This window comes from Ensifer sp. Root31, from assembly GCF_001424825.1.
GTDB classification, from domain to species: Bacteria; Pseudomonadota; Alphaproteobacteria; order Rhizobiales; family Rhizobiaceae; genus Ensifer; species Ensifer canadensis.
In genome coordinates this window covers 346746-403337 of record NZ_LMCO01000034.1, presented here as the reverse complement: position 1 = coordinate 403337, position 56592 = coordinate 346746, and the positions used below count along the sequence as shown (strand labels likewise).

Here is a 56592-nt window from a genome sequence, read left to right as displayed (position 1 = left end):
CCGATCCCGGAACGCATGAAAGGCTGATATCAGCGCCGGCTGGTACAAGGCTCATTTGCGGGAAGGGCGCTTCTCGGCCCTGTCGATCGCCCGTTCGATCGCTTCAAGGCCGGCGCATAGCGCCTTCAAGCCGCCGGCGCCGATCAGTTCGTTGAGGTGCGCCTGGTAGACGCTCGCAAGTCCTGTGAGTTCGCCATAGGCCAGCCGGCCGGCCCTGGTCAGTTCCAGATGTTCCAACCGGCGGTCGTCTTCGTCCTCGCTGCGCTTCAGCCAGCGCCGCTCCTCAAGCGCCGAGACGGCGCGGCTGACCTTGGTCTTGTGCATGGCCGAATGGGTGCCGACTTCCGTCGCCGTCATCGCACGGGCCGAGCTTCCAAGCGCCGCCAGCGTGCGCCACTCGGGGCGCGTCAACTGATAGCGCGCCTTGTATTCGGCTGCGAAGCGCACGGCGACGAACTCGGCGGCGCGGTTCAGTCGGTAGGGCAGGAATGCGTTGAGCTCGAAGCCATCGGCCGCCATCTGTGGCATCCTTGATAGTTACAAAATCGATAGTTACGATTGCAACTAATAGGGCGGCAGCGCGCCACCGTCCATTCGGATTTGGGGCGGCGCCCATATGTATAGAACGTGCCGTGGACTTCCGGGATCAGCCGTGATCCTCGATGGGCAGGCACCAGAGGAGGAGGTTGAGGTCATGTTGGACAAGGCACAGAAGCAGGCGGGCGCCGGGTCGACTGCTGATCAGTCGCTTGATTACATGCCGGGGTTCGGCAACGATTTCGAGACCGAAAGCCTGCCGGGCGCCTTGCCGCAGGGCCAGAACAGTCCGCAGAAATGCGCCTACGGTCTTTATGCCGAACAGCTCTCCGGTTCGCCCTTCACCGCGCCGCGCGGCACCAATGAGCGCTCCTGGCTCTACCGTATTCGCCCGAGCGTGCGTCACACCGGGCGGTTCCAGAAAATCGACTATCCGTACTGGAAGACCGGGCCGCATGTGGCCGATCATTCGCTGGCTCTTGGCCAGTTGCGCTGGGGGCCGCTGCCGGCGCCGTCGGAAAAATTGAACTTCCTCGAAGGCATCCGCACCATGACGACGGCCGGCGACGCGCTGACGCAGGGCGGCATGGCAGCCCACGCCTATGCCTTCAACGCCGATATGGTCGACGACTATTTCTTCAACGCCGACGGCGAGCTTTTGATCGTGCCGGAATGCGGCGCCATCCAGGTGTTCACCGAACTCGGCAAGATGGATGTCGAGCCTTCGGAGATCTGCCTGGTGCCGCGCGGCACCATGTTCAAGGTGACCAGGCTTGGCGACGAAAAGGTCTGGCGCGGTTACATCTGCGAAAACTACGGCGCCAAGTTCACACTGCCGGATCGCGGTCCGATCGGCGCCAACTGCCTTGCCAATCCGCGCGACTTCAAGACGCCGGTAGCTGCATATGAAGAAAAGGAAACGCCCTGCCGCGTGCATGTGAAGTGGTGCGGCGCCTTCCACGTCACCGAGATCGGCCATTCGCCACTCGACGTCATCGCCTGGCATGGCAATTACGCGCCCTATAAATACGATCTCAGGACCTTTTCGCCTGTTGGAGCGATCCTGTTCGATCATCCTGATCCGTCGATCTTCACCGTGCTCACCGCGCCGTCGGGCGAGGAGGGAACGGCGAATGTCGATTTCGTCATCTTCCCGCCGCGCTGGCTGGTGGCCGAACACACCTTCCGGCCGCCCTGGTATCACCGCAACATCATGAGCGAGTTCATGGGCCTGATCTATGGTCGCTATGATGCCAAGGAGGAGGGCTTCGTGCCCGGCGGCATGAGCCTGCACAACATGATGCTGGCCCACGGGCCGGACGCATCAGGTTACGACAAGGCGACAAACAGCGAGTTGAAACCGGTGAAGCTCGATCATACGATGGCCTTCATGTTCGAAACCCGCTTTCCGCAGCAATTGACCCGCTTCGCCGCCGAACTGGAGACGTTGCAGGACAACTACATCGATTGCTGGACCGATCTGAAAAAGCGCTTCAACGGCACGCCGGAAGGCGACTGGTCTTGAGAGCACGCCTGGTTCTGCTCGGCAGCAAGGGTGGCCCGGCAATCCGTCCGGGCGGCCCTTCGCCGACCTCGTCCTTGCTTGAAATCGGCGGCCGCACTGTGGTTGTCGACTGCGGCCTCGGCGTCACCCGCGGCCTCACCGATGCCGGCGTCAGCCTCAAAGCGCTGGATTTGATCTTCATCACCCATCTGCATTCCGATCACGTGCTCGAGCTCGGGCCCTTGATCCACACCGCTTGGACCGCCGGTCTCGCAACGACCGTGCGCGTCTTCGGCCCGCCGGGAACCCGCGACTACTGGCACGGCTTTCTGCAGGCGATGAAATTCGACATCGTTATCCGCGTCATCGACGAGGGCCGGCCCGATCTGCGCCAACTCGTCGACATCGTCGAATTTGCCGAGGGCCCGGTCCTGGCCGAAGGCGACCTGGCGGTGTCGGCGCTGCGCGTCGATCATCCGCCGGTGACCGATTGCTTCGCGCTGCGGTTCGACCATGCGGAGGCGAGCGTGGTATTTTCGGCCGACACGGCCTATTTCCCGCCGCTCGCCGATTTCGCTGATCGTGCCGACATTCTGGTGCATGAGGCAATGCTGACAGAGGGCGTCGATCGGCTGGTGGCGCGCACCGGCAACGGCGCGCGGCTGAAGGAGCACCTGCTGGCAAGCCACAGTTTTGCCGGAGAGGCCGGTGCGATTGCCACGGCGGCCGGCGTCGGGCGGTTGGTGCTGCATCATCTCATCCCGGCCGACGATCCTGAAATCACGCACGCTCATTGGACGGCTGCCACGCGCAAAAGCTGGACCGGTGCCTTGACGATCGCGTCTGACGGCCTTGTTGTGGAACTTGCGGACGAATCGTCTGCGTAGAGGGAGGATTGCATGAAACTGGCGACACTCAAGGATGGCTCGCGTGACGGAAAACTCGCGGTCGTCTCCCGCGATCTCACCCGCTGCTCGGAGGTCGGGCACATTGCCCGCACGCTGCAGGCCGCACTCGACGACTGGGCACATACAGGGCCGCGGCTCGAGCGCGTTGCCGAAGGCATCGAAACCGGTGCGCAGCCAACGGTCCGCTTCCACGAGCACGATGCGCTTTCGCCGTTGCCGCGCGCCTATCAGTGGGCGGACGGTTCAGCCTACGTCAATCACGTCGAGCTGGTGCGAAAAGCCCGCAACGCCGAGATGCCGGCGAGCTTCTGGACCGATCCGCTGATCTACCAGGGCGGCTCGGACAGCTTCATTGCGCCGCGCGATCCGATCCTGATGGCGGATGAAAGCTGGGGCGTCGACATGGAAGGCGAGATCGCCGTCGTCGTCGACGACGTGGCGATGGGTGCCTCGATCGAAGAGGCGCGCGCCGCCATTCGGCTGGTGATGCTGGTCAACGACGTGTCGCTGCGCGGTCTTATCCCGGCCGAACTCGCCAAGGGTTTCGGTTTCTATCAGTCGAAGCCGTCGTCTGCCTTCTCGCCGGTCGCCGTCACGCCGGATGAATTGGGCGACGCCTGGGATGGCGGCAAGCTGCATCTGCCGCTTCATGTCGACCTCAACGGCAAGCCTTTCGGCCGCGCGGACGCCGGCGTCGACATGACCTTCGATTTCGGCCAACTGATTGCGCACGCGGCCAAGACGCGGCCGCTTGCATCGGGCACGATCATCGGTTCGGGCACCGTCTCCAACAAGCTCGACCGTGGTCCCGGAAAACCGGTCTCCGAAGGTGGCGCCGGCTACTCCTGCATTGCCGAGCTGCGCATGATCGAGACCATCGTTGGCGGCGCGCCCAAGACGCACTTCCTGCGCTTCGGCGACATCGTGCGCATCGAGATGAAGGACAAGGCGGGCCATTCGATCTTCGGTGCGATCGAGCAGTCGGTCGGGCCTTACGAAAAGGCCTGATTGTGGGCAGCGCACGCGACGAGGATAGCAGCATGGCCGAGACCGATCTCTATGACTATTGGCGGTCCTCGGCGAGCTACCGTGTCCGCATCGCGCTGAACAGTCTCGGCGAGACCTATCGATCGGTGCCGGTGGACCTGCTTGCCAGGGGCCATCGGCAAGCGGAACATCTCGACCGCAATCCGCAGGGGCTCTTGCCCGTGCTCGACATCGATGGCGAGCGGTTCACGCAATCGCTCGCCATCATCGAGTATCTGGCGGAAACGCGGGAAGCGGCCGGCTTCCTGCCTGATGATGCGGTGGGGCGGCAGCGCGTGCGCGCGCTGTCCTACGCGATCGCGATGGACATCCATCCCGTCTGCAATCTCGGCGTCGTATCCTTCGTCATGGCCAATGCTGCAGACGGCGAGGCCGCGCGCCGCGACTGGATGCGCAAGTTCATCGGCGAGGGCTTGGCGGCGTTCGAGCGCCTGCTCGACCACCCGTCAACCGGGAGCTTCTGCCACGGCGACAGCCCCGGCATGGCCGATTTCTGCCTGGTGCCGCAGGTCTACAATGCCCGTCGCTGGGACGTCGATCTTTCCGCCTGCCCGAAACTTGTCGCCATCGACCAGCGCTGCGCCGAGATCGACGCGTTTGCCCGCGCCCATCCCGATCGCACCCCGCGCTAGCCAATCCAGGCGCCATTCACAAAGCCGCACCGGTGCCGGCTGGCCGGTTCCGTCCAGCCGATGTCGCGAATGGATCGACAGCCGGGCGAAGGCCGCGCTAGTTTTCGCGGTGACTGGCCGTATAAGGGGGGCCGGAAAAACCTCTGGAGCGAGAGACAGATACCGATGAAAAGCTATGTGCTGACCGTCACCTGCAAGTCCACCCGCGGCATCGTTGCCGCCATTACCGGTTATCTCGCGGAAAAAGGCTGTTATATCACCGACAGTTCGCAGTTCGACGACCTGCAGACGGGCCTGTTCTTCATGCGCCTGACCTTCATCAGCCAGGACGGCGTCAAGCTCGACGAGCTGAAGGAAGGCTTTGCGCCTGTTGTCAAGCGGTTCGACATGACCTGCGAGATCCGCGACAGCGAAGAGCGCATGAAAGTGCTGCTGATGGTGTCGCGTTTCGGCCATTGCCTCAACGACCTGCTCTACCGCTGGAAGATCGGCGCCTTGCCGATCGATATCGTCGGCGTCATCTCCAACCACTTCGATTACCAGAAGGTGGTCGTCAACCACGACATCCCCTTCCACCACATCAAGGTGACCAAGGAGAACAAGCCGCAGGCCGAAGCACGCATGCTGGAGATCGTCGAGCAGACGGACGCCGATCTGGTCGTGCTCGCCCGCTACATGCAGGTTCTGTCCGACCAACTCTGCAAGAAGATGTCCGGCCGGATCATCAATATCCACCATTCCTTCCTGCCGTCGTTCAAGGGCGCGAACCCCTACAAGCAGGCCTATGAGCGCGGCGTGAAGCTGATCGGTGCGACGGCGCACTATGTCACCGCGGATCTCGACGAGGGTCCGATCATCGAGCAGGACATCGCCCGCATCACCCATGCCCAGAGCGCCGAGGACTATGTCTCGATCGGCCGCGACGTCGAAAGTCAGGTGCTGGCGCGCGCCGTACACGCCCATATCCATCATCGCTGCTTCATCAACGGCAACCGCGTCGTCGTCTTCCCGGCGAGCCCCGGCAGCTATGCTTCCGAGCGCATGGGCTGATTGCCGGCCGGCAGCCCGACCTGCCATCGCCGGGCGTTGTCCCGGCGGTGGAACACGTGAAAATCCGATCCGGTCGCTGGCGCCAACAAGTCGCGTTGCACTGCACAATCGCTGCGCTATAGTCGCTTCCAACCGCGAGAGAGGCGGTGCAGGAGGAAGACATGGACAAGCTTGACCCGGTCGTCATCGTTTCGGCGGCACGCACACCGATGGGCGCCTTTCAGGGCGGCCTCAAGGATTTGACGGCGCCGGAGATCGGCGCCATCGCGCTGAAGGCGGCGCTTGCGCGCGCCGGCCTCGATGCCGTCGACGAAGTGCTGATGGGCAATGTACTGCCCGCGGGCGTCGGCCAGAACCCGGCGCGCCAGGCGGCACTCGGCGCCGGCCTCGGCATGGAAACGCCGTCGACCACGATTTCGAAAGTTTGCGGTTCGGGCATGAAGGCGCTGATGCTCGGCCATGACACGCTGCTTTCCGGCGGCGCCACGGCGCTTGCGGTCGGCGGCATGGAGTCGATGACCAATGCGCCCTATCTACTGCCCAAGGCACGCGGCGGTTTTCGCCTCGGCCACGGCGAAGTCAAGGATCACATGTTCCTCGACGGTCTCGAGGATGCCTATTCCGGTCGGCTGATGGGCACCTATGCCGAAGATACGGCCGAGCACTACCAGTTCTCCCGCGAGGATCAGGATGCCTTTGCCCTGCGTTCGCTGGAACGCGCCGTGAAGGCATTGGAGGATGGTTCGTTTGCCGAGGAGACGGTTGCGATCAACGGCGCCGGCAAGCGACAGACCGTAACGCTTGACCACGATGAGCAGCCCGGAAAGGCGGACCCGGCAAAAATCCCGAAGCTGAAGCCGGCGTTCCGTGAAAACGGCAGCGTGACGGCCGCCAACTCCTCCTCGATCTCAGACGGTGCGGCAGCGCTCATCCTGATGCGCGCAAGCGAGGCGGAGAAGCGTGGGCTGACGCCGCTTGCGATCGTTGCCGGCCATGCCGGTCATGCGCAGGAGCCAGCCTGGTTCACCACCGCGCCGATCGGAGCCATTGAGAAGCTGCTGTCAAAGCTCGATTGGGAAAAGAACAGCGTCGGGCTCTATGAAATCAACGAAGCCTTCGCCGTGGTTGCCATGGCTGCGGTCCGCGACCTCGGCCTTTCCGACGACATCGTCAACATCCACGGCGGCGCCTGCGCGCTCGGCCACCCGATCGGCGCTTCCGGCGCCCGGATCATCGTGACGCTTCTGCACGCGATGCGCGCCAAGGGCGTCAGGCGCGGCATCGCCTCCCTCTGCATCGGCGGCGGCGAGGCGACGGCGGTGGGGCTGGAGTTGTTGCAGTAAGGGGGGCATTGTCGCCGCCCTCATTCCTGTGCTTGTCACAGGAATCCAGCAGCGCCGCGTCTGCGGCGCTGAAGGGCTTCTTTCCTCCGAAGAGCTGAATGCGCGATGACGATTCATTCACGGCGCCGACGCGCCGTAGCTGGATTCCTGTGACAAGCACAGGGATGAGGTGAGAGGAGATCGTCTCTCGCCGTTCAGATATGCAGCGCGTGGCCCAAAGCCTTGAGGGCCGCCTCCTGGAACGCTTCCGATTGCGTTGGGTGAGCATGGATCGTGCCGGCGATGTCTTCTAGGCGCGCGCCCATCTCAATCGCAAGTCCGAAGCTTGCCGAAAGCTCGGACACGCCGTGGCCAACGGCCTGGATGCCGAGGACCAGATGGTTGTCGGCGCGCGCGACGACGCGCACGAAACCGTCCTCCGACAGCGTCGTCATGGCGCGGCCGTTCGCCTGGAAGGGAAACTGGCCGATCTTGATCTCGATGCCGCTGGCACGGGCTTCTTCCGGCGATAGTCCTGATGTCACGATCTCCGGGTCGGTGAAGCAGACGGCGGGAATGCAGCGCTTGTCCCAGGCGCGTTTGTTGCCGGCGACGATCTCCGCGACCATTTCCCCTTGCGCCATGGCGCGGTGGGCCAGCATCGGCTCGCCGGTGACGTCGCCGATCGCATAGATGCCGCGCATCGACGTGCGGCACTGGTCGTCGATGCGGATGAATTTTCCGGCGCGGTCGAGATCGATTTCTTCAAGCCCAAAACCTTCGGTCACGGGTTTGCGGCCGACCGTCACCAGAACCTTTTCCGCCGGTACCTCGATCGGCCGACCATTGTGCTCGGCAAGCAGGCTCTTGCCGTCGGCGGAGAGCCCCTTGGCAACTGTCTGGGTGAACACTTCGATGCCGAGTTCGCCGAGCCGCTTGGCAATCGGCTTCGACAGATCGGCGTCATATTGCGGCAGGATGCGCGTCTGCGCCTCGAGCACGGTGACGTGAGCGCCGAGCTTGGCAAAGGCGGTGCCGAGTTCCAGTCCGATGTAACCGCCACCGATGACGGCAACGCTGGCCGGCACGCTTTTCAACGACAGCGCCTCGGTCGACGAAATGATCGAGCCGCCGAACGGCATGTCGGGAAGCTCGATCGGCGCCGAGCCGGTGGCAATCACGATCGCGTCGGCGCGAATGCGCTGCAGGCCGATCTCGGTCTCGACATCGACCGTCTTGCCGTCGACGAAACGGGCGACGCCGATGACGGCCTTAACGCCTGCCTTCTTCAGAAGGCCGGTGACACCGCCGTTCAGCCGGCCGACGATGCCGTCCTTCCAGGCAACGGTGCGGGCGAGATCGATCGTCGGGTTGGCGAGCGACAGGCCGAGCGGACTGCGGCCGGAGGCAGCCGAGCGCAACTTATGGAATTCGTCGGCGGCGTGGATGAGCGCCTTGGACGGGATGCAGCCGACATTGAGGCAGGTACCGCCGGCCTTCGCCTTCTCGACGATGACGGTGTCGACGCCGAGCTGGCCAGCGCGGATGGCGCAGATGTAGCCGCCGGGGCCGGCACCGATGACGAGCAGCTTGCAGGAAATTTCCTTCATGATCGCCTCATGCCTCCACGAAAATCAGCGCTGGCGTTTCGAGCAGAGCCTTCAGCCGCTGCACGAAGGTGGCCGCATCCCAGCCATCGATGACGCGATGGTCGAAGCTCGACGACAGGTTCATGATCTTGCGCGGTACGAATTGCGCACCGTCCCAGACCGGGCGAACCGCCAGCTTGTTGACGCCAACGATCGCGACCTCGGGGTGGTTGATAACAGGGGTCGTGACGATGCCGCCGAGTGCGCCGAGCGAGGAGATGGTGATGGTCGAGCCGGTGAGCTCGTCGCGGGTCGCGGTGCCAGTACGGGCCGCTTCCGCCAGCCGGTTGAGCTCGACGGCGCAATCCCAGATGCCGCGCGCTTCGGCGTGGCGCACGACCGGCACGGTCAGGCCCGCCGGCGTCTGCGTGGCGATGCCGATATGTACCGCGTGGTGACGGTTGATGATGCCGGCGCCATCGTCGAAGGTGGAGTTCACACCCGGCAGATCGGCGATCGCCCGCACAAGCGCGCGCATCAGATAGGGCAGGATCGTCAGCTTCGGCTGATCCGGCTTGCGATCGCGGTTCATCATGGTGCGCAGGTCTTCGAGTGCTGTCATGTCGACCTCCTCCACATAGGTGATGTGGGGGATGCGCGAGGTCGACAGCGTCATCTTCTCGGCGATGCGGCGGCGTAGACCGGTCACCTTGATCTCGTCGATGGCGGTCTTGCGCACGAGCCCGGCAGGGACTGCCACCGGCTGCGCGCCACGGGCAAGAAACTGGTCGAGATCATCATGGGTGATGCGCCCGGCAGGCCCGGTGCCGGTCACCTGGCGCAGGTCGACTCCGCTTTCGCGGGCGCGCAGGCGCACGGCGGGGGAGGCCAGTGCCTTCTCCAGGCGCTCGGATGAAACATGCACGCCGTTCTTGGCCGGGGCCGCCGTCTTCGCCTCGACCTTTGCCGGTTGGCTCGGTGTTGCGGCCGGGGCTTCGGTCTTCGGCACCGGTTTTTCCTCCGCCTTGGCCGCTGGCTTTTCTTCGGCCGCAAGAGCCTCCGTGCCTTCGCCGGCGATTTCGATGCGAACGAGAGGGGCCTTGACCGCCACCGTGTCGCCGATCTCGGCACCGAGCCAGAGCACCGTGCCGTTGACCGGTGAGGGGATCTCGACCGTCGCCTTGTCGGTCATGACGGCGGCGAGGATCATGTCCTCGCGCACGGGATCACCGGGTTTCACATGCCATTCGACCAGTTCGGCCTCGGCCACGCCTTCGCCGACATCCGGCATCTTGATTACGAATTCGCCCATGCTCAGGCCTCCATCACTTCGACGAGCGCGCGTCCGACGCGCGCCGGGCCGGGGAAATAGTCCCACTCCTGGGCATGCGGGTAGGGTGTGTCCCAGCCGGCGACGCGCACGACGGGGGCTTCCAGATGGTAGAAGCAATACTCCTGGACGAGGGAGGCGATTTCGCCGCCGAAGCCCGATGTCAGCGTCGCCTCATGCACGACGACGCAGCGGCCGGTCTTTTCGACCGACTGGACGATGGCGTCGAGATCGAGCGGCAGCAGGCTGCGCAGGTCGATCACCTCGGCGTCGATGCCGGTTTCTTCCACTGCTGCCAGCGCCACATGCACCATGGTGCCATAGGCGACGACGGTGACGGCCGAGCCCTTGCGACGCACTTCCGCCTTGCCGATCGGGATCGTGTAATGCCCCTCCGGCACCTCGCCGAGATCGTGTTTCGACCAGGGGATGACGGGCCGGTCGTGATGGCCGTCGAAGGGACCGTTATAGAGCCGCTTCGGCTCCAGGAACATCACCGGATCGGGGTCTTCGATCGAGGCGATCAGCAGGCCCTTGGCGTCATAGGGATTGGACGGCACCACGACCTTGAGGCCGCAGACATGGGTGAACAGCGCTTCCGGGCTCTGGCTGTGCGTCTGGCCGCCGAAGATGCCGCCGCCGGTCGGCATGCGCAGCACGATCGGGCAGGTGAAGTCGCCGTTGGAGCGATAGCGGATGCGGGCTGCTTCCTGGGTGATCTGGTCGTAGGCGGGGTACATGTAGTCGGCAAACTGGATCTCGACGCAGGGTTTCAGCCCGTAGGCCGCCATGCCGATTGCCGTGCCGACGATGCCGCTTTCGCTGATCGGCGCGTCGAAGCAGCGGGTCTTGCCATATTTCGCCTGAAGCCCTTGCGTGCAGCGGAAGACGCCGCCGAAGTAACCGACGTCCTCGCCGAAGACGACGACATTGTCATCGCGCCCCATGGAGACGTCCATGGCGCTGCGCACGGCCTCGATCATTGTCATTCTGGCCATATCAGTATCCTGCCTTCTGGCGCTGGCGGCGAATATGTGGCGGCATCTCGGCGTAGACGCCTTCGAAGATGTCGCGCACCGATGGCTTGCCGCCGGCATGCAAGGTGCCGTGGCCTTCTGCCTGCTTTTGCGCCTGGATCACCGCGTCGACGATCTCGGCTTCCGCCTGGGTGTGGCGCTCTTCCGACCAGGCGCCACGCAGGATCAGGTGCTTTTTCAGCCGGAGGACCGGGTCGCCGAGTGGCCAGGCTTCCGATTCCGTCTTCGGCCGGTAGGCGCTCGGATCGTCGGAGGTGGAATGTGCTCCGACCCGGTAGGTGACATATTCGATCACCGTCGGGCCGAGGTTGCGCCGGGCGCGCTCCGCCGCCCATTTGGCGACCGCATAGACGGCGAGATAGTCGTTGCCGTCGACGCGCAGTGCCGGGATGCCGAAGCCGAGGCCGCGGGCGGCAAAGGTGCCGGAGCCGCCGCGGGCGATGCCCTGGAAGGTCGAGATCGCCCACTGATTGTTGACGATGTTGAGGATAACAGGCGCCTTGTAGGTGGAGGCGAAGACGAGCGCTGAGTGGAAGTCGGATTCCGCCGTCGAGCCGTCGCCGATCCAAGCGGCCGCGATCTTGGTGTCGTTCTTGATCGCCGAGGCCATGGCCCAGCCGACAGCCTGGACATATTGCGTGGCGAGGTTGCCGGAGATGGTGAAGAAGCCATGTTCCTTGGAGGAATACATGATCGGCAACTGGCGGCCGCGCAACGGATCGCTCTCGTTCGAGAAGATCTGGTTCATCATCTCGACCATCGGGTATTCGTCGGCGATCAATAGGCCCGCCTGGCGATAGGTCGGGAAGTTCATGTCGCCCTTGTTCAGCGCCTTGCGGAAGGCGCAGCTGACCGCCTCTTCGCCCAGATGCTGCATGTAGAACGAGGTCTTGCCCTGCCGCTGCGCCATGACCATGCGCGCATCGAAGGCGCGCAGCGTCATCATGTGCTTGAGGCCGGCCAAGAGTTCGTCGTCCGACAACAGCCCGGCCCAGGGGCCGACCGCCTCACCGTCGCGGTTGAGTACGCGGATGATCGAATAGGCGAGGTCGCGGATCTCTTCCGGGGCGACATCGATTTCCGGCCTCGGAACGGAGCCCGCCTTCGGAATCTTGACGTTGGAAAAGTCCGGCTCGCCACCCGGCCGGACGGCCGGTTCGGGGACATGCAGGCTAAGTCGATCGGGATCGCTCATGCGGTTTCCGGCCTCCCTCCGGAGTGCGCGACGCGCACCAGTCAGCATCGGGGAAAACGGGATGTCGCCGCATGGCAAAAGTGGGCGGGACCACCTGCGGGCTCCTCCGCCCCAGATCGTCACGCCTTCCTCCTCAGCCCGTTCTCCCGACGGGAATGCACACAGACTGCCATGAGTTCAGGGGCTTATGAAGGCCTTTCGGCCGCCCGGGCTGCTTGCAGCAGAAGAAAGACAGATTCCTGCCATCGCCATGCCAGCGGCAGATGCGGCTGCGATTCCAGGTCCGGCTCACGCGTAATTTTCTTGCGCGACCACTTGCCGTTCGGATGATCAAACCGGCGGAGCGATGGTGATCGGGGTGCCGTCGGAGAAACGTGAGAGGCGAAAAGGTGTGGGGTCGACGATCGGTTTTTGACCGGTAACGAGGTCGGCGACCAGATGTCCGGCCCCTGGGCCGATGCCGAAGCCATGGCCGGAAAATCCTGCGGCGACGACCAGGCCGGGCAGGCTTTCGACCGTAGAAATCACCGGCACGGCGTCGGGCGTGACGTCGATCAGGCCGGCCCAGACCTGCTGTACGCGAGCGTCGCGGAGGGACGGCAATGCCTTTTTTGCTTCATCGAATGCGCGCAGCGCGGAATGCTGATCGGGTTGCGGATCCAGCACCCGGTGCCGCTCGAAGGCGCCTGGGCGGTTGAGTGGAACGGAACCGATCTCGAAGAGTTCGCGCCAGCTCTGGGCACTGAGGCCGACCTGGACGGAATCGCCCTCGGCCTTCCGCGCCGGTTGGAAATCGCGGAAAAAGGCGACACTATCAGGCACAACGGGGTGCAGATTGGCGCCACCGTCGGCAATCGTGTAGCCGCCGTCGAGGCGTTTGCGATAGGCGTAGCTGCCCGTCGCGCCCGCGCCCTCGGGGCCGCCCGATACCGCACTGGTCCGGAGCACTGTGTTGCGCACTTTCAGTTGCGGCAGCCGGATGCCGAGCCCCTTGAGGAAGAGGCGTGACCAGGCGCCCCCGGCCACGACCACGGTCGCGGTTTCGATCCGGCCCTTCTCGGTGACGACGGCACTGATCCGGCCGGCCGTCCTCTCGACACCGCGGACGGCACAGCCGGACAGAACGCGGGCGCCGGCGCGCCTGGCTCCGGCAACGATTGCCGGTACCGCCTTTTGCGGTTCGGCCCTGCCGTCGCTCGGCGTGTGCAGCGCGCCCCAGTCGCGGATGCCTGCGCCCGGCATCAGGTCTTGTGTTTCTTCGGCCCCGATCTGCCGGCTGTCGACGCCATAGGGTCTTGCCATGGCAAGCCACGCATCGCGGTTGGCGATATCGGCATCGTTTTCGGAGATGTAGAGGATGCCGCTGCGGCGAAAGCCGGTTTCGCCTGCAACGCGGGCATCGAGCGTATCCCAGATCTTCAGCGCTTCGATCGCCAGCGGTATCTCCCGTTCGTCACGGCCCATGACGCGCACCCAACCCCAGTTGCGGCTCGACTGTTCCGCTCCGGGCACACCCTTTTCGCAGAGCACAACATCGATGCCGCGTTCGGCGAGAAACAGTGCGGTGCTGGCACCGATGATGCCGCCACCGACGATGACGACATCGGCTTTCGCCGGTTGGATCTGATCGGTTTCGACGGCATCGAGAGGGGGACCGGGCATGAGGGCAAGCTTTCAGGCGGGGTTTTGCGGACGCGCCATCGGTACATGCCGGCATCGCCAGATCAAGGCCCGGATTCTAGCCTTTCTGCACCCTTGATGTTTTGCCCGGTTCGGCCGATGTGAAATCGGCCGGGCCTGGCTTCAGACCGACTTTCGATTTGGCGCGCAAACTTCTATGTTTCGCGCATGAGTGACCGACCCGACGACCTTCGCCCTATTCTGCGCATCGACTTTCCGCCAGGGGACCGACTTGGGCGCGGCAAGATCATGCTTTTGGAACTCATCCGCGAGACCGGATCGATCTCGGCTGCCGGCCGCGCTATGGACATGTCCTACCGCCGGGCGTGGCTTTTGGTCGATGCGCTGAACCGGATGTTCCGGGAACCGTCGGTCGAAAGCCAGCGTGGCGGCAAACAGGGTGGTGGTGCGATGCTGACACCGTTCGGCGAAACGCTGATCCGCCGTTATCGCGAAATGGAGGCGAAGGCGAAGGCCGCCATCGCCGATGATCTCGCCTGGCTGGAGGCCGTCCGCGATCGGGAGCAGGCGAGTGCGCCTGTCAGTGATCGATCGCCACGGACTTGATGATCGCGTGGACCGGCTTGCCCTGATAAAGCTGGAGCGCATCGCGTGAAAAGGTGGTGATGCGGGCGGCGATCGTCGCGCTTCCGCAGTCCACCCGCACATCGACACTGCCGTTTTCGCCCACTGTCAGGTCGACGATCGTTCCCTCCAGCACGTTTAGAGCGCTGATGCCTTCAGGACGAACCGTCGCCAGCATGACGTCGCGTGCGGCAATATGCAGGCGCAGCGCGTGCCCCGGCGCCACGTCGATCCTTTGCACCCGGATCAGCCGGTCGCCGACCCGGACGGTTGTCAGATCGTGGGTGGCGTCGTGCATCTCGACCACGCCTTCGAGCAACACGCCCGCTTCGCGCCGGCCGGTTGCCAGTGCCGCCGCCGGCGCGCTCAACACTTCGGCGGCGGCGCCCGATGCCTTTACGCGGCCGTTCTCCAGCACGACGACCCGTTGCGCCAGGCGCGCGACCTCACTCACGGAGTGGCTGACATAGACGATCGGCACGCCCGCATCGTCGCGCAATCGCTCGAGATAAGGCAGGATCTCGGCCTTACGCGCATCGTCGAGCGCGGCAAGCGGCTCGTCCATGAGCAGCAGGCGGGGGGCGGCAAGCAAAGCGCGGCCGATGGCGACGCGCTGCCGCTCGCCGCCCGAGAGCGCCGAGGGGTTGCGCTCGAGCAGATGGCCGATGCCGAGCATGTCGACGACACGCGCCATGTCGGCCGCCTTTCCTGACCTGCCGGCAAACCAGCGGCCATAGGCAAGGTTGCTGCCGACGCTTAAGTGCGGGAACAGCCGAGCTTCCTGGAAGACATAGCCGAAGCGGCGGCGATGCACCGGCGTGAAGATCCGTCGTTCGCTGTCGGCGATGATGTCGCCGTCCAGCACCACGCGGCCGCTTTCCGGCTTCATCAGTCCGGCGATGATGTTGATCAGCGAGGTCTTGCCCGAGCCCGAGCGGCCGAACAGCGCGGTGACGCCGCCGTCGGAGGTGAAGGTGGCGTCGACGGAGAAATCCCCGAGCCGATGGCGGGCTTCAACGAGAAGGCTCATGCGGCAACCGTTCGCTTGGCGGCGGCGTTTGCCAGCAGCTCCGAGAGCATCAGCGCCGCCATGGAGATGATCACCGAGATGATCGTCAGGCGCATGGCGCCGGCATCGCCGCCCGGCACCTGGGTGAAGGTGTAGATCGCAGACGACAGCGTCTGCGTTTCGCCGGGGATGTTGGAGACGAAGGTGATGGTCGCGCCGAATTCGCCCATCGCCTTGGCGAAAGCGAGGATCATGCCGGCGATGATGCCTGGCAGGATCAAGGGCAGCGTGATGGTGAAGAACACCCAGACCGGCCCGGCGCCGAGCGTGGTTGCGGCATCCTCGAGCTTGCGGTCGACCGCCTCGATCGACAGCCGGATACTGCGAACCATCAAGGGGAAGGCCATGACGGCGCAGGCGAGTGCCGCGCCGGTCCAGCGGAAGGAAAAGACGAGGCCGAAATTCTCGGCGAGAAAGGCGCCGATCGGTCCGCGACGGCCGAACAGCAGCAGCAGCAGGAAGCCGGTGACGACGGGGGGCAGGATCAGGGGCATGTGAACGAGGCCGTTTAGCGCCGTCTTGCCCCAGAAGCGTCCGCGGGCAAGCAGCATGGCGACCCCAAGCGCAAACGGCAGGCTGCAGACCATCGCAACCGTCGCCACGCGCAGGCTCAGCAGGATCGCCGTCCATTCCGCCTCGCTCAACTCCAACCAATCCAAAGTCATCCCACTCCCGGTCGAAATGCCCAGCGCCGCGCGATGTCCGCGCGGCGCTGGAGAAAGATAGATGCTTCGCCCGTTTCTGGACAGGCGCCGCACGCGCTATTTCAGGATAGTAAAGCCCTGCTTTTCGAAGAGCGGCGCTGCCTTGTCGGACTTGATGAAGTCGACATAGGCGGTCGCGTCGGCGTTCTTGCTGTCCGTGGTGACTGCGATCGGATAGATGATCGGCGGATGGCTGTCCTCGGGGAAGGTTCCGACGATCTTGACGCCCGGATCGGCTGCAGCGTCGGTCTGGTAGACAATGCCATAGGGCGCTTCCCCGCGCGAAACGAGCAGCAGTGCGGCGCGCACGCTCTCGGCGCCCGCAACCTTCTGTTCGACGCTCGACCAGACGCCGAGCTTTTCAAGCGCTGCCTTGCCGTATTTGCCGGCCGGCACGGAATCGACTGCACCCATCGCCAGGCGACCGTCACCGAGTAGCGTTGCCAGATCGAAGCCCTGCTTGATGTCGACCGGCTGCGCGTCTGTCTTGCCCGAGATGAGAACGATGCTGTTGCCGAGCAGGTTGGCACGGGTGTCGTCCTTGATCAGCTTCTTCTCGGCCAGATAGTCCATCCAGGCGAGGTCGGCGGAGATGAAGACGTCAGCCGGTGCGCCCTGTTCCACCTGCTTGGCGAGCGCGGAGCTGGCCGCATAGGAGACGGTCGTTTCCTTGCCGCTTTCTTTCTGCCATTCGGCATTGATCGCATCGAGCGCGTTCTTCAGGCTCGCGGCAGCAAAAACGGTTACCTTGTCCTCGGCCATGGCGGCGCTTGGCGCGAAGGTCGCGCCGGCCCAGGCGACGCCAAGGGCGAGCACCAGCCCCTTCAGCCATTGTCTGCGTTGCATCATCAGTCTTGCCTCCATCAAGTTCGTGATATTTTTCAGGATATAACGATATCTCATCCTGATTAGCGTTGTATCCATTGAAATACAATGCTGCTCGAAAGCGCTAGTAAAAGCCGTGAAACAAGCGGCTCGTCGCGCGGTTAGCGCTTGCGGCTGCGGGTGATCGCTCTAAATTCCGGGGCGGCAAGCGGATGAAACGGACCGGAGGCGTGATGGAAACGGCAGTGAAGCTCGAAGAAAGCTGGAAGGCGGCGTTGGAGCGCGAATTTTCCAGCGCGTATATGGGCGAACTCAAGCAGTTCCTGGTCGGCGCGCGCAGCGAAGGACGGCAGATCTTTCCGCGGGGACCTGAATATTTTCGGGCGCTCGATCTGACGCCGCTCGACAAGGTGCGCGTCGTCATCCTGGGGCAAGACCCGTACCACGGTGACGGCCAGGCGCACGGGCTCTGCTTCAGCGTGCGTCCGGGCGTCAGAACGCCACCTTCGCTCGTCAACATCTACAAGGAACTGAACGCCGACCTCGGTATTCCACCGGCTCGTCACGGCTTTCTCGAAAGTTGGGCGAAACAAGGCGTGTTGCTGCTCAACAGCGTGCTGACGGTCGAGCGCGGGCAGGCGGCTTCACATCAAGGGCGGGGCTGGGAGCGCTTCACCGACGCGATCATCCGCGCCGTCAACGAGGCCGATCACCCGGTGGTGTTTCTGCTGTGGGGTTCCTACGCGCAGAAGAAAGCCGCCTTCGTCGACCGCTCGCGCCATCTCGTTTTGCGGGCGCCGCATCCCTCGCCGCTCTCGGCGCATTCCGGCTTTCTCGGTTGCCGGCACTTTTCCCAGGCCAATGCCTTCCTCGCCTCGAAAGGCTTTGAGCCGATCGACTGGACGCTGCCGGAAAATCCGGAGGCACCTTAAGCGCGCGCGCCAAGCAATGACGCCGACGGCTGGGAGCGTGTCGCGGGCGGGTCTTGTGTCTCAATCGGCAATCCGCCAAAGACACTGCAACACTTTGATCTGCTGCAGATAACAAAGGCGAGGACCGCGTGCGAAAACTTCTGATCATCGGCATCGGCTCCGGCAACCCCGAGCATATGACTGTACAGGCGATCAATGCGCTCAACCGCGCCGACGTGCTGTTCATCCCGACCAAGGGTGAGAAAAAGACCGAGCTTGCGGAGGTGCGCCGCGAGATCTGCGCGCGCTACGTCACGCGCGCCGACAGCCGCACGGTCGAATTCGCTGTGCCGGTCCGCCGCACCGAGGGCGTCAGCTATGATGGCAGCGTCGACGACTGGCATGCCCGCATCGCCGAAATCTACGAGCGCCTGATCGATGGCGAACTGACCGAAGACGGAACCGGCGCCTTTCTCGTCTGGGGCGACCCAATGCTCTATGACAGCACCATCCGCATCGTCGAACGGGTGAAGGCGCGTGGCAAAGTCGCGTTCGACTATGACGTTCTTCCCGGCATCACCAGCCTGCAGGCGCTTTGCGCCAGCCACCGCATTCCGCTGAACCTTGTCGGCAAACCGGTCGAGATCACCACCGGGCGCCGCCTGTCCGAAAGTTTTCCGAAGCGCAGCCAGACGTCGGTCGTCATGCTCGATGGCGAGCAGGCATTCCAGCGGATCGACGATCCGGACGCCGAGATCTACTGGGGCGCCTATCTCGGAACGCCAGACGAAATCGTCATCTCCGGCCGCTTGGCCGACGTCAAGGACGAGATCCTGGCGACCCGCGCAAGGGAACGCCAGCGCATGGGGTGGATCATGGATATCTACCTCTTGCGCAAGGGTGCCGATTTCGAGGAATAGCCGCTGTTGTGCCTGCTTTCTCCAGGCTTTTCCCGTCGTCTTTGATCTCTCTCAACGTCGGTGGCTGTGCTATAGCGTCTGGTGAAAAAAAAGCCCAACGAGAGGGCGACCGCTGGGAGCGACCGAGACAAGACTATGAGCAGTTGCGCCGTGCCGACATCGCAAACAATGGATGCCGCCGCCTCTATGCGCCGGGGTGCGTGCCCGTCGCTTGCAGCACCGATGCCGACCGGCGATGGCCTGCTGGTGCGGCTGCGGCCGCTCGACGGCAGCCTGACGCTTTCCCAGTTCTCTGATGTCGCTGAGGCCGCCCGGCAGTTCGGCAATGGCATCCTGGAAATTACCGCGCGCGGCAATCTGCAGGTCCGCAGGCTGACGGCATCGACCGTTCCCGGCCTTGCCCAAGCGATCGGCGAAGCGGCGATCGTGGTCCCCGATGGAGTTGCCATCGAGACGCCACCGCTTGCCGGCATCGATCCCGAAGAGATCATCGACCCACGGATCCTCGCTGCCGTGCTGCGCAAAGAGATCGCCGCACGAGGCGCTGCACTGCGGCTGGCGCCGAAGCTCGCCATCATCGTCGATGGCGGCGGCCGGTTCCACCTCGGCGATACGGTTGCCGATCTCCGTCTGCAGGCTGTCGGGCGCGGCGGGGACGTCTGGTGGAACCTATCGCTTGCGGGAACCGCTGCAACGGCGAAGCCCATTTGCGCGCTTCGAACCGAGGCGGTCGTGCCGATCGTTATCCGGATTCTTGCAGCGCTGACCGACATCGGGCCGGCTGCGCGTGGCCGGGATCTCGAGATCGATGCGGTGCAGATGCTCTGTCCGGTGGGCGCCGACTTTGTCGAGATCGTTCCGGCTCCGATGTCGGTGTCTCCGGTCGTCGGTATCCACGATCTCGGCTCGACTGGTGCTGTCCTTGGCCTTGGGCTCGCCTTCGCCCAAATCGACGCTATCAGCCTCATCGCCCTTCTGCGGCAAGCCGCGGAGCTTGGGGCGCGAGAAATCCGGCTTGCGCCCGGCCACAGTTTCTTCATGCTGGGTCTGGAGCCGGAAGCGGCCGAAATCGTCCAGCGGCTGGCGCTGGCGCAGGGCTTTCGTATTGCAGCGGATGACCCGCGAAACCACATTGCCACCTGCGCCGGCAGCACCGGCTGCGCTTCCGCATGGATGGACACCAAGGCGATGGCGCGGCTATGGGTGGAAACGGCGCCGGATCTGCTCGACGGCTCGCTGACGGTGCACCTCTCCGGTTGCGTCAAGGGCTGCGCCCGTCCGAAGGCGTCGGCGTTGACGCTGGTGGGTGCGCCATCAGGATATGCGCTTGTCGTAAATGGGGCGGCGAAGGATGGCGCGAATGCCTACACCGATGAAAATGGAATGAAATCCGCGCTGGAACGGCTGGCTGGCCTGGTGCGGGAAAACAAAGACGCTGGCGAATCGGCGCGGTCCTGTCTTACACGGCTGGGTGCCGCGCGCGTCTCGGCTGCGTTCGAACAGGGATAGAAATGCCTGAGTATGATTACATCCGGGATGGCAACGCCATCTATGAGCGTTCCTTCGCCATCATTCGGGCAGAAGCCGACCTTTCCGCCTTCTCCGAGGAGGAAGCCGATCTCGCGGTGCGCATGGTTCATGCCTGCGGCCTCGTCGAGGCGTCGAAGCAATTCGTGTTCTCTCCCGATTTCGTCACCGCTGCCCGCGGCGCCCTGAAGAACGGCGCGCCGATCCTCTGCGACGCCGAGATGGTGGCGCGGGGCGTAACGCGGGCGCGCCTGCCTGCAGGCAACGAGGTGATCTGTACGCTTCGCGATCCGCGCACCGCGGAACTGGCAGCCGAGATCGGCAATACCCGGTCGGCTGCGGCACTGAAGCTCTGGGGTGAGCACATGGCTGGTGCGGTCGTCGCGATCGGCAACGCGCCGACGGCGCTCTTCTATCTGCTCGAAATGCTGCGCGATGGCGCGCCGAAGCCGGCTGCGATCATCGGCATGCCGGTCGGTTTCGTAGGTGCTGCGGAATCGAAGGATGCGCTTGCCGAGAATTCCTATGGCGTGCCCTTCGCCATCGTGCGCGGTCGCCTCGGCGGCAGCGCCATGACGGCTGCAGCACTCAATTCGCTAGCGAGGCCGGGCCTGTGAGCGGGGCAGGCATGGGCCGGTTGATCGGCGTCGGCACAGGCCCCGGCGATCCGGAGCTGCTGACGGTCAAGGCCGTCAAGGCGCTGGGCGAGGCGGATGTGCTTGCCTATTTCGCCAAGGCAGGCCGCAGCGGCAATGGCCGCGCTGTTGTCGAGGGGCTGTTGAAGCCCGGTCTCATCGAATTGCCGCTCTACTATCCCGTGACCACCGAGATCGACAAGGACGACGGCGCCTACAAGAGCCAGATCACCGATTTCTACAACGCTTCTGCTGACGCAGTCGCCAGGCATCTCGAGGTCGGGCGGACCGTTGCGGTGCTGAGCGAGGGCGATCCGCTGTTCTATGGTTCCTACATGCATCTGCATGTGCGGCTTGCCGGGCGCTTCCCGGTCGAAGTCATCCCCGGTATCACCGCCATGTCCGGCTGCTGGTCGCTTGCCGGCTTGCCGCTGGTCCAGGGCGACGACGTCCTGTCGGTCCTGCCGGGCACCATGGCGGAAGGTGAGCTTGGACGACGCCTTGCCGATACCGAGGCCGCCGTCATCATGAAGGTCGGGCGCAACCTGCCGAAAATCCGCCGGGCGCTTGCCGCCTCCGGCCGGCTCGACCAGGCCGTCTATGTCGAGCGTGGCACGATGAAGAACGCGGCGATGACGGCACTTGCCGAAAAGCCCGATGACGAGGCGCCATACTTCTCGCTCGTGCTCGTTCCCGGGTGGAAGGACAGGCCATGACCGGCACGCTCTATGTCGTCGGCACGGGCCCCGGCAATGCCGAGCAGATGACGCCGGAGACGGCGCAGGCGGTCTCAAACGCGCAGGAATTCTTCGGCTACATCCCCTATCTCGATCGCCTCAACCTCAGGCCCGACCAGATGCGCATCGCGTCGGACAATCGCGAGGAGCTTGATCGCGCACAGGCGGCACTGACGCGCGCTGCTGCCGGCGCCAAGGTCTGCATGGTATCGGGCGGCGACCCCGGCGTCTTTGCCATGGCGGCTGCTGTCTGCGAAGCGATTGACAAGGGACCGGCGGAATGGAAGTCCGTCGATCTCGTGGTGACGCCCGGCGTCACCGCGATGCTGGCGGTTGCCGCGCGCATCGGCGCGCCGCTTGGCCATGATTTCTGCGCCATCTCGCTGTCCGACAACCTGAAGCCCTGGGAGGTCATCACCAAGCGGCTGAAGCTCACGGCGGAAGCCGGGCTGGTGATCGCGCTCTACAATCCGATCAGCAAGGCACGGCCCTGGCAGCTCGGCGAGGCCTTCGAAATCCTGCGCGGCGTGCTGCCGGCAACAGTGCCGGTGATCTTCGGTCGCGCCGCCGGCCGGCCGGATGAGCGCATCGCCGTCATGCCGCTCGGCGAGGCCGACGCCAGCCGCGCCGACATGGCGACATGCGTCATCATCGGTTCGTCGGAAACGCGCATCGTTGCGCGCGAAGGCAAGCCGGATCTGGTCTATACGCCGCGTTTCTATGCGGGAGACAGCCATTGATCGATGCGTTCGAGCGCGGCATCGCAGTCGCTCACCGACAGCACGTCGGTGGGCTTGCGGCGCTCGACCATGATCACCGCGATCCCCAGCCTGCGCGCAGCCGCGATCTTTCCATAAGTTGCGGCTCCGCCACTGTTCTTGGCGACGATGACGTCGATGCGATGAGCCCTAAGCAGATCGATCTCGTCCGTTTCGGCAAATGGGCCGGTGGCAAGGATCGCCGTCGCGTCCGGCAGTTTCAGGGGCGGGGTCACCGGGTCGACGCTGCGGATGACGTAGCTGTGCTGCGGCGCAGTCTCGAAATGAAAGGCCTCCTGCCGGCCGATGGCGAGAAAGACACGGCGCGGGGCGTCGCCAAGGGCCACGACCGCCTCCGCAACGGTGCCGACGCCGGTCCAGTTGTCGCCGGCTTCCGCTTGCCACTGCGGGCGCTGCAGGGCGAGCAGGCGCACCCGCGCAGCCTTTACCGCCGCGGCGGCGTTTTGGGAAATCCGGGCGGCGAAGGGGTGTGTCGCGTCGACGACCAGCGCGATCTGTTCGGCGTTGAGGAAGGCTGCGAGCCCCTCGGCGCCGCCAAAACCGCCGATGCGGGTCTTGACTGGCTGCGGGCGCGGATCGGCCGTACGGCCGGCAAGCGAGATCATGGTGTTGTAACGCATGTCACCGGCAAGGCGGGATGCCAGTTCGCGGGCCTCGGTCGTCCCGCCAAGAATGAGAATGCGAGGTTTTTCCATGGCTGAGGTGTCGAACAGCGATCCGGCCATCGTCTCCCCCTGGTTGACCATCATCGGCATAGGCGAGGATGGTGTAGCCGGTCTCGGCGACGAGGCCAAGCGGCTGATTGCCGCTGCGCCGGTCGTCTATGGCGGTGCCCGCCACATGGAGCTGACGCACTCGCTGATAAAGGGCGAGGGCCGCGTCTGGCAAAGCCCGTTCGGCCGCTCGGTCGAGGAGATCGTTGCGCGTCGCGGCAGCCCGGTGGTCGTGCTCGCCTCAGGTGATCCCTTCTTCTTCGGCGTCGGCGCCACGCTTGCGCGCCGCGTCGCCGCGCCTGAGATCCGCACGCTTCCGGCACCGTCCTCCTTCAGCCTTGCCGCCTCACGTCTCGGCTGGGCACTGCAGGAGGCAACGCTCGTTTCGCTGCACGGCCGGCCGATCGATCTAGTGCGGCCACACCTGCAGCCCGGCAACAGGGTGCTCGCTCTGACCTCGGATGGGGCGGGACCGAAGGCGCTCGCCGAGCTGCTCGCAACAAGCGGTTTCGGTCAGTCCAGGCTTACGGTTCTGGAGGCCCTTGGCGGCGCCGGCGAACGCGTGACGACGCAGATTGCCTCGCGCTTCATGCTGGGTCTGGTCCATCCGCTCAACGTCTGCGCCATCGAGGTGGCCGCTGATCAGGGCGGACGGGTGCTGCCGCTTTCGGCCGGGCGCGACGACACGCTGTTCGAACATGACGGCCAGATCACCAAGCGGGAGGTGCGGGCGCTGACCCTTTCGGCGCTGGCGCCGCGCAAGGGCGAGCTGCTCTGGGATATCGGCGCCGGTTCCGGCTCGATCGGCATCGAATGGATGCTGGCCGATCCGGCCATGCGGGCGATCGCCATCGAGGCCTCGCCGGAGCGCGCGGCGCGTGTCGGCCGCAATGCCGAGGCATTCGGCGTGCCCGGCCTTACCGTCGTCGAAGGCAAGGCGCCGGCGGCTCTCTCAGGCCTGTCGCGTCCCGATGCAATCTTTATCGGCGGTGGCGGCAGCGAGCCTGGCGTCATGGACGCAGCCGTTGCGGCGCTTGGCAGCGGCGGCCGGCTTGTCGCCAACGCGGTTACGACGGAAATGGAAGCGGTGCTGCTTCAACGCCACGCGCGGCTCGGCGGATCGCTGATCCGCATCGACATCGCCCGCGCCTCGCCGGTCGGCGGCATGACGGGATGGCGCCCGGCGATGCCGGTGACGCAATGGTCCTGGACCAAGGCCTAGAGCATGTCGCGCAAAAGTGTACCGCGGTTTTGCGACAACGGCACGCGAAAGAACATTCGCGCAAAAGGGCGGAGCGTTTTACGTCCGACTTGCGCAATTATGAGATGGCGTGGATCCACGATGCTGTGTGCAAAGGGGACGCTCCAAAACATTCGGAGAGACACATGACGGTACACTTCATCGGCGCCGGTCCGGGAGCGGCGGACCTGATCACGGTTCGCGGCCGCGATCTGATCGGGCGCTGCCCGGTCTGCCTTTATGCCGGCTCGATCGTCTCGCCGGAACTGCTGCAATATTGTCCGCCCGGCGCCCGCATCGTCGATACCGCGCCGATGTCGCTCGACGAGATCGAGGCGGAATATGTGCGCGCGGCGGAAGTCGGCGAGGATGTCGCCCGGCTTCATTCCGGGGACCTCTCGGTCTGGAGCGCGGTTGCCGAGCAGATCCGCCGGCTGGAAAAGCACGGCATCGGCTATACCATGACCCCCGGCGTGCCGGCCTTTGCCGCCGCGGCCGCGACGCTCGGTCGCGAGCTGACCATTCCGGCGGTCGCCCAGAGCCTGGTGCTGACGCGGGTTTCCGGTCGTGCCTCGCCGATGCCCAACACCGAGACGCTTGCCGGCTTCGGCGCCACCGGCTCGACCCTTGCCATCCATCTCGCCATCCATGCGCTCGACCAGGTCGTTGCGGAACTGACACCGCTCTATGGCGCCGAATGCCCGGTGGCGATCGTCGTCAAGGCGTCGTGGCCGGATGAACGGGTGGTGCGTGGCACGCTTGGCACCATCGCCGCCAAGGTGGCCGAGGAGCCGATCGAGCGCACCGCGCTGATCTTCGTCGGTCTGGGACTGGAAGCGTCGGATTTCCGCGAAAGCTCGCTCTACGATCCCGCCTATCAGCGCCGCTTCCGCGGGCGCGAGTAGGCCTACTCTGCGCTCTCTTCGGGCAGCGGCTTCTGTTTCAACGGAACGCCGCGGCGTTGCTCGACGCGGTCGCGATAAAGTGCTGCCTGGCCGAGCAGCATCAGCGTCACCGGCGTGGTCATGATGACGAAGACGATGATCAGCACTTCGTGGAACACCCAGCGGCTCTGCAGCACGGCAAAACAGATGATCGAGGCGGTGCAGATGAGGATGACGCCGCCGCTGGTGGCAAGGGTCGGCGCATGCAGGCGGGTGTAGAAATCCGGCAACCTCAGCAGGCCGAGCGAGCCGATCAGCGCAATCGCCGCGCCGAGAAGAACGAGCCCGCAGACGACAATGGCGGCCCAGGTCGGAAGGTCGGTCAGATGGCTCATTCGATCAACTCCCCGCGCATCAGGAACTTGCCGAAGGCGATCGACGAGACGAAGCCGATCAGCGCGACGATCAGCGCCGATTCGAAATAAAGGCTGTTGGCGGTGCGGATGCCGAAGGATAGCAGCATCAGCATGGCGTTGATGTAGAGCGTATCGAGGCCGAGGATGCGATCCTGCGCCCGCGGTCCCTTGACCATGCGGTAGAGCGCGAAGGCCATGGCAAGCCCGATCATGATCTGCGCGATCAGGATCGACCAGATGATTGCAAGCTCAGTCATCCGAACATCTCCTTCAAACCTGCCTCATAGCGCTTCACCGTCTGCAGCCAGATCTCCTCGTTTTCCATGTCGAGCACGTGGAAGAGCAGCGACTTCCGGCGGCGGTCGTATTCGAGCCACGCGGTGCCCGGCGTCGCCGTCATGATGCAGGCGAGCAGAGCAAGCGCGTTTTCGTCTTCGAGATCGAGGTCGACCGTCAGGAAGCCCGAGTTCGGCGCCCGCCGTCCGGCGCGCAGGATCACTAGCATGACGGCAATGTTGGAGCGGATGACGTCGACGACGACGCTGGCGCCGAAGCGCAGCGTGCGCAGGATCCGGCGCGGATGCGAGTGGGCGGGATTGAGCTTCAGCGTCACCCAGCCGAGCGCGACGCTCAATATCGTGCCCATGACGATCGTGCCGGGGGCGACCGACTGGTTGAGAAGCAGCCAGATGATGAGCAGGCCGACAGACAGCAGCGGGTAGGGGAACCAGGTGCGCATCGGTTACTGCCCTCCCGCACGTGGCGCCCTGAGGACGCGCTGGGTGTAGCCCGACGGGTCGAGCAGGGAATCGGCCGTTGCCTGCATGTAGTGCATCGTCGGCCCGGCCTGCAGGCTCAGGAAGATGCAGGCGCCGAGCAGCACGACGACGGGGGCAATCTCGATGACGAAGACGCGCGGCACGGTGTTTTCGATCGAGGCCCAGAAGGTGCGGATGCCGACGCGGTTCATGGCGATCATGGCGGAGAGGCCGGACAGGATCAGCAATGTGACGTAAGTCCAGTCGGCGGCAGAAATCGCCGGCGCGGCCTCGGGGCCGGAAAGGCCGAAGAGGCCGCTCAGGATCGCGAATTTGGCGACGAAACCCGAGAGCGGCGGCAGGCCGGCGAGCAGCAGCGCGCAGAGGCAGAAGCAGAGGCCGAGCACGGCCATGGTGCCGGGAATGGCGGCACCCGCTTCATCGACTTCCTCGTCCTCGTCGGCATCGCCATAGGCTTCCATCGTCACCGCCAGAACGTCGGCGCCGGCATCGCGGCCGCGCTCCACCAGTTCGATCAACAGGAAGAAGGCCGAGATCGTCAGCGTCGAACTGACGAGGTAGAACAGTGCACCGGCAATCATGCTGGAATGCCCGAGGCCGATCGCCGCCATCAGCGTGCCCGAAGAGACGAGCACCGAATAGGCGGCAAGCCGGGCCATCGCCTGCGAGGCGAGTACGCCGATGGCGCCGAAGGCGATGGTCAGCATGCCGCCGACCACCAGCAGAGTCTGGCCGAAGCCGGCGGACACCCCGGCATTGGCGCCAAAGACGAGCAGCGACAGCCGCAGGATGACGTAGATGCCGACTTTGGTCAGCACCGCAAAGACGGCCGCAACCGGTGGCGTTGCCGCCGAATAGGCGGTGGGCAACCAGAAGCTCAACGGCCACATGCCGGCCTTGACCAGAAAGGCGACGCCGAGCACGCCGGCGCCAACTTCGACCATCTGGCGGTTCTCTGGCGAGATGGTCGCAAGCTTGACCGCGAGGTCGGCCATGTTGAGCGTGCCGGTCGCGCCATAGATCAGGCTGACACCGATCAGGAACAGCGACGAGGCGGCAAGGTTGATCGCGACATAATGCAGGCCGGCCTTGACGCGCAGCGGGCCCGAGCCGTGCAGCAGCAGGCCGTAGGAGGCCGCGAGCATGATTTCGAAGAAGACGAAGAGATTGAACAGATCCCCCGTCAGGAAGGCACCGTTGAGCCCGGCGATCAGCAGCTGGAACAGCGAGTGGAAGTGATGGCCGGCGGTGTGCCAGCGGGCGATCGAATAGACCTGGGCGGCGAGCGCCAGGCCGCTCGTCAGGCAGAGCATCAGCGCGGAGAGCCGGTCGAGCACCAGTACGATGCCGAACGGCGCCGGCCAGTTGCCGAGCTGGTAGACGCTTGTGCCCGCAAGAAAGCCTTCCGTCGAGGCGCTAGCGCGCATCAGCACCATCGAGAGCACGAAGAGGGCGAGCGTCGAGACGAAGCCCATCACGCCCTTGGCCATGCGGTTGCGCTCGTCGATCGGGATCATCGCCGCGCCGACCATCAGCGGCAAGAGGATCGGCAGGATCATCAGGTGGTGCAGCCAATCAGTCACTGCGCTGCTCCCTTCCATCGACATGGTCGGTGCCGGTGAAGCCGCGCGAGGCGAGCAGTACGACGAGGAAGAGCGCCGTCATGGCAAAGCCGATGACGATCGCGGTCAGCACCAGCGCCTGCGGCACAGGATCGGTGTAGCGCGAGAGATCGCCGACGCCGCCGGGCTCGAGAATGGGGGGCGCATTCACGCGCAGCCGACCCATGCTGAAGATGAAGAGATTGACGGCATAGGAGAGCAGCGACAGGCCGATGATCACCTGGTAGGTGCGTGGGCGGAGCAGGAGATAGACGCCCGAGGCGGTGAGGACGCCGATGGCGGCAGACAGGATGATCTCCATTACTTCGCCTCCTTTCCGGCGCGAAGGACGGCACGGGCATGGGCACGCGGAGCGCGGATCGACTGGTGCGCAAGCGCGATCAGGATGAGCACGGTTGCCCCGACCACCAGCGAGAAGACGCCGAGGTCGAAGAGGATTGCGCTTGCCAGCGGGAATTTGCCGACGATCGGCAGGGTGACATATTGCGCGTGCGAGGTCAGGAACGGATAGCCGAACAGCCACGAACCGATGCCGGTTGCCGCCGCGACGATGATGCCGATGCTCATCCAGCGCAGCGGGTGGATGCGCAGCCGCTCCTCGACCCAGCGGGTGCCGCCCGACATGTATTGCAGGATGAAGCCGATCGACATGGCGATGCCGGCCGCAAAGCCGCCGCCCGGCAGGTCGTGGCCGCGCAGGAAGAGATAGGCGGCCAGCATGCCGCTGACCGGGAACATCCAGCGCATGATGACAGATGGAACGAACAGATATTCGGCGACGCTGTCGCCCTTTGCGCGATCGGGATGATCGTCGTCGAAGGCATTTTGGACCTGCTGCTGTACCGGCGCCTCAAGGCTGTCTGCCTGAGGACGGAAGCGCAGCAACAGTGCAAAGACGGTCAGGGCCACGATCGCCAGCACGGCGATTTCGCCGAGCGTGTCGAAGCCGCGGAAGTCGACGAGGATGACGTTGACGACATTGGTGCCGCCGCCTTCCTTGTGGGCACGCTCGAGGAAATAGCTGGCGATGGTTTCGGGCATTGGGCGGGTCATCACGGTGTAGGCGATCAGCGCCACGCCGCCGCCTGCGACAATGGCCAGCAGAAAGTCGCGCAGGCGCCGCAGACGGACGCGCAGCGACAGCAATTCTGATTCCTGCGTGTCCTCGATGCGCTTGGGCAGCCAGCGCAGGCCGAGCAGGATCAGCACAGTCGTGACGATCTCGACGAGGAGCTGGGTAACCGCAAGATCGGGGGCCGACAGCCAGACGAAGGTGATGCAGGTGACGAGACCGGCGCCGCCGAGAAGCACGAGTGCCGCCAGCCGGTGGAACTTTGCCTGGTAGGCGGCCCCAACCGCGCAGGCGATGCCGATCGCCCAGAGCAGGGCGAAGGCCGGATCGATGCCGCGCACCAGAAGCGGCGGCAGTTCGAAATGATTGAGCAGCAGCGGCAGGGCGCCGGCGACGATCGCGACGAAGACCAGGAACCGCATCTGCGGCTGCAGTCGGCGCGTGCCGAGCCTCTGTTCGAGCCAGCGCGCCCACTTCCACGACAGGGTCACCAGTACCCGCTCGAAGATGCGCTGGCCGTGCAGCAGGCGGAAGACCGGCGGCCCTTCGGTGCTGGTCGCCAGATAGTTCCCCATCAGGAAATAGAGGCCGATGCCACCGAGAAGCGCCACGAAGCTCATTATCAGCGGCAGGTTCCAGCCGTGCCAGACCGAAAGGTTGTACTGCGGGGTGCTGGCACCGAGGATAGACACGACGGCTGTGTGCAGGAACGGGCCGATGGTGATGGCCGGGATAATGCCGACGACGAGGCAGGCCAGCACCAGGAACTCGATCGGCGCCCGCATCCAGCGCGGCGGCTCATGCGGGATCTTGGGCAGATCGCTCGGCGTCGGGCCGAAGAAGACGCTGTGGATGAAGCGCAGCGAATAGGTCACCGCGAACATGCCGGCGAGCGTGGCGACATAGGGCGTCATCGTATCGAGCAAATTGGCCTGGTGCGTCTCGATCGCTTCGGCGAAGAACATTTCCTTGGAGATGAAACCGTTCAACAGCGGCACGCCGGCCATCGCGGCGCTGGCGACCATGGCGAGCATTGCGGTTCCCGGCATGTAGCGTATGAGCCCGCCGAGCTTGCGCATGTCGCGCGTTCCGGTCTCATGGTCGATGATGCCGGCCGCCATGAACAGTGATGCCTTGAAGGTCGCGTGATTGACGATGTGGAAGACGGCGGCGACCGCCGCGAGCGGACTTCCGAGGCTGAGCAGCACCGTGATCAGGCCCAGGTGGCTGATGGTCGAATAGGCCAGAAGCCCCTTCAGATCCTGCTGGAAGATGGCGAAGTAAGCGCCGAGCAGTAGTGTCGTCAGGCCGGCGAGCCCGACGATCCAGAACCAGGCCTCGGTGCCGGCCATCACAGGCCAGAACCGGACGAGCAGGAACACGCCTGCCTTCACCATCGTCGCCGAATGCAGATAGGCGGAGACGGGGGTTGGTGCTGCCATCGCGTGCGGCAGCCAGAAATGGAACGGGAACTGCGCGCTCTTGGTCAAGGCCCCGAGCAGGATCAGGACCAGCATCGTGACATAGAGTGGGTGGTTGCGGATCGTATCGCCGGAGGCAAGCACGACGTCGAGGTCGTAGCTGCCGACGACGCGGCCCATGATCAAAAGCCCGACAAGCATGCAGAGCCCGCCCATGCCGGTCATCGTCAGCGCCATGCGCGCACCGTCGCGGGCGTGGGCATTGTGGTGCCAATAGCCGATCAGCAGGAAGGAGACGATGCTCGTCAGCTCCCAGAAGACCGCAAGCAGGATCAGATTGCCGGAGAGAACGACGCCCAGCATCGACCCCATGAAGGCGAGAAACAGGGCAAAGAAGCGCGGTACCGGATCCTCTGCCGCCATGTAGTAGCGGGCGTAGAGCACGACGAGCACGCCGATTGCGGTCACCAGCACCGTGAACAACCAGGCAAAGCCGTCCATTCTCAAGGTGAAGTTGAGGCCGAGCTCGGGCATCCAGGCAAGTTCATAGCGAAGAACGCCGCCGGAGGTGACGAAGGGGTAGAGGCAAACCGCAACGAGGAAGCAGAGCAGCGCGATCGCGCCTGCGAACCAGGCCGTTGCGCCGCGTTGATCGGACGGAAAGAAGATTGCAATGAGGCTCCCCGCAAACGGGGCTAGGATGAAGACAGAAAGCAATTTCCCCGCGTATTCGATCGTATCGTTCCCTTCTCTTGGGCATATTGGAGATTGGGTGCCGAAGCCCCTCAAGGACCATCGCTGACGCAACGGTCGCAGACGACGCCGTCATGGTCCGCATAGCGGTAACAGCCGTATGTTTTTATGACGATTTTCCCGGGGGCTGCCAAGCCTCGATGGCGGGAAAAATGTGAGATCGCGTCATTTTTGGCCAGCTCGAGCGCGCGCCGAACTGTCGCAGCCGACCGAAGGTGGCGTCAGGCGGCCTGCCACCTACGCTCGAAAACAAAGGTCGCAAGATCGTTGGCGCTCATCGGCCGGGCAAAGGCATAGCCCTGAAGGCCGTGGCAGCCGAGCTCCTGCAGAATGCGGGCGTGCTCGAGCGTTTCGACGCCCTCGGCGATCACCTCGATGCCGAGCGAGGTGCCGATATCGATGATCGATTCGACGAGGCGCCTTTCGGCCGGCGAGTTCAGGATCGGCAAAATCAGCTGGCGATCGATTTTCAGGCGCCGCGGGGTCAGCTTCAGCAGGCTGAGGATGGAGGCATAGCCGGTGCCGAAATCGTCGATCTCGATATCGATGCCGAGTTCCTTGATCCGGCGAATGTTGGACAGCACCGTGACGTCGCTCTCGTCGAAGGAGATCGATTCCAGCAACTCGAAGGACAGGCGGCCGCGCGGGATCTGCAGCTGTTCGAGACGGCCGATCAGCCCCTCGTCGTGCAGGCGGGCATAGGAGAGGTTGACCGAGATCTTCGGGATGTGGATGCCATTGGCCTCCCAGCGATAGATCTGGAACAGCGCCTGCTCCAGGATCGCCTGGTCGATGGAGGCGACGACGTTGATGTCTTCGGCGGTCTTGAGAAAGGTGTGGGGACCCAGCAATCCCTTGGTCGGGTGGTCCCAACGTGCAAGCGCCTCGACGCCGATGACCTCAAGCGTGTTCGGGCAGAACTGCGGCTGGAAATGCGCGATGAATTCCTTGTGTTCCAGACCGCGAAGGATCTCGTCGGCGGTCTGCTTGGTCTTGAACACGGCAGTCTTCAGGTCGCCGGTGAAGGTCTCGTGCCGATTGCGGCCGCGGCGCTTGGCCTCGTAAAGGGCGATGTCGGCATTGACGAGGATCTGCGCCAGGTCGTCGGTCGGCTTGGTCTGCGCCGCGATGCCGATGCTGACGCCAATGCGGCATTCCTGGTCCTTGTAGCGAACCGGAACGCTCATTGCCTCGATGATGCATGACGCCAGCCGGGCGTCGGGCTCGGCGCTGTCCTCCGGGCGGACGAGGACGAATTCGTCGCCGCCGATGGAGCGACAAAGTCCTTCTCCTTGGCGTTGGTGCGCAGCAGTTCGGCTGCATGCCGCAGGATTTCGTCACCGGCCGCATGCCCCAGCGTGTCGTTGATCTGTTTGAAGCGATCGAGATCCATATGAAAGATGCTGAGCCTTGCCTCCGCTTCGAAGTGATGGCTTCTGTCTGCGAGTACCTGGTCGAGGAAGCGCCGGTTCGGCAGGCCGGTCAGCGGATCGTGCAGGGCATTGAACTCCATGCGGTAGCGCGCGGCCTCCAGTTCGGCGCTGTGCGCCTCGGCCTGGCGCTTGGCTTCCGACAGGGTTGCGCGGGTCTTGATGTCGGCGGTCACGTCCCAGTTGACGCCGACGATCTTCTTGCGCCCATCGGCGCCGTCATAGGTCGAGCCGATGGCGCGGATATGCCGGATGGTGTCATCCGGTAGCCGGATTCGAAACTCGGAATTGTAGGCGCTGCCCGCCGCAAGGGCTTCGGCGAACTCCTCTTCCGCGCGGTCAATGTCGTCGGGATGCAAGGTCGTCTTCCAGTCGTCATAGGCCTTGCGCACCGATCCGGTCTTTCCGTAGAGCTCCTTCATCCGCTCGTCCCAGAGCAGCTTGCCGCTGGCGATGTCGAGTTCCCAGATGCCGATCTGCGAGCTGTCGAGCGCGATCTTCAGGCGGTGCGACAGTTCCTGCAATTGCGCCTTGCTGTGCCTGAGGGCGCGAATATTGTTCTGCCGCTCGCTCATCAGCCGGCCCGTCAGCAGCATCGGCAGGATGATCATCAGGCCGCCGGCAACGATCAGCGCGCGGATGAACCAGGCATTGCGGGGCGTGTGCGGCCAGCCGCCTTTGGGAACGGCGGCGATGTGCCAGGAGCCGCCGGGAAGCAGGACGGTCATATCAACCGGCGCCTGACCAAAAACCTTGGGGTCGCCGAAGAAGGCCGTTCCACTGCTGCCCGTCCCGTCGCGGCCGGTCATCGCGATATCAATGCCCAGCTTGGAAGAGAGGAGACCGCTGTCATTGTAGAGACGATCGACATCGATGACGGCAGAGACGATGCCCCAGAAGCGATTGCTGCCTCCGCCGGCATCGATCGATACCGGGAAGCGGCCAATCAGTCCGCGCCCGCCCTGCACGAGATCCACCGGGCCGGCGAGAACCATCTTGCCGGTGTCCCTTACCTTCATGACGGCGGCGCGCTGGGCATCGTTCTTGCGGTAATCGAGCCCGATCGCCCTTTCATTGCCCTGCAAGGGATAGGCCATGCGCACGATGAGGTTCGGCGCCGCGGCGATGCTGCGCAGCTGCGAGCGCTCTGTGAAGATGCTGCGCGAAAGAGCTGCAAAACGCTCCTGGTCCATACCCGGTTCGGTCACGATGGTGCCGATCAGGCCCCGTACGAGCTGGATATTGCCGTTGATGCTGGCCTCGAGTTTGGAGCGGATCGGGTTGAGCTCGTCGGCGACTTGAGATCGCATGCGGGCTTCGGAGACCACCTGGTTCTGATTGTCCGCAAGAATGCCGGCCGCGAGAACAACGAAAGAGGCGATGATCGCGGGAAGGTAGTTCGGCGTCAGAACTCTGGAAAGTTTCTTCTTCCCGAGGTGGAAGATATGTCTGGCAAGCACAAGATCACCCCGGCGGTGTGCGAATGATACGAAACGACCGGGATGATCCCAAATTGGTATTAACAATTGTGTTTTAGTTCCGGCTTTTATGCTTGCCGGGAGGTCATTTTGCCGTCTTCCGCTCGGGCAGTTTCTTGCGCTTGGTTTCCGCAAGTTCTTCAAGCTCGCTTTCGGTCATGGATTTTTCCATTTCGCGTGACGCGCCCTTGAGTTCGGATTTCTTCATGTCTCCGCGTTTGGCGGCAAGGGCTGCACCGGCCGCCTTTTGCTGTGCCTTGGATTTTGCAGGCATGTCGCATCTCCTTGCGTGCGTTCGAATAGCTCAAACGCCGATCGATCGCGCCGGTTCCGCGCTTTACAGCGCCGTGCGTCAAATAAGACGCGCGAAGGACGCTGTAACGCTTTAAATTTGCTACATAATTTTATCCTTAAACCGGATCCGATTTAAGGAATTATGCAGTCGATCACGATCTGCCATCGATCATCGCCTGCAAGGTCTCCAGCCGGTCGGCCTCATGCGGGAGCTTGTCCTGACGCAGCCGTGCAATACGGGGAAAGCGCATGGCAACGCCCGACTTGTGCCGGGTCGACCGGTTCAGCCCCTCGAAGGCGACCTCGACGACGAAGCCGAAATCGGGTTCGGCCCGCACGGCCCGGACCGGGCCGAAGCGCTCGATGGTATTATCCCGGACGAAGCGGTCGAGAATTTCCAGTTCGGCATCGGTAAAGCCGAAATAGGCCTTGCCCACCGGCACCAGCGTTTCCGTGCCGTCGATCTTAGTCCAGACGCCGAAGGTGAAATCGGAATAGTAGCTGGAGCGCTTGCCGTGGCCGCGCTGCGCATACATCAGCACCGCATCGACGTTAAAGGGCGCGCGCTTCCATTTGAACCAGGGACCCTTGGCGCGGCCGGCGGTATAGGGCGAATCCAGCCGCTTCAGCATGATGCCTTCGATGACGGGATCGGGCGGATCGGATCGGAGCTGGTCGAGTTCCTCCCAGGAGGAAAACGGCACGAGCGGGGACAGGTCGAAATGCTGCGGCGAGGCCCGTTCGACAAGGTCGCTCAATATCGCCCGTCGTGCCAGGAAACCCTCCGCCCGAACGTCGGTTTCGCCCGCAAAGAGCACGTCGTAGGCGCGGATGAAGGCGGGGTATTCGTCCAGCATCTTGCGGCTGACGGACTTGCGGTTCAGCCGTTGCTGCAGGTCAGAAAAGGTCCGGGTGGCACGGTTGGTGCGGGCGGTGCCTCCGACCAGCAGTTCGCCGTCGATGATGCCGGAAAAGTCGGCCGCCTCCAGCACATCAGGGAAGGCACCGGAGATTTCGTCGCCGCTGCGCGAGTAGAGCCGTGTGGTCCCACCGATATTGGCGAGCTGCACGCGGATGCCGTCCCACTTCCATTCGGCGGCAAAATCCTTCGGGTCGAGCCCGTCGAGGTCGCCTTCGCCGACAGGAGTGGCAAGCATCACCGAATGGAAGACGGCGGGCGTCGAAAGCACCGGCCTTTCCGCCTCTCCCGCCAGCCATTGGAAGAGCGGCAGATAGGGCGGAGCGAGCCCGTGCCAGAGAGTTTCGATTTCGCTGACGTCCTTTCCACCCATCTCGGCCAGAGCCTGCTTTGCGAGCTTGGCGGAGACGCCGATGCGCAGGCCGCCGGTCACGAGTTTCAGGAAGGCGAAGCGCGCCGATGTGTCGAGCCGGTCGAGCATGTCGCGAACGACACTGCGCACATTGGCGCGGCCGGTCGCCTGCAGCTTTTCGATCGCGTCGCCGAGCGGAATGTCGTCGGGCACCACGCCTGCAGGCGGCTCCCAGACCAGCGACACGGTCTCGGCAAGGTCACCGACATAATCGTAGGAATAGCGGAACAGCACCTCGTCCATGCGTTCGAGCAGAAGGTCACGGATCATCGCCGGCTTGACGGTTGCAAGCGAGAGCGTGCCGGCGATCGCGGCGAGCGCATAGCCGCGGCTCGGATCAGATGTAGTGCGGAAATAATCCGCCAGCAGCCGGATCTTGGCGTTGCGCTGCGGGGTGAGCACGAGGCGGTCGAGCAGTTCGGCGAAGGCCTTCATCGCTCACTCTCCCTCGTCGTCATAGCCGACGAGATGCAGCGGTCGCGCGGCGATGCCTTCGAGCTCGCACCAGCGCACCAGCGCCTCCTCGCGGCCATGGGTAACCCAGACTTCCGCCGGGCCGATCTCACGGATCGTTTGCGTCAGTTCTGGCCAGTCGCAGTGGTCGGAGATCACCAGCGGCAGCTCGACGCCGCGCTGCTTGGCCCGTTGCCGGATCATCATCCAGCCTGAAGCGAAGATCGCCAGGGGATCGACGAAGCGCCGCGCCCAGCGGTCGGCGAAGGCTGCGGGCGGGCCGATGACGACGGTGCCGGAAAAATCCTGCTTCTCGTCGGCGGCAAGCGTCGCCGGGCGGATTTCACCGAGATCTATGCCTTCGCCACGATAATAATCACAGAGCTTCTGCAAGGCGCCGTGGATGTAGATCGGCTGGTCGTAGCCCTGCTCGCGCAGAAGGGCGATCACCCTCTGCGCCTTGCCGAGCGCATAGGCGCCGACCACATGGGTGCGCTCGGGAAACTGCTTCAGCGACGTCAGCAGCTTCTGCATCTCGGTGCGGTCGTCCGGGTGGTGGAAGACCGGCAGGCCGAAGGTGGCCTCGGTGATGAAGACGTCGCATGGAACCGGTTCGAACGACAGGCAGGTCGGGTCGCGGCGTCGTTTGTAATCGCCCGAGACGACGATGCGCGTGCCCTTCGCCATCACCGAAATCTGCGCCGAGCCGAGCACATGGCCTGCGGGGTGAAAACGCACCTCGACGCCGTTGACGACCATCGTCTCGCCCAGGGCAACGGCCTGGCTCGTGCCGCAGAAACCGTCGCCATAGCGGATGCGCATGATATCGAGCGTTTCGCGGGTGGCGAGCACCTGACCGTGGCCGGCGCGAGCGTGGTCGGAATGGCCATGGGTGATCAGGGCGCGATCGACCGGCTGCACCGGGTCGATGTAGAAATCCCCGATCTCGCAATAGAGACCTTTCGGGGCTGGATAGAGCAGGGCGTCCGGTTTCATGGCCATAAAGATAGCCGGCGAACGCATGTCCGCCAGCTATCGCAGCAAAGTTTTTCGAACGGTTGGACAAGCCGGTCCGTTCGGGGTGACATCAGTCGTGCAGCGCCAGCGTGTCGCCGATCAACTTCAGGGTTTTCGCTGCATCGATGTCGATGCAAGCTTTCTGGCTCGGCAGGTTGTCCCACGGGCTCGGCGGGAACAGCCGGCTGTCGGGCTTCTGGATCGTCTGGCCATCGGCAAGGCCGCCGCAGACGACGCGGATGACGCCGCTGCGCACCTTGAACAGGTCCGGCGCCACGACATAGGCACAGGCGCAGCTGTCATGCACCACCATACCGTCAGGCACATGCTGCTCGTAGAAGGTGATGTAGAACTGCGAGATGTCGGAGAGCAGCTGTGCCGGCGCTCCGCCGCGTGCGGCGATGTCGGCGAGCATGGCCTTGGTCATCACCGTCTTGGTGGTGACATCGAGACCGACGACCGTAACCGGCCACGGCGCCGTCATGACGACGTCGGCTGCCTCGGGGTCGCCATGGATATTGGCTTCGGCGGCCGGCGTGATGTTGCCGTTGACGTCGAAGGCGCCGCCCATGATCACCACTTCGCGCACCAGCGGCGCAAAATCCGGATCTTCGCGCAGTGCCAGCGCCAGGTTGGTCATGCGACCGACGGCAATCAGCGTCACTTCGCCGGGATTGGCGCGGACGGTGTCGATGATGAAGCGGTGCGCCGGGCGGGGATCGACGGGCCGGTCGATGGTCTCGGGCACGTCGATGTTGCCGAGGCCGTCATCGCCATGAATAAAGGTCGGCCAGCCGACATGCGGCCGATCCGGATTGAAGGTCTTGTCGAGACCTTTTGCGACCGGTGCCTTAATGCCCCACTCGCGCTTCAGGAACAGCGCATTGCGCGTCGTCGTTTCGACCGAGGCGTTGCCGAAGACCGTCGTAATGCCGATGAGGTCGATATCCGGGTGGCGGTGGAGGAAGAGGAGGGCCATCGCATCGTCGATGCCCGGATCCGTATCAAAGATAACCTTGTGCATGTGTTCTTCTTTTCTTTTTCTTGCGTTTGACGGGTCGCAATGGAGGCAAGATGCCTGCGAAAGTCAATCACCCTTCGATCCCTATCGAACACGCCCGATGTCGAAGCTGAAGATGTCTTTTGGGCGAGCTCCTCTGTTCTTCCCGTTCGTCTATGGCGCGCGGCGCTTAAACTTTCTGAAAGGTGCAGCGCCTATCCTTGCAAGGCGCCTTCGGGCTTTTGTTACAGTTCCTGAAATGACAGCGGAGCCATTCTCGTGAAGGCTATTCTCGGCAACTTGCGCCCATCGAAGAGGCTGGTCGTCATCCTCGCCGCGGCGTTCGGCGTGTCGGCTGCCTCAGGTGCTGCCGCCGTCTATGTCGGCCGCGACGCATTGATGGAGCGGATTTCCAAGCCCGCCACCTCCGGCCTCGAATGCACCCTGGTCAGAACCATCAAGCTCGGCCATCACGGTCAGCGCTGGGTCCGCATGCACATCAAGACGGATCGTGCCGACGGCGAAGCGCGCATGCGCACGGCGCTTCGCGTGGTCGGTGCTCTCTCCAAGACGGAAAATGCCGAGCTTTACCAGGTGGTCGTTCTCGATGCGGCCGGACCGGAAGAGCGCGCCCAGGTTCGGGGTGCGGCGATCGGCGCGCAAGTTCTCTTTGCACCGGGCCCGCAGAGCGTGCCCGGTATGGATGAACCGTTCCGCGCGTCCTACAATGACGGCACGGCAAACTCGGCCGGCTTCTTTCATGGCAACACCATCGATCTTTCCGTGGGTGACATCCGCGGCATGATGGCCGGCATGGACGATCGGTCGCCCTGCATCGATCCGAATGCTGTCGCCGTCGAGGGCGAGGCGGCACCGGACGCCACGGCGCAAGAGCACAAGGTCGAGAGCGCCGAAGCGCCTGCAGGCCACTGAAGCGCCGTTCTCGCGCAGCGCGCTGTCACTCCATCATTGAAAATGAAAAAAGCCCGCCGCAATCGCGCCGGGCTTTGTCTTGTGCCGTTATGACTTTGATCAGTCGGCCTTGTTGCGGCGCGCCGGGAACAGGATGATGTCGCGGATCGACGGCGCGTTGGTCAAAAGCATGATCAGGCGGTCGACGCCGATGCCGAGGCCGCCTGCCGGCGGCATGCCCTGGTCGATGGCATCAAGGAACTCGTCATCGAGCTGCTTTGCCTTTTCGCCGCGGGCATGGGCCTGCTCCAGCTGCTCGACCATGCGGGCGCGCTGCTCTTCCGGATCGTTGAGCTCCGAGAAGGCGTTGCCGAGTTCCCAGGTGTTGCAATAGGTCTCGAAACGCTCGACGAGGCGCGGCTCGCCCGGCACTTCCTTGGCGAAAGGCGAGATGTCCTTCGGGAAATGCGTGACGTGGGCCGGCTGGATCAGCGTCGGCTCGACCTTTTCTTCGAAGATGAAGGCGAGGCACTCGCCCCAGGTCCAGTCCTTCTCGACTTCGAACCCGGCAGCCTTGGCGGCCGCACGGGCTTCCTCGTCGGTCTTCATCGCCAGGAAGTCGATACCGGTCGCTTCCTTGACGGCATCCGGCATCGGCACGCGGCGGAACGGACCCTTGAAGGAGATTTCCTTGTCGCCGAACATGAATTCGGTCGAGCCGTGGATCGACAGAGCGAGCTTGGTAAACAGCCGCTCGACGAGGTCCATGATGTCCTCGTAGTCGGCATAGGCCCAGTAGCATTCCATCATGGTGAATTCGGGATTGTGCCGGGTCGAGACGCCTTCGTTGCGGAAGTTGCGGTTGATCTCGAACACCTTGTCGGTCAGGCCAGATACCAGCGTGCGCTTCAGATACAGTTCCGGCGCAATGCGCAGGAACATGTCGAGCTTCAGCGTGTTGTGGTGAGTCTTGAACGGCTCGGCCGTCGCACCGCCATAGACCGAATGCAGCATCGGCGTTTCGACTTCCATGAAGCCGTCGTCTTCCATGAAGCGGCGGATGCCGGAAACGATCTTGCTGCGCTGCTGGAAGCGCAGCTTCGATTCCTCGTTGGTCATGATGTCGAGGTGGCGCTTGCGGTAGCGCAGCTCGATATCCGACAAGCCATGCCATTTTTCGGGCATCGGCAGCAGCGACTTCGTCAGCATGGTGATCGTCTGCGCGTTGATCGTCAGTTCGCCGCGCTTGGTGCGGCGCACGACGCCGGTGACACCGATGATGTCGCCGATGTCGATCATCGGCAGCAGTGCGCGTGCGTCTTCAGGCGTGGTGTCCTTGTGGCTGAAGATCTGGATCTTGCCGGAGGCATCATGGATATCCATGAACATGCCGGAGTTGCGCGACGAGTAGACGCGGCCGGCGACGGTGACGACGTCCTGCGTCTCGGTGTCCAGCTCCAGGTTCTCGTACTTCGCCGCAAGTTCGGCATTGGTCATCGTGCGGTGGAAATGCGCCGGATAGACGTCGCCGATCTGTTCGCGGAGCAGCTTCAGCTTCTGCGCGCGCACTTCCGTCACATCGGAGGAGAGGGCTGTTGTTTCGGTCTTGTCGTTCATCGTCCTGTCCTTACTTTCCGCTGCCGGCCATCGAGGCGGCGACCTGGCCTGCAATCTTCAACCGCTGGCGCACGACCGAGCGGCCGAGCAGTTCCATGCTGTCGAAGAGCGGCAGCGACCGCGACGAACCGGAAACCGCCACGAACAGCGGTGCCAGCACGACCTTGAGCTTCTTGCCCATGCGGTCGGCGATCGCGCGTAGTTCCGCTTCGATCGTTTCCTTGTTCCATTCGAGGATCTTTTCCAGATCCGGCTGTACCGTGTTGAAGATCTCGACCAGTTCTTCCGGGCTCGACTTGATCTTGGCGAAGGCCGCCGGCTCGAGGCCGAGGTCGGACTTCAACAGGAAGTCGGCAAGGGCCGGCAGTTCGCCGAGCTTGGAGATGCGCGACTGCGACAGCTTCAGGCCCTGCTTCAGGCGATCGTTCTCGGACGCCCAGGCAAGCACCCGGCCGAGGAATTCGTCGTCGCTCAGCTTCTCGCGGATCCAGCGGCCGTTCAGCCAGTCGAGCTTCTGGATGTCGAAGATCGCGCCCGACTTCGACAGGTTGTCGGGGTCGAACTTTTCGGCAAGCTCGGCCATCGTCATCAGTTCCTCGCCTTCGGCGATCTGGATGAAGAACAGGCCGAGGAAATTCATCAGCGCTTCCGGCAGGTAGCCGAGCGCCGAGTAGTAGGAGATCGACGTCGGGTTCTTGCGCTTCGACAGCTTCGATTTGTCGGCATTGCGCATCAGCGACAGGTGCATGAACACCGGCGGCGTCAGGCCGAGATACTGATAGATCAGGATGTGCTTCGGCACGGAGGCCAGCCACTCCTCGCCGCGCGCGACGTGGGTGATCTTCATCAGGTAGTCGTCGACGACGTTCGCCATGTGGTAGGTCGGCATGCCGTCGGCCTTGAGCAGCACCTGCATGTCGACCGAATCCCACGGGATCTCGACGTCGCCATAGACGCCGTCGGTGAACTTGCAGGAGCCCTCGGTCGGGATCTTCATGCGCACGACATGCGGCTCGCCGGCATCGACGCGGCGGGTCACTTCTTCGGCTGTCAGGCTCAGGCAGTGGCCGTCATATTTCGGCTGCTTGCCGGCGGCGCGCTGGCCCTCGCGCATCTGTTCGAGCCGTTCCGGTGTGCAGAAACAGCGGAAGCCGTGGCCGTTGTTCTCGATCTGGCGAACGTAGTCGAGATAGATGTCCTTGCGGTCGCTCTGGCGGTAGGGGCCATAGGGGCCGCCGACGTCAGGGCCTTCCGACCATTCGAGCCCGCACCATTTCAGCGCATCCAGAACCTTCTGCTCAAACTCCGGCGTCGAGCGTGTGGCGTCGGTATCCTCGATACGAAGGATGAAGGTGCCGCCGTGCTTCTTTGCGAAGAGATAGTTGAACAGTGCGATATAGGCGGTGCCGACATGCGGCTCGCCGGTGGGGGAGGGTGCGATGCGTACCCGAACTGCTGAATCTGCCATGGTCTTTGCCCGTTTGACGTGCTTCTCGCCCCTTGCCGGAAGACAAGTCCGGCCGCCGGGCGCGCATTTTATGGGAAGGAAAGGCCCGTAGGGGTGCCGCACCAGCGGTATCGGCGGGCTATTCCAGTCGGCTCGCGTGAGACCATAGAACATGGAGCATGTCAACGGAAAGTGGATCACGCCGGTTTTTGTTGACACTGCCGATGGCTGGTTATATTGAACCGTGAGGTTATTTAACTGAAAGGTTTTTTAGGAAATGCCGGAAGATCGCCTGTCGACCACGCTCTCAGCCCTTGCCGACCCCACGCGCCGGGCGATTCTCGCCCGGCTCTCTCTCGGCGAGGCTTCTGTCGGCGAACTGGCGGAGCCGTTCGAGATGAGCCTGCCGGCGGTTTCAAAACATCTGAAAGTTCTCGAGCGCGCCGGGCTGATCAGCCGCGGCCGCGAGGCGCAATGGCGCCCCTGCCGGCTCGAAGCGGCACCCTTGCGCGACGTCAACAGCTGGCTCGACAGCTACCGCCGCTTCTGGGAAGAGAAGTTTGATCGTCTCGACGCCTATCTGCAGGAGTTGCAGAAGGTGGATCCGGACGCCGGGAAAAACTGATCTCAGCGATCTTGCTGGCGCAGCTTGGCTGCGCTACACATCCCGTGTCGAAAAAGGCAGGACCGGATATGGTAAGCCCGGTCCCTTCGTCACCGTACGAGCGGTTGCGAAGCTCTGCTCGAACCTGATCGTTCGAACCCGCGGCGTGGTTCCGATGCATCCGCATCGGTCCGCGGCGGGGTGTATCCAGATCAGACGCAGTCCGCCGCGTTTCTCAAAACACGGAGACTGCATATGCGACTGAACCATCTCGACCTTCACAGCCCCGTCGTTACCGAAACGGCGACATTCTTCATCGAACATCTTGGCTTCACGCTTGTCGAAACGCGCGGCAAGGATGCCTTTTATCGCCTGGCAGACGATGCCGGCATGGTGCTGGTGATCAGCCCGCCGATCGCCAAGCTTGGCGGTGGCGACCAGGTCAGCCTCGGTCTTCAGACCTACCATATCGGCTTCCTGCTGCCCGAGCGATTGGCAGTCGAGGATGCCTATCGGCGCATCCTGCCGAGCGGCATCCGCATCACCGAACCGGAAGAGCGGCATGGCGCCTATGTCTTCTATATGGTCATACCCGGCAACATCCTCGTGGAGATTGGGCAACGTCCCGACGCCTGAAGCAACCGGAACGATTTACCGGATGAGGCGTTATCCGTTCGAGAGGCGCGGGCTGTGCCAATCGGACATGACGAAGGCGGAGAACACGGGAATTTTTCCGATTTCTTCCCGTGGCCAACGAAACGGCAGTCGAGCGCCACTGCATGTTTCCTTAAATGCTATTCGATATAAGGATCAAAACATGCAGCAATTCAAAGCGCGACAGCGACCTTTGCGCGTCTCGTAAGACGCGCGGCGCTGTAGCGTTCTCACAAACGCCCGCAGCAAGATGGCCTGCATCCCCTGTGATGCAGGTCTTTTTTCGGCGCAACGAAAAGGCGGGGCTGGTGGCCCCGCCTTTCCAGTTTTGTTCGTGGCAACGCCTCAGTGTAGCTTGCCGGCGGCCTTCTTTCGCAGCCGCGCATTGCGCGCCACCATGTTGAGAACCTCCACCAGCGCCGAGAAGGCCATGGCGGCGTAGATGTAGCCCTTCGGCACGTGCAGGCCCATGCCTTCGGCGATCAGCGTCGTGCCGATCATCAAGAGGAAGGCGAGCGCCAGCATGACGATCGTCGGGTTCTTCTCGATGAAGTTGGCAAGCGGCGTCGCGGCAACGAGCATCACGGTGACGGCGGCTAGGACGGCGACGACCATGATCGGCAGATGCGGCGTCATGCCGACGGCGGTAATGATGCTGTCGACCGAGAAGACGAGGTCGAGCAGCAGGATCTGGCCGATCGCCGCGCCGAAGCTGTTGATCGCCGAAGAAGCGATGAAGTCTTCGCCGTGGTCGCTCGGATCGACGCTATGGTGGATTTCCTTGGTCGCCTTCCAGACGAGGAAAAGACCGCCGGCGATCAGGATCATGTCCTTCCACGAGAAGCCGTGTCCGAAGACCTCGAACACCGGCGTGGTCAGCTTGACGATCCAGGCGACGGTGCCGAGCAGGGCGAGGCGCATGACGAGCGCCAGGGTAATGCCGATGCGGCGGGCCCTCTCGCGGTGTTCGGCCGGCAGCTTGTTGGTGAGGATGGAGATGAAGATCAGGTTGTCGATGCCGAGAACCACCTCCATGACAACCAGTGTTATGAGGGCGACCCAGGCGGCTGGGTCCTGGGCAAGCGACATTATCCCCTGCATCGGCGATCTTTCCTTTTTCGGTGGCGCGTCGTCGCGCAAGAATCGCGGCAGTATTTAAGCAACATTGCGAAAGTGACAAGCGCCGCCGGCCATTTGCGGCGGCGCTTTACCGTTTACGCTTGGATCGGAATCCACATTTCGACCACCCCCATGCCCGAATGCGGGTCGAAACGATCATCATAACGCTCGATGAGATCAGGCGTTTGGCCATGCTGAAGACCGGACTCCGGCAGCCAGGTGCCGAAGATATGGTGCGCCGTCGTGGCGATCGACGAGATATGGCCGCGGTGCAGGAACACGGCGTAACGCTGCTTCGGCAGCTTCATGGTGGTAAAGCCGGCGGGCAGGGCGCCGGCGTCGTCGACTTCTGCTGCCGCCATATAGCGAAATGTCCCGGCTTCGCCATCGCTCTGGCTGCAGACGCCGTAGGCGACGTTGCCCTTCTGTCCGGGGATGTTGCCGAAGTGGGAATTGAAGCGCTGCCACAGCGAGGGAATGCCTTCGGTGCGGCCATAGGCGTAGGTTTCGGCAAGGCCGGCCAAAAGCAAAGGCGGGCTGTCTTCGAAGCGCGGTGGGTCCAGTTTGAGGAGGCGGGTGTCGTCCATTCTGATAGGCTCCGTCAGTGCGATGTTGCTGAGGTGCCCTTGCTTGCGCACGGTCTCCGGCGTGACGCCGAACTGCTCGCGAAAGGCACGGGTGAAAGCCTCGTGCGAGCCGTAGCCCGCTTCGAGGGCCACCGCGAGAATGCTGGACGAGCCGTCGGCAAGGTTTCGTGCGGCGCCGCTCAGCCGCCGCGCACGGATATAGGCGCTGATGGAGCGACCGGTCACCAGTCCGAAGACGCGCGACAGGTGAAAGCGCGAAAGGCCGGCAGCCTCGGCGATCTCCTCCAGCGATATATCCCTGGCGAAATGGCTCTCGATGAACCAGATCGCCCTTCCGATAGCACTCATGTTCACTCCCGTGGCAGACAGCCCATGCTCATAGGGTCTTGCCGCAAGGCGTGCTTGATCGCAATTGCTGGATTGAAGGCTAGCCCGAACGAATGAGCCCCTTGGCTTGGCTCAGTCCGTCTTCTTCTTCGGTCCATAGGCGGCCATGAAGACGCGGACGGCCGCGGCAACCGTGCCCTCGATCTGCTCTCGCGGCGGCGCCGAGCACATTCCGCCGAACAGGCGGTGCTTGAACAGCCCGGCCTGGGCCATCTCGATGAACTGCCTGGCCGCTACTTCCGTGTTGTCGATGTCGAGCGTGCCTGTTGGAACCTGCCGGTCGAGATAGGTCTTGAGGACCGTATAGCCGTTTTCGGGCGCCTCGCTGAAGAAGCGTTCCGCCAGATGCGGCATCCGGTCGATCACGCCGATCACCATGCGCATGGAGCGGATCGTGGCCTCGGAGGTGATGCTGCTCGTCAGGGTGACGCCGAAATCGTAGAGCGCCTCCTCGACGTCTTCGTGGTCGTTGAGTGCATGCTTGGCGGTCTGGATCACCAGGGTCTTGCCCTGGATGATCAGCGCCTTGAACAGGTCTTCCTTGTTTTCGAAGTAGACGTAGAGCGTGCCCTTCGAGACGCCGGCCTCGCGGGTGATATCGTTCATGCTGGCGGCGTCGAAGCCCTGGCTCATGAAGACCCGCCGCGCGCCCTCGAGAATCTGTTGGCGCTTGGCAGGGTCTTCACCCGCCGCATGGCGTCCGCTGCCGGGACCAAGCTGGTCGTCCGCGCCGTTATCAGGCCGGAAGGTCTCGTTTTGCTCGGTCTTTGCTGGTTCCATGATTGCCGTCTGCACCCGTCCCGTTCGCATTAATTCTCGTCCATCGAACTACCCGGTTCGATTCCCTCTTGATATGCGACGTCAAAGCGACTAAGTCAAGCTTCGATCGAACCGAACGGTTCAGTTCAGTCACCCCTCATTAACCAGGCCGGTATCCATGTCCGCATCCAAAACGTCCAGCGCCGCTCGCGTTCGCCCTGTCGGCGAGGATTTTGAAGTTCCGCAGACCCATGAGGCCGAGCCCGAGGCCAAGGGGGCGACTGCCGAGGCGCCGGCAGCGGTGCAAGAGCCTGCTGTCGAGGCCGCTTCGAAAAAGAAGAAGCGCAGCCCGATCTTGCCGGTTCTCGGCCTTGTCGCGCTCGCTGGCGCCGGCTGGTATGGCTATGACTGGTGGACCAATGGCCGCTTCATGGTTTCGACTGATGACGCCTATATCGAAGGCGACATTGCCACGATCTCTCCGAAAGTGTCGGGCTATGTCGCCAAGGTCGACGTCGTCGCCAACCAGAAGGTGAAGGCCGGCGATCCCATGGTCACGCTCGATGACGGCGACTACCGTATCGCGGCCGAGCAGACCGAAGCCCAGATCGCCACCCAGAAGCTGGCGCTCAGCCGTTTCGACGCGCAGATCGCAGGGGCGATGGCGAGCCTTGCCCAGGCCGAAGCCCAGAAGAACGCTCTCGAAGCAACGGTGCGCGGCGCCGAACTCGCGCAGAAGCGCGCGAGCGACCTCCAGTCCAAGGACGTCGGCACCGTTGCTTCGCGCGACAATGCCGACGTGGCTCTGGATCAGGCTCGGGCGAACCTTGCCGGCGCCGATGCCAACATCGCGGCTGCGAACGCCAACATCACCGTGCTGCAGGCGCAGCGCTCAGAGGCGGAAAGCCAGATCCGCTCGCTCGAACTTGCCCGTGACAAGGCCAACCGCGACCTCGGCTTCACCGTCTTGAAGGCGCCCTATGACGGCGTCATCGGCAACGTCGCCGTCCAGGTCGGTGACCTCGTTTCCGCTGGCCAGCGACTGGCCGCGCTCGTGCCTGTCGACCAGCTCTATATCGACGCCAACTTCAAGGAGACGCAGATCGCCCATCTGGTCCCCGGCTCGAAGGTCAAGGTCCATATCGACGCCTATGACGAGCACGCGGTCGAAGGCACGGTTGCCTCGATCGCGCCGGCATCCGGCTCGGTGTTCTCGCTGCTGCCGGCGGAAAACGCCACCGGCAACTTCACCAAGGTGATCCAGCGTGTGCCGGTGCGCATCACGCTGCCGGCCGATGTGCTGGCGGAAGGCCATCTGCGGGCGGGCTTGAGCGTCGTCGTCGATGTCGACACGCGCACGGCGCCCGACGAGACCAAGGTCGCCGCCACGAAGTAATCGGGCCTGACGCGCCGGCGTGTTCTTTTGAACGCGCCGATGCGCCTTTACACGCAGGGAGTGGCTCAGATGGCCGCAACGGCAACAGCAGGCTCGGTGGCGGCAGCCGCACCGAAGGTCGAAGAACATATGGACCCGAGAAGGCTGATCGCCTTCTTCGCCATGGTCGTCGGCATGTTCATGGCGATCCTCGACATCCAGATCGTTTCGGCATCGCTTGCCGAAATCCAGGCCGGCCTGTCGGCCGGCTCCGACGAAATCGGCTGGGTGCAGACCTCCTACCTCATTGCCGAAGTCATCATGATCCCGCTTTCGGGCACGCTGGCGCGTATCGTCTCGACGCGGGTATTGTTTTCGGTATCGGCTGCGGGTTTCACCGCGGCAAGCGCGCTCGCCGCCACAGCCACCAATATCGACCAGATGATCGTCTACCGGGCGATCCAGGGCTTCATCGGTGGCGGCATGATTCCGTCAGTCTTTGCGGCTGCCTTCACCATTTTTCCGCCGTCGAAGCGCAACATCGTTTCGCCGATCATCGGTCTGATCGCCACGCTCGCGCCGACCATCGGCCCGACCGTCGGCGGCTACCTCAGCCACGCCTTCTCCTGGCACTGGCTGTTCCTGGTCAATGTCATTCCCGGCATCATCGTTGCGACGCTGACCTGGACCTTCATCGATTTCGACAAGCCGGAGCTTGGTCTGTTCAAGAAGTTCGACTGGTGGGGGCTCGCCTCGATGGCGATCTTCCTCGGCTCGCTCGAATATGTCCTGGAAGAAGGCAACGCCAACGACTGGTTCAACGACGAGCATATCGTCATGGGTGCCGTCGCCACCGTGATCGCCGCGGTGATTTTCTTCTACCGGGCCTTCAAGGTGGAATTCCCGGTGGTCGACCTCAGGGCGTTTTCAAACCGAAATTTCGCCTTCGGTTCGATGTTCTCCTTTGTCATGGGCATCGGGCTCTATGGTCTCACCTATCTCTACCCGCTCTATCTCGGGCGCATCCGCGGCTACGATTCACTGATGATCGGCGAGACGATGTTTGTCTCGGGTCTAGCCATGTTCTTCACGGCGCCGGTCGCCGGCTTCCTGTCGGGCAAACTCGATCCGCGCGTGCTGATGACCATCGGCTTTGCCAGCTTTGCCAGCGGCACCTGGATCATGGGACATCTGACGGCTGACTGGGACTTCTACGAGCTGTTCATTCCGCAGATCCTGCGCGGCGTCGGGCTGATGCTGTGCATGGTGCCGATCAACAACATCGCGCTCGGCACCATGCCGCCGGCACGCATGCGCGGCGCATCCGGCCTCTTCAACCTGACGCGCAACCTTGGCGGCGCTGTTGGCCTGGCGGTGATCAACACCATCCTGACCCAGCGCCAGGATCTGCACTATGCCCGGCTCTCCGAACACATCCAGTGGGGCAACCCCGAGGCGATGGAGCGGTTCAACAACATGGCCGCCACCTTCAACGCCCATGGTCTCGATGGTGCTTCGATCGCCATCAAGCAGCTTGCGGCGATGGCCCAGAAGCAGGCGATGATCCTGTCGTTCGGCGATATCTTCGTCATCCTGACCGTGCTGTTCCTGTCGCTGATCCTGGGTGTGATGATGATCAAGAAACCGCAGGGCGTCGGACCCAGCGGCGGCGGGCACTAGGCCCACGCGCGGTTTACGCCGTCTTCGTGTTGCGGCACAATCCGGCCGGAAAGCAACGTCCGGCCGAACCCTGATCGACGATCCGGCACCTGGCCGGGTTGGAAACGGGGCCGTTCATGCGGGCATACCAACACTTCGGCATCTCCAGGCGCTCCTTCCTTGCCGCCGCCGCCGGCATCGGCGCGACACTGTTGGCCACGCCCATGCGCGCAGCCGGACGCCCGCCCATCGATGCTACCTTCCTGTTTTCGAACGATATCCACGCCTGCCTCGTCTCGACCGAGGGCCTTGCGCCGAACTGTGCGGCCGAAGGCAAGACCGACGCGAATCTGCTTCGCCACGTGGCAGCGCTCAATGCCCTGCCGGCGATGCACTGGCCGGAAACCGTCGGCGGTCAGTCAAGCGGGCTCGGCAGCACCGGCCGGCGGATCGGCCGGCCGCTCGGTCTTGTGCTCGGTGGCGACGTGACCGATGACGGCGGCGGACAGGTGCGCCAGCCGCGTGAGGGACGGCAGCTGCAGCAGTTTTCGAGCCGCTATCAGGAAGGACCGGGTGCCGACCGCGTGCACTTCCCCGTCTATGTCGGGCTCGGCAACCATGACCTCGACCAGGACGGGCCGCCGCCGCATGTCGACTGGTATCGCCGCGAACTGCGCGACTATGTCGAGCTCAATCATCGGCAGTCGGTGTTCTACAAGCCTCCGGTGCCGGTGACGAACTACGACCCGCTGTCGGATTGCTATTCCTGGGATTGGGGCGGGCTGCATCTCGTTCAGCTCCAACGCTTCGGTGGCGACGTCAGCAAGGGTGCGGTGGATGCGCTGCCGTGGCTGAAGCAGGATCTGGCAACCTATGCCGCTGACGGCCGACCGGTGATCCTGTTCCAGCACTATGGCTGGGATGCCTTCTCGACGGAGGTCTGGGACGCTGCCGCCAGGACCTTCGACGACCAGGGCAATGGCCCGCCGCATTGGTGGAGTCCTGGCGAGCGGCAGGCGCTCGTTGATGCCGTCAAGGGCTATAATGTCATCGGTCTCTTTCACGGCCATCAGCACGAAACCGCGATGATCTATCGCCGCGAAGGGCTGGATCTGTTCAAGCCGAAGGCGGCCTATATGGGCGGTTTCGCGCTCGTGCGCGTGACCGACGGCTTCATGGATGTGGTGCTTGCCGAGGCCGGGAAGGGCCACGGCGAGGTCACTTTCACGCAAGCATTCAGCAAGCGTTTTTAGCCAGCGAAAACAGCGGCCGGTCTTTCCTTGCGTGTTTTTGATTTACGTACATCAAAAATTCCTCTAAGGCAGTTTGCGGGAGGAAATGATGCGCCCTACAGTCCACGACATCGCTGCAGAAGCAGGCGTCAGCCTTGCGACCGTCGACCGGGTTTTGAACAATCGCCCGGGTGTGCGGACGGTCACGCGCGACAAGGTCGAGCGCGCGATCGCGACGCTCGGTTATATCAGGGACGTGGCGGCGGCCAACCTTGCCAAGAGCCGCAGCTATCCGCTGATCTTCATTTTGCCCGAAGGCGAAAACGCCTTCATGCGCGGGCTCGAGGCCGAGGTCCAGTCCGCAATGGCCCGCTCCGCCGTCGAGCGGACCGATGTCAGCATCCTCTCCGTTCCCGCCTTCGATGCATCGGCGCTGGCCGATGCGCTCGACGAAGCGCGCCGACGCGGACCGGCCGGCGTTGCCGTCGTTGCCGTCGAAGCGCCTGAAGTGGTTGCGGCCGTTGGGCGGCTTCGCGAGGACGGCATTGCCGTCGTCACCCTCGTGTCCGACCTGACCGGCTCCGAGCGCGAGCATTTCGCCGGCGTCGACAATATTGCCGCCGGACGCACGGCCGGCAGTCTGATGCGGCGTTTTGTCGGCGGCCGCGACGGGCCCGTTGCCATCGTCGCCGGATCGATGCTGGTGCGAGACCATCGGGATCGGCTTGAGGGTTTCAGCGCTGCCGTCAATGAAGGTGCCGCCAAGCGGCAGCTTTTGCCCGTGGTCGAGGGCCACGATGACCCGTCGGAAGTCGAAAATCTGGTGCAGGATCTGCTCGCCGCGCATCCGAACCTTACCGGCATCTACAGCCTCGGCGCCGGCAACCGCGGCCTGATCGCGGCGCTGGAGAAGGCCGGACGTCAGTCCGAGATCTGCGCGATCGCGCACGAATTGACGCCGTACAGTCGTGCTGCACTCGTTTCGGGTACCATCGATGCGCTGCTCAACCAGGATGCCGGTCACGAGGTGCGCAGCGCCATTCGCGTGCTGAAGGCCCGCGCCGATGGGCTCTCGATGATAGAGGCGCAGGAACGCATCCGCATCGACATTTTCCTCAAAGACAACCTGCCGGTCGAACCGGTGTAATGCTTTGAATTTACACAATTCCTGACGGAAAACCGTTGCACGCTTTCCCCGGAATTGCCCAATGGAGGCACGCATGTATCTTGGACTGGATCTCGGCACGTCGGGCGTCAAGGCGATGCTGATGGATGGCGATCAGCGTATTGTCGGTTCGGCATCCGGCGCACTCGACGTCTCGCGGCCGCATCCCGGTTGGTCGGAGCAGGACCCGGCCGCTTGGATCAGGGCTACCGAGGAGGCGATATCAGGCCTGAAGGCGGCACATCCTTCAGCCCTTGCCGCCGTGCGCGGCATCGGCCTTTCCGGCCAGATGCATGGCGCGACGCTGCTTGACGCCGACGACAAGGTGCTGCGGCCCTGCATCCTCTGGAACGACACCCGCAGTTTTCGCGAGGCAGCGGCGCTCGATGCCGAGCCGCAATTCCGCGCCATCACCGGCAACATCGTCTTCCCCGGATTCACCGCGCCGAAACTCGCATGGGTGCGTGAAAACGAGCCGGATCTCTTTGCCAAGGTGCGGTGGGTGCTGTTGCCGAAGGACTATCTGCGCCTGTGGCTGACGGGTGAGCATATGTCCGAGATGTCGGATTCGGCCGGCACGGCTTGGCTCGATACGGCCAAGCGCCGCTGGTCAGAAAGCCTGCTTTCGGCCACCGGCATGGAGGAACGGCAGATGCCGGATCTCGTCGAAGGCACGGATCGGGCGGGCGGGCTCCGGCCCGAGCTGGCGTCACGCTGGGGCATGGATGCCGGCGTCGTCGTTGCCGGGGGGGCGGGCGACAATGCGGCGTCTGCCTGCGGTATGGGCACCGTCGGCGAAGGCCATGCTTTCGTTTCATTGGGCACGTCGGGTGTGCTGTTTGCCGCCAATGCAAGCTACCTGCCCAATCCGGAAAGCGCCGTTCACGCCTTCTGCCACGCTCTGCCGAATACCTGGCATCAGATGGGTGTCATTCTGTCGGCGACCGATGCGCTCAACTGGTATTCCGGAATCGCCGGTCGCAGCGCCGCCGACCTCAGCACCGAGCTCGGCGATACGCTGAAGGCGCCAAGCGGCGTGACCTTCCTTCCCTATCTCTCCGGCGAGCGCACGCCCCACAATGATGCAACGATCCGCGGCGCATTTGCCGGGCTCGGCCACGAGAGCAGCCGGGTAGTGCTGACGCAGGCGGTCATGGAAGGCGTTTCCTTCGCCATCCGTGACAGCCTCGAAGCTTTGCGTGCCGCCGGCACGACGCTTTCGCGGGTGACGGCGATCGGTGGTGGATCGCGTTCGCGCTACTGGCTGAAGTCGATCGCGACCGCGCTCGACCTGCCGGTCGATCTGCCTGCTGATGGCGATTTCGGCGCCGCCTTCGGTGCTGCGCGTCTCGGCCTGATCGCGGCGACCGGCGCCGACCCAGTCGCGATTTGCCATGCACCGAAAACGGCGGAAACGATCGCGCCCGAAGCGGCTTTTGTGGCGGCCTACGACGAAGCCTACCAGAGCTATCGGCGTCTCTATCCCGCCATCAAGGGCGCGACGACGTGACCGCACCGCGCCCCTCCATGGCTGTTTTCGATCGACCGGGCCTATTGCGCCGGCACCTTGTCGATAAAGCCGGTGACCTGTTTCAGCCGGCCGTTCTCGATGAGGCCGACGTCGGTGCCCTCGATCACGGATTCGTCGCCATCTGGGCCAAGCGCCCAGGAGAAGCGGATCGTGTCGGCAAAGCCGTCCGGCGTGCCCTTGAGCGTGAAGCGAAAACCAGGAAACTGGCCCTGAACGCCGGCGATCAAGCCGCCGATGCCCGCATGCCCGTCACCCTGCATGATCGGGTCGCGATAGGCGACGTCGACGGTAAAGGCCGCTTCGATCAACACGCTGCGGCTGCCGACCTCTGCGTTCCAGGCGGCGATGTAGGCCTCGGCGATCCGGTTGAAATCGTTCATCTGACTATTCCTTTGGCTTGGCGTTTCGATGCCGCAGGTATCGCCGCACGAGGGAATGAAACCAATTACCTTCCACGTAATGACCGGGCGTTTTGCAGTCGCGGCGCCGGCACACCAGCCTTGAGAGGAGCCAGACCGTGAGCACGGGATTTTTCGGCGATATCGCTAAGATCAAGTATGAGGGACCGGAGAGCAGCAATCCGCTCGCCTTCCGCCACTACAACAAGGACGAGGTCGTTTTCGGCAAGCGCATGGAAGATCACCTGCGCTTCGCGGTCGCCTATTGGCACACCTTCGTCTGGCCGGGCGGAGACCCCTTTGGCGGCCAGACGTTCGAGCGCCCATGGTTCAAGGACACGATGGATGCGGCCAAGCTGAAGGCGGATGTTGCGTTCGAATTCTTCCAGCTGCTCGGCGTTCCCTACTACTGCTTCCACGATGCCGACGTGCGCCCCGAGGGCCGGAACTTCGTCGAAAACACCAAGAACCTCAACGAGATCGTCGACTATTTCGCAAAGAAGCAGGCCGACACCGGCGTCAAGCTGCTCTGGGGCACCGCCAATCTCTTCTCCAATCGCCGCTATATGTCGGGTGCCGCCACCAATCCGGATCCGGATGTGTTTGCCTTTGCAGCCGCGACGGTAAAGACCTGCCTAGATGCCACCCAGCGTCTCGGCGGTGAGAACTACGTGCTGTGGGGCGGGCGCGAAGGTTACGAGACGCTGCTCAACACCGACCTTTCGCGAGAACTCGACCAGCTCGGCCGCTTCGTCAATCTGGTGGTCGACTACAAGCACAAGATCGGCTTCAAGGGCGCGATCCTGATCGAGCCGAAGCCGCAGGAGCCGACCAAGCACCAGTATGACTATGACGTCGCCACGGTCTACGGCTTCCTCAAGAGGTACGGTCTGGAGAAGGAAGTCCAGGTCAATATCGAGCAGGGCCATGCGATCCTCGCCGGCCATTCCTTCGAGCACGAACTGGCTCTTGCCAATGCGCTTGGCATCTTCGGTTCGATCGACATGAACCGCAACGACTACCAGTCGGGTTGGGATACGGACCAGTTCCCCAACAACGTGCCGGAAATGGCGCTCGCCTACTATCAGGTGCTGGCAGGCGGCGGTTTCAAGTCGGGCGGCACCAACTTCGACGCGAAGCTGCGGCGCCAGTCGCTCGACCCCGAGGACCTCTTGATCGGCCATATCGGCGGCATGGATTGCTGCGCCCGCGGCATCAAGGCGGCCGCCCAGATGATCGAAGACAAGGCGCTGTCGGCTCCGCTTGATCAGCGCTACGCCGGTTGGCAGGTGCCGGAAGCCAAGAAGATGCTCGAGGGTGGCTTCTCGCTGGAAGAGATCGAAGCTTGGGTGCTGAAGTCCGACCTCAACCCGCAACCGAAGTCCGGCAAGCAGGAGCTGCTGGAGAATGTCGTCAACCGCTACGTCTGAGCGGCTGCGATCAACGCTGATTGAAGAACCGGCCGCCGCTGCGGCCGGTTTTTTTACTGGTGCCTCGTCGTGCCGGTGAGGCGCACCGCAGTCAGTTTCCGGATTGGCATTTCGGCGCCTGTGAACGCAGGAGGACGCCTCCCGAAATTCTCGTCCCAACCGGTTGCTCCATACAGAAAATCTGCTAGCTTCGGCGCCTGCAACGTTTCAGGTGCTTCAGCTGCAGCGAAAATGAAGCTTTCGTCCGCTTCTTCCTGTCGTTGGCTGAACCGGCCGGCTCTGCCGGTAGCCATATCATCAGGAGGATGTTTGCGATGAAAACGATTAAGGGCCCCGGTCTGTTTCTTGCGCAGTTTGCCGGGGATGCGGCGCCGTTCAACTCGTTTGCGGCGATCACCAAGTGGGCTGCCGANGCCTGCAACGTTTCAGGTGCTTCAGCTGCAGCGAAAATGAAGCTTTCGTCCGCTTCTTCCTGTCGTTGGCTGAACCGGCCGGCTCTGCCGGTAGCCATATCATCAGGAGGATGTTTGCGATGAAAACGATTAAGGGCCCCGGTCTGTTTCTTGCGCAGTTTGCCGGGGATGCGGCGCCGTTCAACTCGTTTGCGGCGATCACCAAGTGGGCTGCCGATTGCGGCTACAAGGGCGTGCAGGTGCCGACCTGGGATACCAGGCTGATCGATTTGCAGCAGGCGGCRACGTCAAAGGCCTATTGCGACGAGCTTGCCGGCATTGCCCGCGACAACGGCGTCGAGATCACCGAGCTGTCGACCCATCTGCAGGGCCAGYTGGTYGCCACCCATCCGGCCTATGACGAGGTGTTCGACGGTTTTGCCGTGCCRGAAGTGCGCGGCAATCCTGGGGCACGGCAGCAATGGGCGGTCGAGCAGGTGAAGMTGGCGCTGACGGCGTCGAAGAACCTCGGGCTTAATGCGATGGCGAGCTTYTCCGGCGCGCTTGCCTGGCCGTTCGTCTATCCCTGGCCGCAGCGGCCGGCCGGCCTGGTCGAGACCGCCTTCGACGAACTGGCGCGGCGCTGGAAACCGATCCTCGACCATGCCGAGGATTGCGGCGTCGACATCTGCTACGAGATCCATCCGGGCGAGGACCTGCACGACGGCATCACCTTCGAGATGTTTTTAGAGCGCACCGGCAACCATGGCCGCGCCAACATGCTCTACGACCCCTCGCACTATGTGCTGCAGTGCCTCGACTATCTCGACAACATCGACATCTACAAGGATCGCATCCGGATGTTCCACGTCAAGGATGCCGAGTTCAACCCGACCGG

The 56592-nt window shown here is 63.6% G+C and carries 52 protein-coding genes and 2 pseudogenes (1 of these 54 cut by a window edge); 26 read left to right on the top strand and 28 right to left on the bottom strand.

Features of this window, described 5'->3' with window-relative positions; translation table 11 throughout:
• On the top strand, positions 1-27 hold the 3' portion of the coding sequence (locus tag ASD00_RS26425) for an Lrp/AsnC family transcriptional regulator (protein ID WP_025424955.1). The gene continues 453 nt to the left of window position 1, outside the view; 27 of the gene's 480 nt are visible here — the last part of the coding sequence; its start codon lies beyond the left edge, outside the window; its stop codon occupies positions 25-27.
• Positions 28-51: 24 nt separating this feature from the next.
• On the opposite strand, the gene ASD00_RS26420 is transcribed toward ASD00_RS26425, so the two are convergent.
• Positions 52-519, bottom strand: coding sequence for a MarR family transcriptional regulator (locus ASD00_RS26420; RefSeq protein WP_025424954.1), 468 nt, complete (start codon positions 517-519; stop codon positions 52-54).
• A gap of 175 nt (positions 520-694) precedes the next feature.
• On the opposite strand from ASD00_RS26420, the gene hmgA reads away from it, so the two are divergent.
• The 6 genes from hmgA (at position 695) to ASD00_RS26390 (ending at position 7021) form a co-directional block, all read left to right on the top strand.
• Positions 695-2062 carry a homogentisate 1,2-dioxygenase gene (gene hmgA / locus ASD00_RS26415; protein WP_025424953.1) on the top strand — a complete coding sequence of 456 codons (1368 nt, stop codon included), beginning with the start codon at positions 695-697 and terminating at the stop codon, positions 2060-2062.
• Positions 2059-2928, top strand: coding sequence for an MBL fold metallo-hydrolase (locus tag ASD00_RS26410; protein ID WP_025424952.1), 870 nt, complete (start codon positions 2059-2061; stop codon positions 2926-2928). The genes hmgA and ASD00_RS26410 overlap by 4 nt, the downstream gene beginning before the upstream one ends.
• 12 nt (positions 2929-2940) lie before the next feature.
• Positions 2941-3957 carry a fumarylacetoacetate hydrolase family protein gene (locus tag ASD00_RS26405; protein WP_025424951.1) on the top strand — a complete coding sequence of 339 codons (1017 nt, stop codon included), beginning with the start codon at positions 2941-2943 and terminating at the stop codon, positions 3955-3957.
• Positions 3958-3989: 32 nt separating this feature from the next.
• Complete coding sequence (gene maiA / locus ASD00_RS26400) at positions 3990-4628, top strand: maleylacetoacetate isomerase (protein ID WP_025424950.1); 639 nt, start codon at positions 3990-3992, stop codon at positions 4626-4628.
• A gap of 165 nt (positions 4629-4793) precedes the next feature.
• A complete protein-coding gene (purU, locus tag ASD00_RS26395; RefSeq protein WP_025424949.1) occupies positions 4794-5678 on the top strand; it encodes a formyltetrahydrofolate deformylase in 885 nt (294 codons plus the stop codon).
• Positions 5679-5839: 161 nt separating this feature from the next.
• Positions 5840-7021 carry an acetyl-CoA C-acyltransferase gene (locus tag ASD00_RS26390; protein ID WP_025424948.1) on the top strand — a complete coding sequence of 394 codons (1182 nt, stop codon included), beginning with the start codon at positions 5840-5842 and terminating at the stop codon, positions 7019-7021.
• A gap of 194 nt (positions 7022-7215) precedes the next feature.
• Here ASD00_RS26390 and lpdA read toward each other — a convergent pair whose 3' ends face one another.
• The 5 genes from lpdA to ASD00_RS26365 form a co-directional block, all read right to left on the bottom strand.
• Positions 7216-8610: a dihydrolipoyl dehydrogenase gene (gene lpdA / locus ASD00_RS26385; protein WP_025424947.1), complete on the bottom strand. Its 1395-nt coding sequence runs from the start codon at positions 8608-8610 to the stop codon at positions 7216-7218.
• Positions 8611-8617: 7 nt separating this feature from the next.
• Complete coding sequence (locus tag ASD00_RS26380) at positions 8618-9901, bottom strand: dihydrolipoamide acetyltransferase family protein (protein ID WP_025424946.1); 1284 nt, start codon at positions 9899-9901, stop codon at positions 8618-8620.
• A 2-nt stretch (positions 9902-9903) separates the two neighbouring features.
• Positions 9904-10917, bottom strand: a complete 1014-nt coding sequence (locus ASD00_RS26375) for an alpha-ketoacid dehydrogenase subunit beta (RefSeq protein WP_025424945.1) — start codon at positions 10915-10917, stop codon at positions 9904-9906.
• 1 nt (position 10918) lies between these two features.
• Positions 10919-12151 (bottom strand): 3-methyl-2-oxobutanoate dehydrogenase (2-methylpropanoyl-transferring) subunit alpha, encoded by a 1233-nt coding sequence (locus tag ASD00_RS26370; RefSeq protein WP_025424944.1) that lies wholly within the window; start codon positions 12149-12151, stop codon positions 10919-10921.
• Between the two features lie 330 nt (positions 12152-12481).
• Positions 12482-13813 (bottom strand): FAD-binding oxidoreductase, encoded by a 1332-nt coding sequence (locus tag ASD00_RS26365; RefSeq protein WP_057210088.1) that lies wholly within the window; start codon positions 13811-13813, stop codon positions 12482-12484.
• 186 nt (positions 13814-13999) lie between these two features.
• On the opposite strand from ASD00_RS26365, the gene ASD00_RS26360 reads away from it, so the two are divergent.
• The gene (locus ASD00_RS26360) at positions 14000-14398 is read left to right on the top strand and encodes a winged helix-turn-helix domain-containing protein (RefSeq protein WP_025424942.1); all 399 of its coding nucleotides are present in this window, start codon (positions 14000-14002) and stop codon (positions 14396-14398) included.
• Here the strand turns inward: ASD00_RS26360 and modC are convergent.
• The 3 genes from modC to modA form a co-directional block, all read right to left on the bottom strand.
• Positions 14373-15446, bottom strand: coding sequence for a molybdenum ABC transporter ATP-binding protein (gene modC, locus ASD00_RS26355; RefSeq protein ID WP_025424941.1), 1074 nt, complete (start codon positions 15444-15446; stop codon positions 14373-14375). The genes ASD00_RS26360 and modC overlap by 26 nt on opposite strands.
• The gene (gene modB / locus ASD00_RS26350; protein WP_025424940.1) at positions 15443-16144 is read right to left on the bottom strand and encodes a molybdate ABC transporter permease subunit; all 702 of its coding nucleotides are present in this window, start codon (positions 16142-16144) and stop codon (positions 15443-15445) included. Before modB ends, modC begins: the two co-directional genes overlap by 4 nt.
• 102 nt (positions 16145-16246) lie before the next feature.
• The gene (gene modA, locus ASD00_RS26345) at positions 16247-17038 is read right to left on the bottom strand and encodes a molybdate ABC transporter substrate-binding protein (protein ID WP_025424939.1); all 792 of its coding nucleotides are present in this window, start codon (positions 17036-17038) and stop codon (positions 16247-16249) included.
• Positions 17039-17247: 209 nt separating this feature from the next.
• Here modA and ung point away from each other — a divergent pair, with 209 nt between their 5' ends.
• From ung to ASD00_RS26315, 6 genes are all read left to right on the top strand, one after another.
• The gene (gene ung, locus ASD00_RS26340; RefSeq protein ID WP_057210086.1) at positions 17248-17946 is read left to right on the top strand and encodes a uracil-DNA glycosylase; all 699 of its coding nucleotides are present in this window, start codon (positions 17248-17250) and stop codon (positions 17944-17946) included.
• A 128-nt stretch (positions 17947-18074) separates the two neighbouring features.
• Entirely contained in the window at positions 18075-18845 is a 771-nt protein-coding gene (cobF, locus tag ASD00_RS26335; protein ID WP_025424937.1) for a precorrin-6A synthase (deacetylating), read from the top strand.
• A gap of 135 nt (positions 18846-18980) precedes the next feature.
• Entirely contained in the window at positions 18981-20354 is a 1374-nt protein-coding gene (gene cobG, locus ASD00_RS26330) for a precorrin-3B synthase (protein WP_025424936.1), read from the top strand.
• Positions 20355-20356: 2 nt separating this feature from the next.
• Positions 20357-20989 (top strand): precorrin-8X methylmutase, encoded by a 633-nt coding sequence (locus ASD00_RS26325; protein WP_025424935.1) that lies wholly within the window; start codon positions 20357-20359, stop codon positions 20987-20989.
• Positions 20986-21723 carry a precorrin-2 C(20)-methyltransferase gene (locus tag ASD00_RS26320; protein WP_025424934.1) on the top strand — a complete coding sequence of 246 codons (738 nt, stop codon included), beginning with the start codon at positions 20986-20988 and terminating at the stop codon, positions 21721-21723. Before ASD00_RS26325 ends, ASD00_RS26320 begins: the two co-directional genes overlap by 4 nt.
• Complete coding sequence (locus ASD00_RS26315; RefSeq protein WP_025424933.1) at positions 21720-22484, top strand: precorrin-3B C(17)-methyltransferase; 765 nt, start codon at positions 21720-21722, stop codon at positions 22482-22484. The genes ASD00_RS26320 and ASD00_RS26315 overlap by 4 nt, the downstream gene beginning before the upstream one ends.
• Here the strand turns inward: ASD00_RS26315 and ASD00_RS26310 are convergent.
• Complete coding sequence (locus tag ASD00_RS26310) at positions 22463-23248, bottom strand: cobalt-precorrin-6A reductase (RefSeq protein WP_038576517.1); 786 nt, start codon at positions 23246-23248, stop codon at positions 22463-22465. The genes ASD00_RS26315 and ASD00_RS26310 overlap by 22 nt on opposite strands.
• Here ASD00_RS26310 and cbiE point away from each other — a divergent pair.
• Both cbiE and cobM read left to right on the top strand, forming a co-directional pair.
• Positions 23217-24458 carry a precorrin-6y C5,15-methyltransferase (decarboxylating) subunit CbiE gene (cbiE, locus tag ASD00_RS26305; protein ID WP_107028392.1) on the top strand — a complete coding sequence of 414 codons (1242 nt, stop codon included), beginning with the start codon at positions 23217-23219 and terminating at the stop codon, positions 24456-24458. The genes ASD00_RS26310 and cbiE overlap by 32 nt on opposite strands.
• A gap of 164 nt (positions 24459-24622) precedes the next feature.
• On the top strand, positions 24623-25381 hold the full coding sequence (gene cobM / locus ASD00_RS26300) for a precorrin-4 C(11)-methyltransferase (RefSeq protein ID WP_025424931.1): 759 nt from the start codon (positions 24623-24625) through the stop codon (positions 25379-25381).
• A 2-nt stretch (positions 25382-25383) separates the two neighbouring features.
• Here cobM and mnhG read toward each other — a convergent pair whose 3' ends face one another.
• From mnhG to ASD00_RS26245, 12 genes and pseudogenes are all read right to left on the bottom strand, one after another.
• Positions 25384-25755 (bottom strand): monovalent cation/H(+) antiporter subunit G, encoded by a 372-nt coding sequence (mnhG, locus tag ASD00_RS26295; protein WP_025424930.1) that lies wholly within the window; start codon positions 25753-25755, stop codon positions 25384-25386.
• Complete coding sequence (locus ASD00_RS26290) at positions 25752-26033, bottom strand: K+/H+ antiporter subunit F (RefSeq protein ID WP_025424929.1); 282 nt, start codon at positions 26031-26033, stop codon at positions 25752-25754. Before ASD00_RS26290 ends, mnhG begins: the two co-directional genes overlap by 4 nt.
• Positions 26030-26515, bottom strand: coding sequence for a Na+/H+ antiporter subunit E (locus ASD00_RS26285; RefSeq protein ID WP_025424928.1), 486 nt, complete (start codon positions 26513-26515; stop codon positions 26030-26032). The genes ASD00_RS26290 and ASD00_RS26285 overlap by 4 nt, the downstream gene beginning before the upstream one ends.
• A 3-nt stretch (positions 26516-26518) precedes the next feature.
• Positions 26519-28162, bottom strand: coding sequence for a monovalent cation/H+ antiporter subunit D (locus tag ASD00_RS26280; protein ID WP_025424927.1), 1644 nt, complete (start codon positions 28160-28162; stop codon positions 26519-26521).
• On the bottom strand, positions 28131-28478 hold the full coding sequence (locus ASD00_RS26275) for a Na+/H+ antiporter subunit C (protein ID WP_025428214.1): 348 nt from the start codon (positions 28476-28478) through the stop codon (positions 28131-28133). The genes ASD00_RS26280 and ASD00_RS26275 overlap by 32 nt, the downstream gene beginning before the upstream one ends.
• Entirely contained in the window at positions 28478-31405 is a 2928-nt protein-coding gene (locus ASD00_RS26270) for a monovalent cation/H+ antiporter subunit A (RefSeq protein ID WP_337797751.1), read from the bottom strand. Before ASD00_RS26270 ends, ASD00_RS26275 begins: the two co-directional genes overlap by 1 nt.
• A gap of 242 nt (positions 31406-31647) precedes the next feature.
• Positions 31648-33249: pseudogene (locus ASD00_RS42550) on the bottom strand (diguanylate cyclase); the annotation flags it as partial.
• Positions 33250-33692: 443 nt separating this feature from the next.
• Positions 33693-33950 (bottom strand): annotated as a pseudogene (locus ASD00_RS42545) (CHASE domain-containing protein); the annotation flags it as partial.
• A gap of 466 nt (positions 33951-34416) precedes the next feature.
• Positions 34417-34605, bottom strand: a complete 189-nt coding sequence (locus ASD00_RS26260) for a DUF3008 family protein (RefSeq protein WP_025424924.1) — start codon at positions 34603-34605, stop codon at positions 34417-34419.
• Positions 34606-34777: 172 nt separating this feature from the next.
• The gene (locus ASD00_RS26255; RefSeq protein WP_057210084.1) at positions 34778-36391 is read right to left on the bottom strand and encodes a cisplatin damage response ATP-dependent DNA ligase; all 1614 of its coding nucleotides are present in this window, start codon (positions 36389-36391) and stop codon (positions 34778-34780) included.
• A gap of 3 nt (positions 36392-36394) precedes the next feature.
• Positions 36395-37405, bottom strand: coding sequence for a ligase-associated DNA damage response exonuclease (locus ASD00_RS26250; RefSeq protein WP_038576510.1), 1011 nt, complete (start codon positions 37403-37405; stop codon positions 36395-36397).
• A 91-nt stretch (positions 37406-37496) separates the two neighbouring features.
• Complete coding sequence (locus ASD00_RS26245) at positions 37497-38450, bottom strand: nucleoside hydrolase (protein WP_057210082.1); 954 nt, start codon at positions 38448-38450, stop codon at positions 37497-37499.
• A gap of 255 nt (positions 38451-38705) precedes the next feature.
• Between ASD00_RS26245 and ASD00_RS26240 the strand changes: the two genes are divergently transcribed.
• A complete protein-coding gene (locus ASD00_RS26240; RefSeq protein WP_025424920.1) occupies positions 38706-39359 on the top strand; it encodes a hypothetical protein in 654 nt (217 codons plus the stop codon).
• 99 nt (positions 39360-39458) lie between these two features.
• Here ASD00_RS26240 and lysS read toward each other — a convergent pair whose 3' ends face one another.
• The gene (gene lysS / locus ASD00_RS26235) at positions 39459-40955 is read right to left on the bottom strand and encodes a lysine--tRNA ligase (RefSeq protein ID WP_025424919.1); all 1497 of its coding nucleotides are present in this window, start codon (positions 40953-40955) and stop codon (positions 39459-39461) included.
• Positions 40956-40965: 10 nt separating this feature from the next.
• Positions 40966-42423 (bottom strand): glutamate--tRNA ligase, encoded by a 1458-nt coding sequence (gene gltX / locus ASD00_RS26230; RefSeq protein WP_057210080.1) that lies wholly within the window; start codon positions 42421-42423, stop codon positions 40966-40968.
• Positions 42424-42679: 256 nt separating this feature from the next.
• Here gltX and ASD00_RS26225 point away from each other — a divergent pair, with 256 nt between their 5' ends.
• Both ASD00_RS26225 and ASD00_RS26220 read left to right on the top strand, forming a co-directional pair.
• Entirely contained in the window at positions 42680-43027 is a 348-nt protein-coding gene (locus ASD00_RS26225; protein ID WP_025424917.1) for a metalloregulator ArsR/SmtB family transcription factor, read from the top strand.
• A 234-nt stretch (positions 43028-43261) separates the two neighbouring features.
• Entirely contained in the window at positions 43262-43642 is a 381-nt protein-coding gene (locus tag ASD00_RS26220) for a VOC family protein (protein ID WP_025424916.1), read from the top strand.
• 363 nt (positions 43643-44005) lie between these two features.
• On the opposite strand, the gene ASD00_RS26215 is transcribed toward ASD00_RS26220, so the two are convergent.
• From ASD00_RS26215 to ASD00_RS26205, 3 genes are all read right to left on the bottom strand, one after another.
• Positions 44006-44761: a TerC family protein gene (locus ASD00_RS26215; protein WP_025424915.1), complete on the bottom strand. Its 756-nt coding sequence runs from the start codon at positions 44759-44761 to the stop codon at positions 44006-44008.
• A 113-nt stretch (positions 44762-44874) separates the two neighbouring features.
• Positions 44875-45714: an AraC family transcriptional regulator gene (locus tag ASD00_RS26210; RefSeq protein WP_057210078.1), complete on the bottom strand. Its 840-nt coding sequence runs from the start codon at positions 45712-45714 to the stop codon at positions 44875-44877.
• A 111-nt stretch (positions 45715-45825) separates the two neighbouring features.
• The gene (locus ASD00_RS26205) at positions 45826-46533 is read right to left on the bottom strand and encodes a TetR/AcrR family transcriptional regulator (RefSeq protein ID WP_025424913.1); all 708 of its coding nucleotides are present in this window, start codon (positions 46531-46533) and stop codon (positions 45826-45828) included.
• Positions 46534-46690: 157 nt separating this feature from the next.
• On the opposite strand from ASD00_RS26205, the gene ASD00_RS26200 reads away from it, so the two are divergent.
• The 5 genes from ASD00_RS26200 (at position 46691) to xylB (ending at position 53453) form a co-directional block, all read left to right on the top strand.
• Positions 46691-47908, top strand: coding sequence for an HlyD family secretion protein (locus ASD00_RS26200; protein ID WP_025424912.1), 1218 nt, complete (start codon positions 46691-46693; stop codon positions 47906-47908).
• A 69-nt stretch (positions 47909-47977) separates the two neighbouring features.
• The gene (locus ASD00_RS26195; protein ID WP_025424911.1) at positions 47978-49567 is read left to right on the top strand and encodes a DHA2 family efflux MFS transporter permease subunit; all 1590 of its coding nucleotides are present in this window, start codon (positions 47978-47980) and stop codon (positions 49565-49567) included.
• A gap of 203 nt (positions 49568-49770) precedes the next feature.
• Positions 49771-50799 (top strand): metallophosphoesterase, encoded by a 1029-nt coding sequence (locus ASD00_RS26190; RefSeq protein ID WP_162174738.1) that lies wholly within the window; start codon positions 49771-49773, stop codon positions 50797-50799.
• A gap of 88 nt (positions 50800-50887) precedes the next feature.
• Positions 50888-51925: a LacI family DNA-binding transcriptional regulator gene (locus ASD00_RS26185; RefSeq protein ID WP_025424909.1), complete on the top strand. Its 1038-nt coding sequence runs from the start codon at positions 50888-50890 to the stop codon at positions 51923-51925.
• A gap of 73 nt (positions 51926-51998) precedes the next feature.
• On the top strand, positions 51999-53453 hold the full coding sequence (xylB, locus tag ASD00_RS26180) for a xylulokinase (RefSeq protein ID WP_025424908.1): 1455 nt from the start codon (positions 51999-52001) through the stop codon (positions 53451-53453).
• A gap of 41 nt (positions 53454-53494) precedes the next feature.
• On the opposite strand, the gene ASD00_RS26175 is transcribed toward xylB, so the two are convergent.
• On the bottom strand, positions 53495-53854 hold the full coding sequence (locus tag ASD00_RS26175) for a nuclear transport factor 2 family protein (protein WP_025424907.1): 360 nt from the start codon (positions 53852-53854) through the stop codon (positions 53495-53497).
• A gap of 137 nt (positions 53855-53991) precedes the next feature.
• Here ASD00_RS26175 and xylA point away from each other — a divergent pair, with 137 nt between their 5' ends.
• Positions 53992-55302, top strand: a complete 1311-nt coding sequence (gene xylA, locus ASD00_RS26170) for a xylose isomerase (RefSeq protein WP_025424906.1) — start codon at positions 53992-53994, stop codon at positions 55300-55302.
• A 532-nt stretch (positions 55303-55834) separates the two neighbouring features.
• Positions 55835-56592, top strand: a 758-nt coding sequence (locus ASD00_RS26160) for a sugar phosphate isomerase/epimerase (RefSeq protein WP_057210131.1), incomplete at its 3' end; no start/stop codon positions are given.

Bases quoted from the DNA above. Each gene is read 5' to 3' on its own strand.
- ASD00_RS26420 (WP_025424954.1), bottom strand. From the start codon at position 519: ATGGCGGCCGATGGCTTCGAGCTCAACGCATTCCTGCCCTACCGACTG.
- hmgA (WP_025424953.1), top strand. From the start codon at position 695: ATGTTGGACAAGGCACAGAAGCAGGCGGGCGCCGGGTCGACTGCTGAT.
- ASD00_RS26405 (WP_025424951.1), top strand. From the start codon at position 2,941: ATGAAACTGGCGACACTCAAGGATGGCTCGCGTGACGGAAAACTCGCG.
- maiA (WP_025424950.1), top strand. From the start codon at position 3,990: ATGGCCGAGACCGATCTCTATGACTATTGGCGGTCCTCGGCGAGCTAC.
- purU (WP_025424949.1), top strand. From the start codon at position 4,794: ATGAAAAGCTATGTGCTGACCGTCACCTGCAAGTCCACCCGCGGCATC.
- ASD00_RS26390 (WP_025424948.1), top strand. From the start codon at position 5,840: ATGGACAAGCTTGACCCGGTCGTCATCGTTTCGGCGGCACGCACACCG.
- lpdA (WP_025424947.1), bottom strand. From the start codon at position 8,610: ATGAAGGAAATTTCCTGCAAGCTGCTCGTCATCGGTGCCGGCCCCGGC.
- ASD00_RS26380 (WP_025424946.1), bottom strand. From the start codon at position 9,901: ATGGGCGAATTCGTAATCAAGATGCCGGATGTCGGCGAAGGCGTGGCC.
- ASD00_RS26375 (WP_025424945.1), bottom strand. From the start codon at position 10,917: ATGGCCAGAATGACAATGATCGAGGCCGTGCGCAGCGCCATGGACGTC.
- ASD00_RS26370 (WP_025424944.1), bottom strand. From the start codon at position 12,151: ATGAGCGATCCCGATCGACTTAGCCTGCATGTCCCCGAACCGGCCGTC.
- ASD00_RS26365 (WP_057210088.1), bottom strand. From the start codon at position 13,813: ATGCCCGGTCCCCCTCTCGATGCCGTCGAAACCGATCAGATCCAACCG.
- ASD00_RS26360 (WP_025424942.1), top strand. From the start codon at position 14,000: ATGAGTGACCGACCCGACGACCTTCGCCCTATTCTGCGCATCGACTTT.
- modC (WP_025424941.1), bottom strand. From the start codon at position 15,446: ATGAGCCTTCTCGTTGAAGCCCGCCATCGGCTCGGGGATTTCTCCGTC.
- modA (WP_025424939.1), bottom strand. From the start codon at position 17,038: ATGATGCAACGCAGACAATGGCTGAAGGGGCTGGTGCTCGCCCTTGGC.
- ung (WP_057210086.1), top strand. From the start codon at position 17,248: ATGGAAACGGCAGTGAAGCTCGAAGAAAGCTGGAAGGCGGCGTTGGAG.
- cobG (WP_025424936.1), top strand. From the start codon at position 18,981: ATGAGCAGTTGCGCCGTGCCGACATCGCAAACAATGGATGCCGCCGCC.
- ASD00_RS26325 (WP_025424935.1), top strand. From the start codon at position 20,357: ATGCCTGAGTATGATTACATCCGGGATGGCAACGCCATCTATGAGCGT.
- ASD00_RS26315 (WP_025424933.1), top strand. From the start codon at position 21,720: ATGACCGGCACGCTCTATGTCGTCGGCACGGGCCCCGGCAATGCCGAG.
- cbiE (WP_107028392.1), top strand. From the start codon at position 23,217: ATGGCTGAGGTGTCGAACAGCGATCCGGCCATCGTCTCCCCCTGGTTG.
- ASD00_RS26310 (WP_038576517.1), bottom strand. From the start codon at position 23,248: ATGGCCGGATCGCTGTTCGACACCTCAGCCATGGAAAAACCTCGCATT.
- cobM (WP_025424931.1), top strand. From the start codon at position 24,623: ATGACGGTACACTTCATCGGCGCCGGTCCGGGAGCGGCGGACCTGATC.
- mnhG (WP_025424930.1), bottom strand. From the start codon at position 25,755: ATGAGCCATCTGACCGACCTTCCGACCTGGGCCGCCATTGTCGTCTGC.
- ASD00_RS26290 (WP_025424929.1), bottom strand. From the start codon at position 26,033: ATGACTGAGCTTGCAATCATCTGGTCGATCCTGATCGCGCAGATCATG.
- ASD00_RS26285 (WP_025424928.1), bottom strand. From the start codon at position 26,515: ATGCGCACCTGGTTCCCCTACCCGCTGCTGTCTGTCGGCCTGCTCATC.
- ASD00_RS26280 (WP_025424927.1), bottom strand. From the start codon at position 28,162: ATGTCGATGGAAGGGAGCAGCGCAGTGACTGATTGGCTGCACCACCTG.
- ASD00_RS26275 (WP_025428214.1), bottom strand. From the start codon at position 28,478: ATGGAGATCATCCTGTCTGCCGCCATCGGCGTCCTCACCGCCTCGGGC.
- ASD00_RS26260 (WP_025424924.1), bottom strand. From the start codon at position 34,605: ATGCCTGCAAAATCCAAGGCACAGCAAAAGGCGGCCGGTGCAGCCCTT.
- ASD00_RS26255 (WP_057210084.1), bottom strand. From the start codon at position 36,391: ATGAAGGCCTTCGCCGAACTGCTCGACCGCCTCGTGCTCACCCCGCAG.
- ASD00_RS26250 (WP_038576510.1), bottom strand. From the start codon at position 37,405: ATGAAACCGGACGCCCTGCTCTATCCAGCCCCGAAAGGTCTCTATTGC.
- ASD00_RS26245 (WP_057210082.1), bottom strand. From the start codon at position 38,450: ATGCACAAGGTTATCTTTGATACGGATCCGGGCATCGACGATGCGATG.
- lysS (WP_025424919.1), bottom strand. From the start codon at position 40,955: ATGAACGACAAGACCGAAACAACAGCCCTCTCCTCCGATGTGACGGAA.
- gltX (WP_057210080.1), bottom strand. From the start codon at position 42,423: ATGGCAGATTCAGCAGTTCGGGTACGCATCGCACCCTCCCCCACCGGC.
- ASD00_RS26225 (WP_025424917.1), top strand. From the start codon at position 42,680: ATGCCGGAAGATCGCCTGTCGACCACGCTCTCAGCCCTTGCCGACCCC.
- ASD00_RS26220 (WP_025424916.1), top strand. From the start codon at position 43,262: ATGCGACTGAACCATCTCGACCTTCACAGCCCCGTCGTTACCGAAACG.
- ASD00_RS26215 (WP_025424915.1), bottom strand. From the start codon at position 44,761: ATGCAGGGGATAATGTCGCTTGCCCAGGACCCAGCCGCCTGGGTCGCC.
- ASD00_RS26210 (WP_057210078.1), bottom strand. From the start codon at position 45,714: ATGAGTGCTATCGGAAGGGCGATCTGGTTCATCGAGAGCCATTTCGCC.
- ASD00_RS26205 (WP_025424913.1), bottom strand. From the start codon at position 46,533: ATGGAACCAGCAAAGACCGAGCAAAACGAGACCTTCCGGCCTGATAAC.
- ASD00_RS26200 (WP_025424912.1), top strand. From the start codon at position 46,691: ATGTCCGCATCCAAAACGTCCAGCGCCGCTCGCGTTCGCCCTGTCGGC.
- ASD00_RS26195 (WP_025424911.1), top strand. From the start codon at position 47,978: ATGGCCGCAACGGCAACAGCAGGCTCGGTGGCGGCAGCCGCACCGAAG.
- ASD00_RS26190 (WP_162174738.1), top strand. From the start codon at position 49,771: ATGCGCGCAGCCGGACGCCCGCCCATCGATGCTACCTTCCTGTTTTCG.
- ASD00_RS26185 (WP_025424909.1), top strand. From the start codon at position 50,888: ATGCGCCCTACAGTCCACGACATCGCTGCAGAAGCAGGCGTCAGCCTT.
- xylB (WP_025424908.1), top strand. From the start codon at position 51,999: ATGTATCTTGGACTGGATCTCGGCACGTCGGGCGTCAAGGCGATGCTG.
- ASD00_RS26175 (WP_025424907.1), bottom strand. From the start codon at position 53,854: ATGAACGATTTCAACCGGATCGCCGAGGCCTACATCGCCGCCTGGAAC.